Origin of the sequence: Trinickia sp. (assembly GCF_036503415.1) — a bacterium.
GTDB lineage: Bacteria > Pseudomonadota > Gammaproteobacteria > Burkholderiales > Burkholderiaceae > Trinickia.
Window position 1 is genome coordinate 55,900 of the sequence record NZ_DASXWY010000083.1, and the last position, 50,694, is coordinate 106,593.

The window sequence follows — 50,694 nt, forward strand, 5'->3', positions numbered from 1 at the left end:
TGCGCACACGCGCCGGTGCTCATGACCAGGGCCGCACCCGTTGTCGCCGCGAGGAGGAGTTTCAGTAGCGTTTGGGGAAGCGTTTTGAACTGCATGGGGAGCTCGCTTTCTTGATGGATGAACGTTTGACACAGCGAGGTCAATCGTCTCACACGCATGCTGCACCGCAAAATACGATGATGGCATATCGATATGCGGCGAGAGGGCGCCGGCTATCGCGACGCAACACGAGCTGCGTTTATTGCGGCATCGGCTTGTAAAAAGCGCAGTTGGAAATCAGTCGAGCAGCAACTTCAGATCGTGCACCCAGGGCTCAGCGCCTTGCCCGTCGCGTGCAAAGAGCCGCAGCTTGCCGGAGGGATCGAACACGTAGCTCGCGGCGGTATGGTCCATCGTGTAGCCGTCTGACGTCTTGCCGGGCACTTTCGCGTAGTAGATGCGGAAGTCCTTCGCGAACCGTGCCAGTTGCGCGTCGCTCGGCCGCAAACCGATGAACGACGGGTTGAAAGCATGCACGTATTGCGACAACACTTCCGGCGTGTCACGCGCCGGATCGAGGGTCACGAAGAGCACTTGCACGCGCGCCGCGTCGGGGCCGAGTTGCTGCATCGCCTGCGAGAGTTCGGCCATCGTGGTCGGGCAAACGTCGGGGCAATGCGTGTAGCCGAGAAAAAGAACGACCGCCTTGCCTTTGAAATCGCCGAGCGTGCGCGTCTTGCCATTTGTGTCGGGTAACGCGAACGCCGAGCCGAATTGCGAGTTACCCGTGATATCGAGATTGTCGAACGCCGGCGCCTTGTCGCCGCAACCGGTCACCGCGAGCGCGATACCGGCCGCGCATGCAGCGAGCACGATGCGCGTGCGATGCGCGAGGGAATGGACGAACATGGCCTGGATGTCACGCGCCGAGCAGTGCGCGCGCATAGTGATCGACGAGCAGCGCGGCAAAGAGCAGCGACAAGTAGACGATCGAATAGCGAAACGTCTTGCGCGCGAGCGCATCGGAGTATTCGCGATAGATCTTCCACGCATAGGCGAGAAAGATGGCGCCGAGCAGGACGGCCGCACTCAGATACACCGCTCCGCTCATGCCCGAAATGAACGGCATCAGCGTCACGACGAAGAGCACGATCGTATAAAGCAGAATATGCAGGCGCGTGAACTGCTCCCCGTGCGTGTTCGGTAGCATCGGCAGGCCGGCGTTTTCGTAGTCCTGGCGGCGATACAGTGCAAGCGACCAGAAGTGCGGCGGCGTCCAAACGAAAATGATCAATACGAGAATCCAGGCATCCCCGGGGACCGCGCCCGTCACCGCGGCCCAGCCGAGCGCGGGGGGCATCGCACCCGATGCGCCGCCGATCACGATGTTTTGCGGCGTGGCCGGTTTGAGCAGCAGCGTGTAGATCACGGCATAGCCGACGAAGGTGGCCAGCGTGAGCCACATCGTCAGCGCATTCGTGAAGGTATAAAGCGTCCACATGCCGAGGCCGCCGAGCACAGCCGAAAACAGCAGGATCTGCGTCGTGGTGATCTCGCCGCGCGCGGAAGGCCGCCACGCCGTGCGCCGCATCATCGAATCGATCTTCTGCTCGACGAGGCAGTTGATCGCGAACGCGGCGCCCGCGAGCAGCCAGATACCGACAGTGCCGCCGATCAGAACCGTCCACGGCACCATGCCCGGCGTCGACAGGAACATGCCGATCACCGCGCAGAAAACGGCGAGCTGCGTGACCCGCGGCTTCGTCAGCGCGAAGTACTGTAAAAGCCGGGAGCCGAGCGTATGAGGGAGCGTTGTGCTGTCCATGAGAGTCACGCGGTTGCGGTGCCGCGCGCTGCAAGCGCCGCGCGGCCGGGACGGCTGGAAGCGGTTCGAAAGTTTAGCACAACGAGCAAAAGCAGCAGGACGGCTGCGCCGCCGTTATGCGCGACCGCGATCGGCAGCGGCCACGCTAGCACGATATTCGACAGGCCGGTGGCGAATTGCACCGCGATGACGACCAGTACGCCCATCGCCGGACGCGCAAGCGATGCGTACCGCCGCAATTGGAGTGCCAGCCAGACCAGATAGGCAATCACCACGAAGGCGAACGTGCGATGCGTCCAGTGAATCGCCACGAGTGCGTCTTGCGTGATGGCGTCTCCGTCGCTCGTCATGCCGAGCGCACGCCAGAGATGAAAGCCGTGCGCGAAGTCCATCGACGGGATCCATTGCCCGTTGCAGGTCGGGAAATCGGTGCACGCCAGTACCGCATAGTTCGTACTGACCCAGCCGCCCAATGCGATCTGCACGACGAGCAGCGAGAGCCCGACGAGTGCCGCGGTGCGATAGCGTGCGGCGCCCGGCTCGTACACCGGCATCGGCGTGACGCGCGCCGCGAGCCATCCGAGCGAGCCCAGCAATGCGAGGCCGAGCAGCAGGTGCGTCGTGACGATGATGGGCTGGAGTTTCATCGTGACCGTCCACGCGCCGAAGATGCCCTGCACGCCGATCAGCGCAAGCAGCGCGGTCGGCCACCACGGCGAAACGGCGAGCGGGCGGCGCTTGATACGTGCGACCCAGGCGATCAGCGTCTGCGCGACGATCAGCACACCGATGGCCATGGCGAAATAGCGGTGGATCATTTCGATCCAGGCCTTGGTCATGCTGACCGGTCCTGTCGGCAGCGCCGCGTGGGCCGCGGCAATTTGCGCATGCGCGATGAACGGCGACGCCGTGCCGTAGCAGCCCGGCCAATCGGGGCAACCGAGCCCCGAATCGGTCAGCCGCGTAAAGCCGCCGAACATGACGAGGTCGAGCGTGAGGAACGTCGTCACCCAGACGAGCTTGCGAAATTTGTCGTCGCTGGCTTTGACCCAGACATAGCTGAGCGGCAACAGAGCGATGCACATGCCGATCAGCGCAAGTTGAATTAAAAACATTTCGGATCTCTCATCACTGCGCCCGCCAAGGCAGCCCCCGCATCATCCGATGCTCGACCATTTGAGCAGCTTCGTCACATCGCCCTTGATCTTGCTCGGGTTCGGGTTCTTCGGAAAACGCATCATGAGGTTGCCGTTCGGGTCCACGAGATAGATGTGGTCGGTATCGCGCGTGCCCGTTTCGGCAGGCAACCACGCGGCGACGGCAGCCGGATCGGCGACGAGCATGCGCGTGTCGGCATAAGCCGTCTTGATGGCATCGGGCACCGGCGACTGATCGGTACGCAGCCATATCGTGACGATGCGCACCCGTTCGCCGGCCTGCGTCGCGCGAATCTGGCGCATGAAATAGAGCTTCGTTGCACAAGCCTTGTCGCACGCACTCGTATCGGCGGCGATCATCAGCCAGACGCCGCGCAGCGAAGCGAGCTTCATCGGCTTGCCCGATTCATCGGTCACGACGAGCCCTTCGGGGATCGGACGTTGAGGCTCGACGAGCGTGCCGTAGTTGGTCGTGCCCAGGCTTGGCTTGAATACGTAATAAGCAAGATAGGACGCAATGACCGGCGCGGCACTCACGAGGGCGAGCAGCAGCAACACCCAGCGGCCGCGCCGCCAGGAGCCTCGTGTGGCGCGCTCAGGTGGATTCGGGGAACGAGTGGACGGCATAGACAAAACGGGAAACCTCTTCAAGTCGCTTTCTTCGCGGCACGTCGCGCCGCATACAAACCGAACGCCAATGCCGCTGCGGCCATGCCCCACCACTGGAGCATATAACCGTAGTTGCGCTCGACGCCGGTGGTCGGGGCCGGCCAATCGCGCACGAGCCGATCGCCGGTATCGTTCGTCTGCTGAATCACGAACGGTTGAAGCGGCAATCCGGTTTCGGCCGCATAGGCGGCCGTGTCGAGATTTTGCCGGATCGGCTGATGTGCCGCCGAGCCGCCCTCGCCAAGCTCGAATGCACGAGAAGCGTTGCCGCGGGCGATGCCTTCGATCCAGAGGTCGCCGGCGGGCGTCGAGTACGGCGCGATCGCCGTGCGCACATCGGCGTTGCGCGGCAACCAGCCGCGGTTGACGAGAATATAGCCGCCGTCGGCCAGTTGAAGCGGCATCACCACATAAAAGCCCGGCTGATCGCGGTACGGCCGATTGTCGAGATAAACCACGCGCTGTGGCACAAAGTGTCCGTAGGCGCGCACGCGGTGATATTCGATCGCCTGAGCCGCAATCGGTGCCTTTGTCACGATCCGCGGCGGCGCGCTTTCATAACGCGAGATGCGGGCCTCGATCGCTTCCTTCTGATGGGCGCGGTCGAGCTGCCAAAAACCGAGCCGGATCGTCACCGCCATCACGAAGAGGATCAGCAGCGCGGGAACCAGGCGGAATTTCATGCGGCGTCAGCTATACGGTCACCGGACGCCCATGCGCGGCGAACGGGTGAGATAATTGTGGCTACTGCTTCGTAATGCCGAATATTCGTTGATTCCATGCACATCATCATCGCTATCGCTTTCGTCCTCATCATCGCCAGCATGGCATCGGCGCTCTACTTCATGATGCATGACCGGGGCCGCACGAAGCGCATGGTCTGGTCGCTCGCCACGCGGGTGGGCCTTTCGATCTCGCTTTTCCTGTTCATCCTGATCGCGCACTGGCTCGGCTGGATTCAGTACAACCGAATTCCGCTCGGACATTGATCGCCGGCTCGTTGCACGCCGGTCCATCGAGAGCCGTAAAGACAAACGCCGCCCCGATCGTCTCGAAGGCGGCGTCAAAGCCTGGGCAGTCCGATATTCGAAGCGCGGGCATACGACGGGGCAGGCACCTCGCGCGAGGCACGTGCCCGCCAGCCAGGATCAAAGCCAGTAGACGACGACGTAAAGCCCCAGCCACACGACGTCGACGAAGTGCCAGTACCACGCGGCGCCTTCGAACGCGAAGTGGTGATCGGCCGTGAAGTGACCGCGGATCAGCCGCACCAGCACGACCGAGAGCATCGTTCCGCCGAGAAACACGTGGAAGCCGTGAAAGCCCGTGAGCAGGAAGAACGTCGAGCCGTACACGCCCGAGGCCAGCGTCAGGTTCAACTCGTTGTACGCATGGAAGTACTCGAAGCCCTGCATGAAGAGGAACGTGATGCCGAGCAGGACCGTCGCGGCGAGCCACGCGATCGCCTTCGTCCGATGGTTGTCGCGCAGCGCGTGGTGCGACACCGTCAGCGTCGCGCCCGAGCTCAGCAGCAAGGCCGTGTTGATCGTCGGCACCGGCCACGGCGTCATCGACTTGAAATGGCCGGCGAGCGCTGCCGGACCCTCGTTCGGCCACACGGCGCTGAAATCCGGCCAGATCAGCTTGTAGTCGAGGCTGCCGAGCTGATGCATCGCGATTTCGCGCGCGTAGAAGAGCGCACCGAAGAACGCGCCGAAGAACATGACTTCGGAGAAGATGAACCAGCTCATGCTCCAGCGGTACGAACTATCGACACGCTTGCCGTACATCCCACCTTCCGATTCGGAAATGGCGTCGCCAAACCAGTGCCACAACACGAACAGCAACCAAAGCAGCCCGACGAACATCGTATAGGGCGCCCACGGGCTTTCGTTGAGCCAGAGCCCGAGCGATCCGAGCATGATCAAGACGCCGATGGACGCGGTGACCGGGTGCCGGGACGGATTCGGCACGAAGTAATACGGGCTATCGTTTTGACCGCTCATTGTTGATTCTCCACTTCAGTCCAGTCAGTCCAGTTTGTTGTGCCAGTGAGCGCTTCAGCCCTTACTGACCACCATATGCACGATTGCGATCAATACACCGATGAATACGGCCGCCGCGATCACCGCCGCCGCGATCACGTGCAGCGGGTTCAACTGCGTCGCATCCGCCGCGTGGTCGCGGCTCCTGCGCACGCCGAAAAACGACCACATCACCGCTTTCATCGTCCGAGCGAAACTGCTCTTGCCCTTCTGTTCCATGGCCGCCTCCATCAACGGACCAGCCACTGCTTGACGACGGCACCCAAAAAGAAGACGGCGACGACACCGATCAGGATCAAGGCCAGCCGCAGGTTGCCGGCGCGCATTTGCGCAGGCGATCGTCTTTTTTGTGGGTCCAGAGTCATCCGTCTACTGCTCGTTCATGCCGGGCGGCACATACCGCCCGGCGCGCATGCTACCCGGCCCGCCGGGGGCCGGCCGTTCACTCTACCGTCGGGGGATTCTCGAAGGTATGGAACGGAGCCGGGCTCGGCACCGTCCACTCGAGGCCCATCGCGCCGTCCCACGGCTTGTCGGATGCTTTCTCGAGCTCGCCACCGCCGCGATAGGCCGGCAGTACGACAGCGAACAGGAAATAGACTTGCGCGAGACCGAAGCCGAATGCGCCGATCGACGCAACCTGGTTCCAATCCGTGAACTGCGCCGGGTAATCCGCATAGCGGCGCGGCATGCCCGCGAGGCCCACGAAGTGCATCGGGAAGAACGTCAGGTTGAAGAAGATCATCGACGCCCAGAAGTGGATCTTGCCGCGCGTCTCGTTGTACATCCAGCCTGTCCACTTCGGCGCCCAGTAGTACCACCCTGAGAACAGCGCGAACAGCGAGCCCGCAACGAGCACGTAGTGGAAGTGCGCGACGACGAAATAGGTACCGTGGTACTGGATGTCGAGCGGGGCCATCGCCAGCATGAGACCGGTGAAGCCGCCCATCGTGAACACGAAGAGAAAGCCGATCGCAAACAACATGGGCGTTTCGAACGTCAGCGAGCCACGCCACATGGTGGCCAGCCAGTTGAACACCTTTACGCCCGTCGGCACGGCGATCAGCATCGTCGCGTACATGAAGAACAGCTGGCCCGTGACCGGCATGCCCGTCACGAACATGTGGTGCGCCCAGACCATGAACGAGAGGATCGCGATCGAAGCCGTCGCATAGACCATCGAGCTATAGCCGAACAGCGGCTTGCGCGAGAACGCCGGGATCACCTGGGAGATGATCCCGAACGCCGGCAGAATCATGATGTAGACCTCGGGGTGGCCGAAGAACCAGAAGATGTGCTGATACATCACCGGGTCGCCGCCGCCGGCCGCGTTGAAGAACGAGGTGCCGAAATGACGATCGAACAGCAACATCGTGATCGCACCGGCCAGCACCGGCATGACAGCGATCAGCAGATAGGCCGTGATGAGCCACGTCCAGACGAACATTGGCATCTTCATCAGCGTCATGCCAGGTGCGCGCATGTTGAGGATCGTCACGATGATGTTGATGCTGCCCATGATCGACGACGCACCCATGATGTGGACCGCGAAAATCGCGAAATCCATACCGGGGCCCATCTGCGTCGAAAGCGGCGCATAGAGCGTCCAGCCGGCCGCCGTCGCGCCGCCAGGCGCGAAGAACGAGCCGACGAGCAACGCCGCCGCGGCGGGCAACAGCCAGAAGCTGAAGTTGTTCATCCGCGCGAACGCCATGTCGGCTGCGCCGATTTGCAGCGGGATCATCCAGTTCGCGAAACCCACGAACGCCGGCATGATCGCGCCGAACACCATCATGAGGCCGTGCATCGTGGTGAGCTGATTGAAGAACTCGGGACGCATGATCTGCAAGCCCGGCTCGAACAGCTCGGTGCGGATCATCAATGCCGCCACCCCGCCCGACAGGAACATGGTGAACGAGAACACCAGGTACATCGTCCCGATGTCCTTGTGATTGGTGGCGAACAGCCACCGGCGCCAGCCATGCGGCGTCGCATGCGCATGGTCGTCATGCGCGTGGCCGTGACCGGCTACATCGTGTCCGATGCTAGACATGTGAATCTCCTAGAGCAAATAGTGCACCGACTGTGACGAACACAGCGACACGTCAAGCCGCCGGTGCCGCAGCGACACGCGCCGCGACGCGAGCGCGCGCATTGCCTGCCGCCGCTTCCGGCTTGTCCTGCGAAGGGGCGACGCTTGCCTGCGGCGCGCTTGCGGCCGGCGCGCCGCTTGCGGGCGCGGCCGTCTGGGCACCGCCGCCTTCGGGCAGCTTGCCGTTGCGCGCGTCGGCAACCTGGCGCGGCTGCAAAATGTCGCCCGTATGATTGCCCCAGGCGTTACGCTCGAACGTGATGACCGAAGCGATCTCCACGTCGTTGAGCGTCTTGCCCCAGTTCGGCATGGCGTTCTTGCCGTTCAGCACGATGCTCACATGCTGCGCGATCGGGCCGTTCACGATCTTGCTGCCGTCGAGCGCCGGAAAAACACCGGCGCCCTTGCCGGTCGGCTGATGGCAGACCGCGCAGTTCGCCGTGTAGACTTTTTCGCCGCGAGTCTTGAGCTCGGCGAGCGTATAGGTCTTGTTCGGGTCGTCGTTGCTGGCGGCCATCTTCTTTTGCTGCTCGTCGACCCACTTCGCGTAATCGTCATCCGACTTAACGACGACGACGACGGGCATGTAGGCGTGCTCCTTGCCGCACAGCTCCGTACAGAAACCGCGGAAGGTTCCGGTCTTGTCGGCCTTGAACCAGGTGTCGCGCACGAAACCGGGAATGGCATCCTGCTTGACGCCGAATGCCGGCACGTACCACGAGTGCACGACATCGGCAGCGGTCGTGATCACCCGGATCTTCTTGCCGACGGGCACGACGAGCGGATTGTCCACTTCCTGCAAATAGGTGTCGGTGATCGGCGCCTGGCCGTTGACCTCGCTGCGCGGCGTCGTGAGCGTCGAGAAGTAGCTGATGCCTTCGCCGGGGCCCTTCACGTACTCGTAGCCCCACTTCCACTGGTAGCCGGTGACCTTGACGGTGACGTCGGCGTTGCTCGTGTCCTTCATCGCAACGACCGTGCGCGTGGCGGGCAGCGCCATCAGCACGACGATGATGAACGGCACGATCGTCCAGATGATTTCGACGGTGGTGCTTTCGTGGAAATTGGCAGCTTTGTGTCCTTTCGACTTGCGATGCATGAAGATCGAATAGAACATCACGCCGAACACGCCGAGAAAAATCACCGTGCAAAGCACCAACATCCACATGTGGAGGTGGTAAAGCTCCTCGGCGAGTTTCGTGGCGGGCGGTTGAAAGTTGATCTCGCCGACGGCTGGACCGCCCGGGCTGTCGCCGACCGCCCATGCGGCCGAGGCGAAGAGGAGCCCGCTTGCGGCCAGCACGCCCCAGAGGGCTCGCTTGATTGTTTTCATAGCTTCCTTAGCCAAAATTTCCATTCAAATCCTCGCCCCTTCGCCACCTCTTTCAGCCGCACCGCCGAAGCGTCAGGCGCAACTCGTTCGCGAACTGCGCGCGCCGATGATGCGCGAGATGCAGCCCGATCACGACAGCTTGTCCGCGCGATACGAGCTTGATCGGATCGCGCGGCGACGCACCTTGCTCGACCCGCACCCAGCGCGGATTGAATTCGAACTGCGTCAACCGCTCGGCACTCACCTGCTCGATCACGAGCCGGTTCGGGAAAAGCCGGATGCGCTCGTAATCGACCGCATGACGCGCGTAAATCACGAACGCGATGCCCACCGCCAGCAACTCGATACCCGTGAACGGCAGGACCAGCCATGCACCGCACACGACCAGCAACAGCGCAATCGCCGACGAGCAGAATGTCAGCGACACATAGAACCACACGAACTGCTTCGGCGACACCGAACAGTTTCGCTTCATGAGCCAGTCTTCGATGACCGGCTCCGCATCCATCAGCAGGGCTTGCACCGCCATCGCCACCTCCCGCGCATGCCGCTCGCATACCGCGCGCCCCGGGGCTCGCCGCCTTGTATCGTGGGTCTTCGCGGCGACAAACTGACGCATTATAGGCGCGATCAATGGCATCCACAAGCAAACGCCTATCGCCCCGCAACCCAGTCCTGGCAAGCCTTTGCGAGCTTTTCGCATGCGCTCGGCGAGGGTACCGCGACTCAGCCCGGACGCCTTCGACCGATGTCCTCTATCCGCACGATACCGTGCCCTTCGGCGGTCGTACGCGGCACCGCCTTCCAGGCGTGGCCGTATATCACTTCGAATGTCAGCGCGATCGTGCCGTCCTTGCCGCGGCGCGCGTCGAGCGCCGCGGCAAGCGCGCGATGAAGCCGTTTCGATGCCGGCGCGCCCAGCGCACTGCCCGCCTGGCCGCAATCGCGCGCAAACGGATAGGCGCCCCAACGGCGCACGTCGGCCAGCAGCGTCTCGGGCGATCGATAGGTAATGGTCAGCGTCTCCTGATCCATCACGGGAATTTCGAAGCCGCTCTCGACGAGCATGTCGCCGAGATCGTGCATGTCGACGAAATCGAGTACGTGAGCCCGCCTTCCCACGCCATGCGCGGCCTCCACTTCGACGAAGGCACTGCGCAACTCGCGCAGCGTGTCGGGCCCCAGTGTGCTGAACATCAGCAGGCCGCCGACTTTGAGCACGCGCTGCCATTCGGGAAGCACGAGATCGGGACGGGGATGCCAGTGCAGTGCGAGGTTCGACCACAGGACGTCGAAAACGTCGCCCGCGAACGGCAACGCCGAGAAATCGGCCTGAGCGATGCGAGGCCCCGCGTTGCCGAGCGCACGCGCGAGGGGCGCGGGCAAGAGGCGGCGCCAGCTCGTATCGCCGAGAGCATGCGGCGCGGCACGCGAGAGCATCGCGTGGGACAGATCGACCCCGAACACCGGCGCATCGGGAAAGCGCTCGCGCAACACCGGCAGATCCTCCCCCGTGCCGCAGCCGGCGTCGAGCACGCTCGCCGGCTTCGTTCGAATGTAGTCGAGCCGCTCGCGCATGCGCTGCGCGATCTCGCGCGGCAGGAATGCAACGTCCCCGAACGCCGCTGCGCGGCGATCGAATATTCGCCGTGCAAGCCTCGGATCATAGGCCGGACGGCCAGATTTAGCGGGAGTGGGGGACATGACGGTCGATCTGGCGAAGAGCCCGAAGTATACTCGCTCGCTCGGTCGAGTCCAGCGAGGGGAAAGCCCATGTGCAAGCCCGGCAGCGCGATGCCGAGCACCGGTTACGCGCTCGCGGTAGGCACGAGCCCCGAGCGCGCACCGCTTGCGTTCGCGGCGCGCGTTGCGCTGCGGGTGGCGCATTGCGCGCTTCCCCAATCGTGCGTGTTGTGCGGCGCGTTATGCGTCAATATGTCGCAACAGCCAATGTGTCGCGGATGCGACGCGCAATACTGGAACGAACCGCGCCTGCGGTGCCTGCGGTGCGCCATGCCGCTCACGCTCGGCGGCACACGCCCGCATGGCCCGGGCCGCTACGTCTGCAGTCCATGCGCGACGCGTCGGCCGCCCTTCGACAGAACGCTCGCGCTCGCGGATTACCGGCCGCCGCTGGACCGCCTTGCGCTCGGCCTCAAGTTTCGCGGGCGGCTTCTCGTCGCGAAGGAATTCGCGCGGGGCCTCGCCGCCCTGGCCATCGATCGCCTGGCGCCCGACGCGTGGCCGGACCTCGTCGCGCCGGTGCCGCTCGCGCACGAGCGGCTCGTCGAGCGCGGCTTCAATCAAGCGTGGGAGATCGCCAAGCCGCTCGCACGCGCGCTGAACGTGCCCGCCGATGCGGCGCTGCTGCGGCGCACGACCCACACGGTCGCGCAGTCCCGGCTCGATCTCGACGCGCGCAAGCGCAATGTGGGCGCCGCCTTCCGCTCGATGCGCGAGGTACGCGGCATGCATGTCGCGCTCGTCGACGACGTGATGACATCCGGCGCGACGCTCGAAGCCGCGGCGCGCACACTGAAGACCGCGGGCGCGCGCGAGGTGACGAATTTCGTCGCCCTGCGCACCGCGAAAGACTGATTACGAGCCAACGCACCAACCAATATCATGTTCAACGTCGTTCTCGTCGAACCCGAAATTCCGCCGAACACCGGCAACATCATCCGCCTGTGCGCCAATACGGGCGCACAACTGCATCTGATCGAACCGTTGGGTTTTCCGCTCGACGATGCCAAGCTGCGCCGCGCCGGCCTCGACTATCACGAATACGCACGGATGCAGGTCCACCGTGACTGGGAGAGCTTCATCGCCACCGCCTCGCCCGATCCCGAGCGAATGTTCGCATTTACGACGCGCGGCGCAAGCCCATTTCACGGGCACCGCTTTCATCCCGGCGACTGGTTCGTATTCGGCGCGGAAACGCGCGGCCTCGCGCCTGCCCTGCTCGATCGTTTCGGCGCCGAACAGCGGGTCCGGCTGCCGATGCGGCCGAACAACCGCAGCCTCAATCTCTCCAACACCGTTGCGGTGGTGGTGTTCGAGGCCTGGCGCCAGGCTGGCTTCGAAGGCGGTCAGTGACGCGCGAGCGCCGCGCTACGCGCGATCGACCCGGTGCGATTCCGCACGGGCGTCGCGGCGCAACAGGGCGCTGACGGCTGCACGCGGCGCGACGCCATCGAACAGCACGCTGCAGACCGCTTCCGTGATCGGCATATCGACGCCTTGCGCGCGCGCGATGCCCAGGACCGCCTGAGCGCAGCGAACGCCTTCGGCCACGTGGCCGAGTGCGCCGAGAATATCGTCGAGCGAGCGGCCGTCCGCCAGTTGCAACCCGACTGTGCGATTACGTGAAAGATCGCCCGTGGCCGTGAGAATCAGGTCGCCCAGCCCCGTGAGCCCCGTGAACGTATCCGGCCGGCCGCCCAGCGCGACGCCGAGGCGCGACATTTCGGCGAGCCCACGCGTGATCAGTGCGGCGCGCGCGTTCAAGCCGAGCGCGAGACCGTCCGAGATGCCGGTGGCGATCGCCAGCACGTTTTTGACCGCACCACCGACTTCGACACCGATCAAATCGTCGCCGGTATAGATGCGCATCGCGCCGTGATGGAACGCGGATACGGCGAGATCGCGGCAAGCCGCACTGGTGCTGGCGACCGTCAACGCGACAGGCAATCCGAGCGCGACTTCGCGCGCGAAGCTCGGCCCCGAGAGCACGCCATGACTGACATGACCGGCGAGCTCGGAGGCGACGACCTGATGCGGCAGCATCTGCGTATCGGCTTCGAACCCTTTGCAGACCCAGACGAAGTGCGCGGGAACGCGGCCAAGCTCGCGCAACGCACGACTAAGCGCGCGCAGCCCGGCCACCGGCGTGGCGATTACGCACAGCGCGTCCTCGGCGCCGCAATGCTCGAGCGCCGTCGCGAGCCCGGCTTCGTAGCGCAACTGCGCCGGCAGGGCTACGCCTTGCAGATAGTGCGCATTTTCGCGGCGCGCGGCGAGTTCGGCCGCGAGCGCGGGCTCGCGGGCCCACAAGAGCGTGTCGTGGCGCGCGGCCAGATGCGCAGCGAGCGCCGTACCCCATGCGCCCGCGCCGAGAACGGCGACTTTCATGGCGGGCACCGCCCTCGCCGCTCAGTGCGTGGCGCCGTTCGATGCTTCGTTTTGCGCACCCATCTGCGCAAGACGCTGCTCGTAGAGCGCCTGGAAGTTGATCTCGGCGAGGTGGATCGGGGGGAATCCCGCACGGGTGATCGCATCGGCGATATTGGAGCGCAGATACGGGAAGATGATCGTCGGGCACGCAATGCCGACGAGCGGATCGACCTGATCGGCCGGAATATTGCGGATCTCGAAGATGCCGGCCTGCTTGGCCTCGATCAGGAAAGCGACCTTCTCGGCCACCTTCGCGGTGACCGTGCCCGTCACTGCGACCTCGAAGATGCTCTCCGCAAGACGGTCGGCCTTCACGTCGACCTCGACTTCCACCGACGGCATGTCCTGCTCGAGGAAAATAGCCGGCGAATTAGGCTGCTCGAGCGACAGGTCCTTCAGGTAGACGCGCTGGATGTTGAAGAACGGCTGGTTGTTCTGGTCCGACATGGTGGCTCCGATGGATGAATTCATCTTGGCCGGCGGCGCGCCGGCCAAGCAGGGAATGTATGAGGCGCTGAGCGCGACATCGAGCCGCAGCCCGAGGCACGCCCGCGAGTATGCGTAGCGCGCGCGCTCAGCGCGCCGAGCGGCTGGCGCCCGTCACGCGGAGGCGGCGTTCACGCAGGTTCGAGCAGCGGCACGAGGCCGCCCGCGCGATCGAGCGCGGAAAGATCGTCGTAACCGCCGATATGCTTATCGCCAATGAACACCTGCGGTACCGTGCGCCGTCCCGTGCGCTCCATCATCTCCTCACGGCGCGCGGGATCGCGGTCGACGAGGACTTTTTCGATGTGCTCGACGCCGCGCGATTTCAAGAGCCGCTCGGCCATCTGGCAATAGGGACAGACCTGGGTGCTGTACATCACGACCGAATTCACGCTTGCCACTCCTTTACTTGACGACCGGCATGCCGGCCTGCTGCCAGGCGTTCAAACCGCCTTGCAGCACATGGACTTCGGCGTAGCCGGCCTCGCGCACGACGCGCGAGGCCTTGTTCGACTGCAGACCGTTCTGGCAGACGAGCAACACCGGATTCCCCTTATTCTTGGCGATCTGGCCAATTTTTGCTTGAAGCTCCGCGAACTCGAGGTGGCGGGCGGACGGCAGATGTCCGCCCGCGTAGTCGGCGGCCGGCCGCAGATCGACGATCACGGCGTTGCGCCGGTTGATCAGCTGCGTCGCCTCCGCCGCGGACAGGCCGCCGCGGCCACGCCCCGAAAGCATCGGCCAAAGCAGCAAGCCGCCCGAGACGACAAGGGCCGCGATGAGCACGAGGTTCGTGTAATCGGTTAGAAACGTCACGAAATATCCGCCAAAAAGGGAAGAAAAGGAAACAGGCAATCCGACCATTATAAAATATCCGCTTGACGCGATGGCGGGTGCCCTTCGGACGGTGCACCGGCCTCGCATCGGGCGCTTCCTCACTACCGACCTCTTACGCTCATGCACAAGCTCGTCCTCATCCGCCACGGCGAATCGACGTGGAACAAGGAAAACCGATTCACCGGCTGGGTCGACGTCGACCTGACCGAACAAGGCATTCGCGAAGCCAACGAGGCGGGCCGGCTGCTTCGGGAAGCCGGCTACCGCTTCGACATCGCCTACACCTCGGTGCTCAAGCGCGCGATCCGTACGCTCTGGCACGTGCAGGACCAGATGGATCTCATGTACCTGCCCGTCGTCCACTCGTGGCGCCTGAACGAGCGTCACTACGGTGCGCTGGCCGGCCTGAACAAGGCGGAAACGGCCGCTCAGTACGGAGACGATCAGGTGCTCGTCTGGCGTCGCAGCTACGACACGCCGCCGCCCGCGCTCGAGCCGACCGATCCGCGCGCCTCGTACGACGATCCGCGCTATGCCAAGGTGCCGCGCGAAGCGCTACCGCTCACGGAGTGCCTGAAAGACACGGTCGCGCGCGTGCTACCGGTCTGGAACGAATCGATCGCCCCGGCCATCAAGGCGGGCAAGAAGGTGCTGATCGCGGCGCACGGCAACTCGCTGCGCGCGCTCATCAAGTATCTCGACGGTATTTCCGACTCCGACATCGTCGGCCTGAACATCCCGAACGGGGTGCCGCTCGTGTACGAGCTCGACGATGACCTCAAGCCGATACGCCATTACTATCTCGGCGACGCCGAAGCCATCGCCAAGGCACAAGCCGCCGTTGCCAAGCAAGGCAAGGCAGGCTGAGGCACCGTCGATACCCCGGGGGCGGCACGGCAAACGCGGCACGGCACAGGCAGGGCCGGGAGCGTTTTTTGCCCCCGGCTGTCGAACACCGACACATGAGTACCGCCGCACCCGGCTGATCGAGCAGTTATACTTGACCGTCCTTCGCCACCGGCGCTCACACCCGTTTTCCGAACGCAACCGACTCTATGCGCACGAAACTCAAGAATATCGGCCTGATCGCAGCGGGCCTCGCCGCCGGCGTGTTCGCAACCCTGCAATTTTCTGCCGCGGCGCAGCAGGCCACCTCCACCCCGCTGCCGCTCGAGCAGTTGCGCCTTTTTGCGGAAGTGTTCGGCCAGATCAAGCATGACTATGTCGTGCCGGTCGATGACAAGAAACTCCTGACCGAAGCCATCAAGGGCATGGTTTCGAGCCTCGATCCGCACTCCTCGTATCTGGACAAGACCGATTACCAGGAACTGCAGGAGCAGACGAAGGGGCGCTTCGCCGGCCTCGGTATCGAGATTTCGCAGGAAGACGGGCTCATCAAGGTCATCTCGCCGATCGAGGATACGCCCGCGTTTCGCGCCGGCATCCGCCCGGGCGATCTGATCACCCGCATCAACGACAAACCCGTGCGCGGCATGACGCTCGACCAGGCCGTCAAGCAAATGCGCGGCGACCCGGGCACGAAGGTCACGCTGACGCTGTTCCGCAAGAGCGAGGACCGCACATTCCCCGTCACCGTCACGCGCGCGATCATCCGCGTACAGAGCGTGAAGGCGAAGGTCGTCGCCCCGGGCTATGCGTACGTGCGCATCACGAGCTTCCAGGAACGCACGGTGCCCGATCTCGCGACCAAGCTCGCCGACATCGCGCGCGAGCAGCCGAATCTGAAAGGCCTGATCCTCGATCTGCGCAATAACGGCGGCGGCCTTCTGCAAAGCGCGGTGGGCGTGGCCGGCGCGTTCATGCCGCCCGATTCGGTCGTCGTTTCGACGAACGGACAGATTGCCGATTCGAAGCAGGTCTATCGCGATACCTACGCGAACTACCGGCTGCCGTCGTTCGACTCCGATCCGCTCAGGAATCTGCCCGGCATCTTCAAGACGGTGCCGATGATCGTGTTGACGAACGCCTATTCGGCATCCGCGTCGGAGATCGTGGCCGGCGCGCTGCAAGATGCGCATCGCGCCATGATCGTGGGCAAGACGACGTTCGGCAAAGGCTCCGTGCAAACCGTGCGTCCGCTGACCTCGGATACCGCGCTGCGTCTCACGACGGCGTACTACTACACGCCGAGCGGCCGCTCGATCCAGAACAAGGGCATTCGCCCTGACGTCCCGGTCGATCAATATGCGGACGGCGATCCTGACGACGCCTTCGTCACGCGCGAAGTCGACTACACGAACCACCTTGCCAATACGCAGGATCCGAACGAGAAGAAAGAACACGAGCAGCGCGAAAACGACCGGCTGCAGCAGTTGCAGCAGCTCGAGCAGGAAAACGACAAGAAGACGCCCGAGCAGCGCGCCAAAGATCGCGAGCGCAAGCCCGTGGAGTTCGGCTCGGCCGACGATTTCATGCTGCAGCAGGCGCTGAACAAGCTCCAGGGCAAGCCCGTGCAGGAGTCGAAGTCGATCGCCGAGCGCAACCTCGCTCAGCGCAAGGTCCCGACATCGGCCTCGGCGCCGGTCGCGGTCAAGCCGGGCACGCCCGCGCCGGCCTCGGCTCCCGCCAAGTAGTCCCCGTTGCTGCGCGTGCCGTGAACGACGATCAACTGCTTCGATACTCGCGGCATATTCTCGTCGACGAATTGGGCATCGAAGCGCAGCAGCGGTTTCTCGATGCGCACGCGATCGTCGTCGGCGCCGGCGGCCTCGGCTCGCCGGCCGCTATTTATCTCGCGGCGGCGGGCGTCGGCAGACTGACGCTCGTCGATGCCGATACCGTCGATCTGACGAATCTGCAACGGCAAATCCTGCACGTCACCGCGTCGGTCGGGCGGAAAAAGGTCGAATCGGGTCGCGAAGCGATTGCACGGCTGAACCCCGATGTCATCGTGAATGCGGTGGACGAGCGTATCGACGTCGCTTGGCTCGACGTTCACGTGCCGGACGCGAGCGTGGTGCTCGATTGCACGGACAACTTCGCGACGCGCCACGCGATCAACCGCGCCTGCGTCAAGCACGGCATACCGCTCGTGTCGGGCGCCGCGTTGCGCTTCGACGGCCAGATCAGCACGTTCGATTTCCGCGACGCACACTCCCCGTGCTATGCCTGCATCTTTCCCGAAGACCAGCCATTCGAAGAAGTTGCATGCGCAACGATGGGGGTGTTCGCACCCACCGTCGGCATCGTCGGTGCAATGCAGGCAGCGGAAGCGCTGCGTGTCGTGGCGGGTATCGGCGAAACGCTCGTAGGGCGTCTCATGATGCTCGATTCGCTGCGCATGGAATGGACGACGATGAACATCGCACGACAGCCCGATTGCCCCGTGTGCCAAGACCGCGGGCGCCAGTAGCGCACGCCGGGCGACGGTACTCAGCGCGCGGACTAGCCGACACGGCTTCGCGCGCGTTCCAGGACTTTTGCAGGCGTCATAGCTGAGCGACGCATTTGAGCGCCGCTTGCACTTCCTCGGGCTCGAAAGCGGCCAGCACGTCCGCCACCGGTTTTTCGAGCGCCCGCAAATCGGCGCGCAAGATCTCCTGCTTGACCACGAGCAACTGGCTCGGGTGCATCGAAAACTCGGTCAACCCCATGCCGAGCAACAGCCGTGTCAGCTGCGGGTCGCCCGCCATCTCGCCGCACACCGATACCGGCACACCCGCGCGCTTCGCCTCGCGCAGCGTGAACGCAATCAGATGCAGCACGGCCGGGTGCAACGGGTCGTACAAATGCGCGACGGCATTGTCGGCCCGGTCGATCGCGAGCGTGTATTGAATGAGGTCGTTCGTCCCGATCGAAAGAAAGTCGACGCGCTTCAGGAAGAGCGGCAACGCGATCGCCGCAGCCGGAATCTCGATCATCGCTCCGACCTGTACGCCCGGATCGTATGCGAGGCCAGCATCGTCGAGCTGCCGCTTCGCTTCGCGTATGAGATCGAGCGTCTGATCGATCTCCTGGGCGTGGGCGAGCATCGGCACGAGAATCTTGACCTTCCCCAACGCCGAAGCGCGCAGGATCGCGCGCAGCTGCGTCAGAAACATCTGCGGCTCGGACAGGCTCCAGCGGATCGCCCGAAGCCCGAGCGCTGGGTTCGGTGCCGCCTCGTGGCCCTCGCCTCCTCCGAACGTTTCGAGCGGCTTGTCGGCGCCGACATCGATCGTACGGATCGTCACCGGCAGGCCGGACATCAGATCGACCGCCCGGCGGTAAGCCTCGAACTGCTCCTCCTCCTCGGGCAGATGATCCTTGCTCATGAAGAGAAACTCGGTCCGGAAAAGACCGATGCCGACCGCGCCCGCCTCCACGGCCGTGCGCGCGTCCTCGGGCAGCTCGATGTTCGCGCACAGCGCGATCTTCGTGCCGCAAAGCGTCTGCGTCGGCGCAAACTTCAGGCGCTGAAGCTTCTTTTGCTCGAGCGCTTTTTCACTCTGGCGATAGGTGTACTCCTCGAGAACGATCGGCGCGGGATCGACGATCACGATGCCATGGTCGCCGTCGACGATGATCAGATCGTCCTGCCGGATCAGCGCACTCGCGTGCTGTACGCCCACGGCCGCGGGAATACCGAGGCTGCGCGCGACGATCGCGGTGTGGGACGTGCGCCCGCCGAGATCGGTGACGAAGCCTTGAAACGTTTGCGTCTTGAACTGCAGCATGTCGGCGGGCGAGATGTCATGCGCAACGACGATCATTTCGTCGGTCGCGTCCCCGTTCGCGCCGTCGACGAGCACCACCGCCGATGGTGCACCTGCGAGCGCCTTCAGGATTCGCTCGACCACCTGCTGAATGTCCGCCTTGCGCTCGCGCAGATACTCGTCCTCGATATCGTCGAAATGACGCACGAGGCGCTCGAGTTGCTCGGTCAGCGCCCATTCGACGTTGTAGCGGCGCGTGCGGACGAGGTCCATCGTCTCCTGAACGAGCATGGCATCGTTGAGGATCATCGTATGGACGTTGATGAAGGCCCCGACCTCGCTCGGGGCGTCGGCAGCGAGATCGCCGCTCAAGCGCTCCAACTCGCCTTGCACGGCCTTGAGTGCCGCGCGGAAGCGCTCGAGTTCGCCTTCGATCTGAGGCGGCTCGATCAGATAGTGATCGACGTCGAGCGCCGCCGGTGCAATGAGATAAGCGCGCCCGATCGCGATGCCGCGTGACACTGGAATTCCATGCAGCGAGAACGACACGCGCACCTCCTCGAATTATGTAATGCTGCGGGAGCCATACCGCTGCTATGGGCGTGCAACCCTAATCCGGAATTATAAATTCCATTGTCGTGCCTGACTGCTTGCGCTGCAGCATGTACAGACTTTTCCGCGTGCTCGGCGACGCGCGGAGCCCCGCCCGCGCCCGAGGATAGCGCTGAAGACAGCATAAAAAAACCGCGGACTGCCGCGGCTCGTCGCCAGCGCCGGCGCCGCGTTACTGGCCTTCGCCGAACTTGTCGGCGATCAGCTTCAATAGCGCCTGCATCGCCTCGGCTTCATCCGGCCCCTCCGTTTCGATCGTCACCGTGCTGCCGATGCCGGCTGCGAGCATCATCACACCCATGATGCTCTTTGCATTGATGCGCCGTCCGTTGCGTGTCATCCAGATTTCCGACTGAAAGTTGCCCGCGAGCTGAGTCAGTTTGGCCGACGCACGTGCGTGAAGCCCCAGTTTGTTGACGATCGTCGTTTCATTTTGAAGCATCTACGGTTCCCTGCGGCCCGGTAGGCGTTGGCAAGAGTCGGTGAAATCGAAAAAAGGCGCATCAGGCGCCGGTACCGCGCGTACCGGTGCGCGGCGCTTGCATGGCTGTGGCTGGCAACGGCTCGGCGGCACTCAGCGGCGCACCGGTTGTCGGCAGACAGGGCGAAGGCGCGCAAACCCCGCCCGGCGATGTCTGCGGTCCGATTGCATGTACCCCCTTCGCCGCACCGGTCAATGCTTTGTCGGCAAGCGTATCGAGCGGGGTCGTGCGGTAACAGACAGCGCGCACGAGCATCGGTAGGTTGACACCGGCCAGCACACGCACATCGGCGAGGCTCGCAAGCCTGCTGGCGATATTGGCGGGCGTCGCGCCGTACATGTCGGTGAGCACGAGCACCCCGTTGTCCTCGCGCAGGCGCTCGACTTCGGATTGCGCGAACGCGCTCACCTGTGCCGGATCGCAATCCGGCGTAACGTCGATCACGCCGATGCGCGCCGGAATCCCGCCATAAATGTGCGCGATGCAGTCTCTTAGCGCCGTGGCAAACGGCGCATGCGCGATGATCAGAATGCCTGCCATGTCAGCCCTGCAACGAAAAACGACGACCTGCGCACAACCGGTGCAGGCCTACCCGGAAACGCAGGTGCGCCCCGGTTTGTTTTGCAATACAGCAATTGTAGCAGTCCATTTTCGCGCGAAACGCAACGTCATGCCGGCGCCGCCCGCTCCAGCGCATCGACGAACATGCCGGCGACATCGAAGCCGGTTTGATCCATGATCTCGCGAAAGCAGGTGGGACTCGTGACGTTGACCTCGGTAAGCCAGTCCCCGATCACATCGAGCCCGACGAGCAGCAGCCCGCGCGAAGCGAGCACCGGCCCGAGCGTTTCGGCTATTTCCATATCTCGCACCGACAGCGGCTGCGCCACCCCGACGCCGCCCGCCGCAAGGTTGCCGCGCACCTCGTTGCCCTGCGGTATTCGCGCCAGCGAAAACGGCACGACTTGCCCGCCGATCAGCAGGATGCGCTTGTCGCCGGCCGATATCTCGGGAATGAACTTTTGAGCCATGACCGACCTCGCCCCGTCATGGCTCAACATTTCGATGATCGAGCCGAGGTTCATGCCGTCGCTCTTGACGCGGAATACGCCCATGCCGCCCATGCCGTCGAGCGGCTTCAGGATGACGTCGCCGTACTCGGCATGAAAGGCGCGCAATCGCGCCGCGTCGCGCGTCACGAGGGACGGCGCGACGAACTGCGGGAATTCGCCGATGGCAAGCTTCTCGGAGTGATCGCGAATCGTCTGCGGCTTGTTGAACACGTGCGCCCCGGCGCGTTCCGCGAGCTCGAGCAGCCAGGTCGATGTCACGTACTCCATGTCGAACGGCGGGTCCTTGCGCATCAGCACGGCGCCGAACGACGTCAGCGAGCGGTGCTCGTTGGGCCCGTTCTCGTGCCACACGTTACGATGCAAATCGGCCGTGTCGCCGACGATCGTGACTCGATGCACCGTTGCTTCGACGTTGCCCCCCGTCCACGCAAGGTGCTTCGGCTCGCACGCGAAGATCGCATGGCCGCGGCGTGCGGCCTCGGCCATCATCGCGTAGGTCGTGTCCTTGTAGATCTTGAAGCGTGAGAGCGGATCGGCGATGAAGAGGATATCCATGAAGCTCCTGCGCCCCCTTGCGGGGTTGTCGTTTGTTCAAAGGGGCCGCTCGTGGCCTGGGCGATGCGCGCCACGGCGCGCGCAGCTCAGACCTGGATGGCCTCGGGGTCGGTCTTTTCGAGTTCGACGGACGCGGCGAGCAGGCCGAGCCGTGCCACGACGCCATACATATAGAAGCGGTTCGGCGGTGCTGCGCCAGGCTTCGCGTGCGCATCGGGCAGCGCCGTGTGCTCGAAGCCGAGCGGCACGAAATGCATGCCGGGGGCGTTGAGGTTCTGATCGCGCTCGCGCGAGCCGTGCACGCGGTAAAAACCGCCGACGACGTACCGGTCGATCATGTAGACGACCGGTTCGGCCACTTCTTCGCCGATGCGCTCGAACGTATACACCCCTTCCTGCACGATCAGATCATGCATGGGCCGACCGCCTTTCGTCGCCGCCATGCGCGTGCGCTCGCCCTTCGAAAGGTGGGCGAGTTCGGATGCGTCATGCACGGTCATCACGCCGCGCCCGCCCGTGCCCGCATCGGACTTGATGACGACATACGGCTTTTCGCCGATACCGTACTCGCGATACTTGCGCGCAATCTTCTTGATGACGGCGTCGATCGCGTCGGTCAGCGCTTCTTCGCCGGTATGCGCCTCGAAATCGACGTCTTCGACATGTGCGAAATAGGGATTGATCATCCACGGGTCGATCTCGACGAGCTTGGCGAACTTCTTGGCGACGTCGTCGTAGCAGGAAAAATGCGTCGACTTGCGGCGCACGGCCCAGCCCGCGTGCAGCGGCGGCAGCACGTACTGCTCGTGCAGATTCTCGAGTACCGGCGGCAATCCCGATGAGAGATCGTTATTGAGCAGGATCGAGCAGGGATCGAAATTCTTCAGACCCAGCCTGCGCGGCGTGCGCTCGAGCGGTTCGAGGACGATTTTCTGGCCGTCTTTGAGGGAAATCGTCACCGGGCCCGCGATGTTTTCGTCGAGCGTGCCGAAGCGCACGTTCAGGCCGGCTTGGCGCATGATCGTCGCGAGACGCGCCACGTTCTCGAGGTAAAACGCGTTGCGTGTCTCGTGCTCGGGGATCACGAGCAGGTTCTTTGCATCGGGGCAAATCTTCTCGATGGCCGCCATTGCCGCCTGGACAGCGAGCGGCAGCACTTCGTTCGGAAGGTTGTTGAATGCGCCCGGAAAGAGGTTCGTATCGACGGGCGCGAGCTTGAAACCCGCATTGCGCAGATCGACCGAACAATAAAACGGCGGCGTATGCTCCTGCCATTCGAGCCGGAACCAGCGCTCGATCGCCGGCGTGGCATCGAGGATCTTCCGCTCGAGATCGAGCAGTGGACCGTTTAACGCCGTAACTAGATGCGGAACCATGGAGCACTCGCAGACAGGGGAAAAAAGATTGTAGAGCAATTGCCCTGCCGATCTGGGGGCAGTTTTACCCTCCGCAAGCCTTGCCGGCCACCATATTTTCTATTGACCTGATTGTCGAAAGGGTCGTTCCATCCCCCGTACACGCGAAAAAACGAAAAAAAGCCCGCCTGAAAAGGCGGGCTGAATCGCTGTTGCCTGGTCGCTGGAAAGGCGGGCGCCTTATTCGACGTGCTCGCCGTGCAGGACGACGTCGAGACCCTCGCGCTCTTCCTCCTCGGCAACACGCAGGCCGATGACCATATCGATGACCTTGAGCAGCACGAAGCTGACGACACCGCTATAGGCCACCGTGGTGAGTACGCCTTTCGCCTGCAGAATCAGGCTGCCGTCCATGCCGCCGATGTCCTTGACCGCGAAGACGCCGGTCAGGAGCGCGCCGAGAATACCGCCCACGCCGTGCACGCCGAAGCAATCGAGCGAGTCGTCGTAGCCGAGCTTCATCTTGAGCCAGGTGGCCGACCAGAAGCAGACGACACCCGCCGCGATGCCAATGGCGAGCGCACCGCCCACGCCGACGAAACCGGATGCCGGCGTGATCGCTACGAGACCGGCAACGGCGCCGGATGCGATGCCGAGCGCCGACGGCTTGCCCTTGGCGATCCATTCGACGAACATCCACGCGAGCGCGGCGCAGGCAGTGGCGATCTGCGTCGTCAGCATCGCGAAACCGGCACGGCCGTCGGCCGCCACGGCGGAGCCCGCGTTGAAGCCGAACCAGCCCACCCACAGCATGGCCGCGCCGATCAGCGTGAGTACGAGGTTGTGCGGTGCCATCGCTTCGCGACCGTAGCCGACGCGCTTGCCCAGCACGAGGGCGCAAACGAGCCCGGCAACACCGGCGTTGATGTGCACGACCGTGCCGCCCGCGAAATCGAGGATGCCCGCGGCAGAGAGCCAGCCCGTCGGTTCCCAGACCATATGGGCGATCGGCGAGTAGACGATCAGCGACCACAGCGCCATGAACACGAGCATCGCCGAGAACTTCATGCGGTCGGCGAATGCGCCGGTGATGAGCGCCGGCGTGATGATCGCGAACGTCATCTGGTAGACGAAATAGACCGATTCGGGGATCGTCGGCGCGAGATGGCTCACGGTCAGCGTCGTTGCCTTATCGCCCTTGATGAACGCCATGCCGGCGAGCATCGTGCGCGACAGACCGCCGATGAACGCGTTACCCGGCGTGAAGGCGAGCGTGTAGCCGATCACGGTCCACAGCACCGTCACGAGACAGGTGATCGCGAAGCTTTGCATCACCGTGGCGAGCACGTTCTTCTTGCGAACCATGCCGCCGTAAAAAAGCGCGAGTCCCGGAATCGTCATGAACAGCACGAGCGCCGTCGAGGTCAGCATCCAGGCCGTATCGCCGGAACTGATCTTGGAGGAGTCGACGGAGAACGGTGCGGTCGGCGCGGCCGGTGCGGCCTCGGAGGCCGCGGCCGGGGCCGCAGCCGATGCCGGTGCTGCGGACGCGGGCGCTGCGGCGCTCGCATCGGCAGCCGGGGCGGACGCCGCGGCGGCGGGTGCTGAAGCGGCGGCGGCGGCCGACGCGTCGTCCGCGAGGGCGGCGCCGATACCGCCCGCCAGCAGCGAGGCGGCCATCGCCAGGGACATCAGAAATTTGCGCATCTTTCGGTTTCCTCTTATCGCTAACTTTTTGACTTACAGGGCGTCGGCGCCCGTTTCGCCGGTACGGATCCGGATGACCTGCTCGATCGGCGTCACGAAGATCTTGCCGTCGCCGATCTTGCCGGTGCGCGCGGCACGCTCGATGGCTTCGATGGCCTGATCGACGATGTCGTCCGATACGGCGGCCTCGATCTTCACCTTCGGCAGAAAGTCGACGACGTATTCCGCGCCGCGATAGAGCTCGGTATGGCCCTTCTGGCGCCCGAAGCCCTTCACTTCGGTGACCGTGATGCCCGAGACGCCGATCGCCGACAACGCTTCGCGCGCCTCATCGAGCTTGAACGGCTTGATGATTGCGGTAATGAGCTTCATGAAAATCCTCTTTTTCGTTGCGAGAACCCGATTTCGTGCGGCCGCCGTGGCATGCCGGCCATATCGGCACCGCCGCCGCGAAATGGGGCGCCGGCCGATGCGGGTCCGAGTAGAGCAACTTATGTGCCATCACCTCCCTACGCGAATGGGCAGGACGAGAAGCGGACAAAACCTCTGAAAGCAGGCCGAACGGCCAGCGTCGGCGGGCCGCGCTGGCGCGGGCCGTCGATCGTTGCTAGAGTGTTCGCACGGTCTACGCTAGAGCGACGCACCATCGCCGCTCATGACTGTCTGATTCGGCGCACCGCGCGCACCGTTTCGGGTCATCGGTGCGTTATAGACGTTACTTTTCGAATGGGCTGCACTTTTTTTGTGCGTCCGAGGGGAACCATCATGAAGCAACCGAACGATATCTTTCAGGACTTCCAGGCGCGCATGAGCGACCTGCTCAAGCACTCGCCGGCGAAAGACGTCGAGCGCAACGTGAAGGCCATGCTCTCCCAGGGTTTCTCCAAGCTCGATCTCGTCACGCGGGAGGAGTTCGATACACAAGCGCAGGTGTTGCTGCGCACGCGCACGCGCCTCGAAGAACTCGAGCGGCGGGTGGCAGAGCTCGAGCAAAAGCTCGCCGCCTCGCAAGAATCCTGAGTCACCCTCCCTCTTTTCGCCCGGCGCGCGCGTAACGCGCTGCCGCGGCGTATCGCTCCTTGCCGTATCCGCAGGCGGCGCACCAGCCGCCTGCTTCATTCCCCGGAGAATCCATGTCGCTTGCCGTGGTGCGTTCGCGCGCGCCGGCTGCCGGCCGCGCGCCTGAAGTGACCGTCGAAGTGCATCTCGCCAATGGCCTGCCGTCATTTTCCATCGTCGGTTTGCCTGATCTCGAAGTGCGCGAAAGCCGCGAGCGCGTGCGCGCTGCGCTGCAGAATTGCGGCTACGAGTTTCCGGTCCGCCGGATTACCGTCAATCTCGCGCCGGCCGATCTTCCGAAAGAATCGGGGCGCTTCGATCTTCCGATCGCGCTCGGCATCCTGGCGGCGAGCGGACAAATTCCCGCTGCGGCGCTCGGGCCGCGCGAGTTTGCCGGCGAGCTTTCATTGACGGGAGCTTTGCGACCGATGCGCGGTGCGTTCGCGATGGCCTGCGGGACGGCGCGGCGCCGGCGGCACGATGGCGCCAGTCATTCGAGCAGGGACACGCGGAGCGAGCGGACTGGCATCGATGGCGGCGTGCAAGAGGCCGCCGCTGCGGAGCCTGGCCTGGGCCTGGGCCTGGGCCTGCCGGAACTCTATCTGCCGCTCGCCAGTGCGGGCGAGGCTGCGCTCGTGCCGGGAGTGCATGTTTACGGCGCGCCCGATCTGCCCTCGTTGTGCGCGCATCTCGCGGGAGCCGAAGACGGAACGTTGCGCCCTATCGAAATGCCCTCGCTCGAGGCCCACGCTACACCCGCCGTACCCGACATGGCCGACGTGATCGGGCAGCCCGGTGCGCGCCGGGCGCTCGAGGTCGCAGCCGCCGGAGGACATCACATGCTGATGGTCGGCCCGCCCGGAGCCGGCAAGTCGATGCTCGCGGCCAGGCTGCCAGGCTTGCTGCCGCCCATGTCCGACGAGGAAGCGCTCGCATCGGCCGCGCTGCTCTCGGCGAGCATGCTCGGTTTTTCCCCGGTGCAATGGCGCCGCCGTCCATTTCGCGCGCCGCACCATTCGTCGAGCGCCGCCGCACTGGTCGGCGGGCGCAATCCGCCGCAACCCGGGGAAATCACACTCGCCCACCTGGGCGTGCTGTTCCTCGACGAACTGCCCGAATTCGATCGCCATGTACTCGAGACGCTGCGCGAGCCGCTCGAGGCGGGCCGTATCACTGTCTCGCGCGCGGCCCAGCAAGCCGATTTCCCCGCGGCCTGCCAGCTCGTCGCGGCCATGAATCCCTGTCCCTGCGGGTGGCGGGGCGACCCGGCGGGTCGCTGCCGGTGCACGCCCGATGCGGCCACCCGCTACCTGCGCAAGCTGTCGGGGCCGCTCGTCGATCGCATCGATATTCAGATCGAGTTGCCCGCGCTGAGCGCAGCGGAGCTGTCTACCCGTGCCGGAGCGTCCGGCGAGCCCACCGCCGCTATCGCTCGGCGCGTCGTCGCGGCCCGGGAGCGCCAGTGTGCGCGGCAGGGCAAGACCAACCGCGAACTCGCAGGACGCGAAGTCGACGAAGTGTGCCGACCGGACGCCGGTGGCGAGCTGCTGTTGAGGGAAGCGAGCGAACGCTTCGGCTGGTCGGCGCGGGCCTACTACCGGGTTTTGAAGGTCGCGCGAACCATCGCCGATCTCGCGGGCGATGCCATGCCAAACAGCGCGCATGTGGCCGAAGCGATCCAATATCGGCGCGTCGCGTCGCTGTCATGAGCGCCGCAGTGCGCGCGGCCGTTCATGCCCTTTATGCCAACGCCCCTAGCCCCATGTTTTGGTAGGCTTGACTTATACACATATCTGGATTTGCGATTGATCATCGCTGTTTTGAAGGCATCACCAGAGAAAATGATCTCAAGTCATTGATTTTTATGGGAGCTTGCGCGCGAACAGCGAATGAATAGGTTGACTACAAGCCAGCCGGGCAAGCGTTTGCACCCGTGTTACACCGGTTTTCAACAAAGTTATCCACAACCTGGAGCAAATAGTCCGGAAAAACCGGGCGAAGCGTAGCCTTCGGTGGGCTCCATCATCGTCAGAAGACCTTGAACGACTGAAAAAACTGGTCGGTTTGCTCTTCGGGCGGCGCGTCGTCGGCTATCACGGCGGCTTGATAAACGTGCGTGCCGCGCGCTACGAGCCAAGCGTGGATGGTCTTGTGCTTGCCCGTCGCCCCCACGGGGCCGTCGACTTCCAGTTCGAGTGCGGGAACATGGCCGCCATCGGCCACCGGGACGTCGATAGGGCGCGCGTCCGGTTTTGCGCCGACGTTGCGCGCCAACGCGTCGCGCATCGAGTCGAGCACCGCGCGCTGCAGCTTCGGGTCGTCGCTGGGCATCGCAACGGTGCCCACAGAGAACATGGCGTTCTGAGCACGGGCGGCCCGGACGTGCATCCGCATGGAAGTGCCTGCAATGTCGATCGGTCTTTCGTCGATCAGCGGTTTGGCCGGCAAATCGATCGTGTAGCCGTTCGTGTCGTCGGTGATGGTGCGCCAATCGTAGGCCGGCGAGCAGGCGGCCACGGTGAAGGCGGCAAGCAGGAAGAGCAGCGCGGCAGGACGGCGGGTCATTCGAAGCATAAACAAGCGGTATCCGCCTTGAACTCCTTGAAGTGGCAGCAATTTACCAGAAGCCGATGGATAGAAGTCCGGCGCACACGTCAGCGTGCCGTGCGCGGCACGCGCCCGCAGGCAAATGGCGTTAAAATTGCGGCGCCGTTACCGCGCTTCGCGCTTTCGAGGTTTCATCCATGAGCCAGACCCCCGCTTCCGCCCGCCGCAGCCCACTGCGTTATGCCGTGCTGGCGCTCGCCGCGGCTGCCATTGCCGTCGCCGGCTATTTGACGTTCGGCACCTCGCAACGCGTGCCCGACGCAACGTTCACACTGCTGTCGGGGCAGAAGGTCTCCACGGCCGATCTCAAGGGCAAGGTGTACCTCGTCAATTTCTGGGCAACGAGCTGCGCCACCTGCGTCAAGGAAATGCCTCAGATGGTCGAGACCTATAATCGTTTCAAGGGCCGTGGGCTCGAGTTCGTCGCCGTCGCGATGAACTACGACGCACCGATGTACGTCGCGAATTACGCGCAAACGCGCCAGTTGCCGTTCAAAGTCGCCATGGATGACGGTAGTGCAGCCAAGCAGTTCGGTAACGTCCAGCTGACACCCACCACTTTCGTGGTCGACAAGAACGGCACGATACTGAAGCGCTACGTGGGCGAGCCGCAATTTGCAGAGCTCGACAAGTTACTGCAAAACGCGCTGGGGGCTTGAGCGGGCTGCGCCCCACTGCGCTGCCCAAACGCGTTAGGCGAAGGTCGCGCGGCTCCGCTCGGAACGCACCCCTCGCTCAACCCGTTTCTTTTCCGGCCTCGCCGCGTTCGGCGAGGCCGTATCGTTTGATCTTCTCGTAAAGCGTCGCCTTGCCGATCTGCAGCCGGTCGGCTGCGGCCGCCACCGAACCGCCCGCCGCTTCGAGCGCATCGGCAATCGCTGCGCGCTCGAATTGCTCGACACGTTCTTTGAGGGGAGCCGCGGGCACGTTGGCGCCCTCCTCGCTCGAATCGAATGCGCCTTGTCCGTCGGCGATGCCGAGCACGAAACGCTCAGCGGCGTTGCGCAACTCCCGGACGTTGCCGGGCCAATCGCGTTCGATCAGGCGCGACCGCTGGCGCTCGGAAAGTACGGGCGCCGCACACTGGTAGCGCACCGCCGCATCGAGCAGAAAATGCTCGAAAAGCGGCACGATGTCTTCGCGGCGCTCGGTCAGCGTCGGCAGTGTGATCGTCACGACATTGAGCCGATAAAGCAGATCGCGCCGGAATGTGCCGGCTGCGACGTGCTCGGCCATGTCCCCCTTCGCCGCAGCCACGATGCGGCAATCCACGCGAATAGGCTGGTTCGAGCCAAGCCGCTCGAGCACGCCCTCTTGCAGCACGCGCAGCAGTTTGACCTGCAGCGAGAGCGGCATGCTTTCGATTTCGTCGAGAAAAAGCGTGCCGCCCGAGGCGTACTCGAGCTTCCCGATGCGGCGTTTTGCCGCACCGGTAAAGGCGCCCGGCTCGTATCCGAACATCTCCGATTCGAACATCGGCTCGGGCAGCGCACCGCAATTGACCGCAACGAAAGATTTGGCGCGGCGGGGCGAGAGCTCGTGCAGACAGCGCGCGATGAGTTCCTTGCCGGCGCCTGTGTCGCCGTTGACGAGCACCGCGGCATCCGTTGGCGCAACCTTCGCAATGAGGCGCCGCACCTGTTCGATCGCGGCACTTCGTCCGATGATGCGCGGCACGAGCGCGTCGCGCTGACTGAGCTCGCGTCGCAGTGCGTCGTTTTCGAGCATCAGACGCCGGCGTTCCAATGCCCGGCGCACCGTCTCGATGAGACGCTCGGAAGCGAACGGCTTTTCGACGAAGTCATAGGCACCGTCGCGCATCGCTTGCACAGCCATCGAGATGTCGCCATGACCCGTGACGAGAATGACGGGCACCTCCGGCACGTGCTCGCGGCAGTGTTCGAGCAGTTGCAGCCCACTGGCTCCGGGCAGCCGGATATCGCTCACGATGACGCCTGGCCCCGCGCCCCCTGCCTGGGCCCTGGCAAGAGCCACCTGAGCCGCTTCGACGGAGGGGTAGCCCGTCACATCGAAGCCGGCAAGCTGCAGGCTCTGCACGCTGGCCCGGCGCACGAGTTCGTCGTCTTCGATGAAGATCACTTGAAGACTGTCGCTCATCGCTGCTGTCGCTGTCATGCCGGATATCGTAAAAACCGAAGGAGAATAGCTTCACGCGCAGTGGATCAGCGCGCCGACGCGTCGCTCTGTGCATTCGACGCAAGGGCGCGGCGCAACATCAGTACGAAGGCCGCTCCGCCTTCCGGCATATTGCGCGCGCTCAGCGTTCCTCCGCAATCCCTGGCGATCGACGAGGCGATTGCCAGGCCGAGACCGAGCCCTTCTCCCATGCCCTTCGTAGTAAAAAACGGTTCGAACAGTCGCGGTAGCACATCCGCGGGGATGCCCGGACCATTGTCGCGCACCGTCAGCGAAAGGCTCGCGAACGACGCGCCGATCTCGATGCCGATGCGCGGGGCGTCGACACCGCTGACCGCATCGAGCGCATTGCCGATCAAATTGATCAGCGCCTGCTCCAGCCGCAGCTCGTCGCAGTAGGCAACGAGCTCCGGGTGCTCGTCCGCGAGGTCGAGCGGCTCGCTGCCCCCGCCGGACATCGCTTCGGAATCGTGGAGCGTGACTTCGAGCGCGACACCCTGCAACCGCTTTTGCAGCACGTTCAGCGAGTTGCAAACCGCTCGCACGACAGGCGCGCGCGCAGTGCGCGGCTGTGCCCTGCCGACGAAGAGCTTGAGCTGGTTCGTGATCTTGCCCATGCGCTCGGTCAGCGCCGCGATCGCCTCGAGATTTTCGCGCGCGGCGCCCTGCTCGCCGCGCTCGAGCAGCACACGCGTGTTGTCCGAAAAGGCTCGCAGCGCCGCCAACGGCTGATTGAGCTCATGCGTGATGCCCGCTGCCATCTGGCCCAGTGCCGCCAGCTTGCTCGTCTGGACGAGTTCGTCGTGGGCCGCGCGCAGCTCGCGCTCCGCGCGGGTCCGCTCGCCGACTTCCGTCTGCAATCGCGCGTTGGCCGCGGAAAGATCTGCCGTGCGTTCGGCTACGCGCTCGTTCAGTTCGGCATAGGCGGCTTGCAGCATCGCACGGCCTCGGATCATCTCGGCGAGCCGGGCGCGGCGCGTTCGCCAGTAAAACGCGAGCAAACAGATCGAGGCGAAGCCGAAGCCGACCGCCGCCGCTGCGTTGCGCGCATCGGCTCGCACCGGGTCGATCGCGGAGAGCGTAATCAGTTGCCAGGCCGGCGAGCCCAGCCACCGCCGGGTCGCAAGAAAGTGCGGGCCGAAGCGCGCGTCGCCGACGCGCACGATCTGCGCATTGGCATCGATCGGACGAACCGTGGCCATCGGCAGCTCGGCGATCGTCTGTTGGGCATATTGGCGTGTGCGCTCGATCGCCGCGGTGACCGACGCGGGCAGCGGCGCCACGGCACGGTACTTCCAGGCCGGCACCGAGGACAAAAAGATAACGCCATGATTGTCGGCAACGAGCAACGGCTCGCCCGCATCCGAGCCGGGAAACCATTCGAGGTTGAGCTTGACGACGGCGGCGCCAATGATGCGGCCGTCGCGATAGACCGGCTGGGAGATGAAATACCCGGGCTCGTGCGAGACAGTGCCGATACCGAAGAAGCGGCCCACCTGGCCCTTCATGGCATCGATGAAATACGGCCTGAACAGGTAGTTGGAGCCGACGAACGTATCCGCGAGATTCCAGTTGCTGGCGGCGAGACAGAGCCCGTCGGCTCGCACGATGTAAGTCACCGTCGCATGCGCGTGCCGGTTGGCATCTTCGAGATAGCGGTTGGCACGCGCGATGGCGTCAGCCGTCGGGTGTTCCAGTGCTTCCTGGACGAGCGGGTGACTTGCGAGGAGGTAGGAAAGCGATTCGTAGCGATCGAGCGTGCTGCTCAATGCATTCGCCGTGCGGTCGGCTCGCACGGCGGCTTGTTGCTGGATGTCGTCGACACCGCGCAGCCAGGTGATGCGCCACGTGACGACGCATGCCGCGATGAGCACGGCGGCGAGCGCGAAAACGACGACAGCACGACGTTTCACAGCAGCGGATTCCGGGCGAGGATAAAGGGCCATTGTGGCACAGCGCGCGAAATCCGCCGGCGCCGGCCGGAGCGCCGGCGCATCGAGGTTCAAGCTTTGACCGCCTCACCTACTTCGACGTCGCCGCCGCTCAGGGCGCGCTTGAGCTTCGCACGGTCGAGCTCCTTTTCCCATGCCGATACCACGACCGTGGCGACGCCGTTACCGACGATGTTCGTCAGCGCGCGGCACTCGCTCATGAAGCGATCGATACCGAGAATCAGCACCATGCCCGCGACAGGAATCGTAGGCACGACGGCAAGCGTCGCGGCGAGCGTAATGAAGCCTGCGCCCGTGACGCCGCTGGCTCCCTTCGAGGTCAGCATGGCGACCGCGATCAGCGTGAGCTGCTGAGCCAGCGTGAGGTCCGTGTTCGTGGCTTGTGCGATGAAGAGCACGGCCATCGTCATGTAGATGTTCGTTCCATCGAGGTTGAACGAATAGCCCGTGGGCACGACGAGGCCGACGACCGAGCGCGAGCAACCGAGCTTTTCGAGCTTTTCCATCAGTTGCGGCAGCGCGGCTTCGGACGAACTCGTGCCGAGCACGATCAGCATTTCTTCCTTGATGTAGGCGATGAACCGGATGATGTTGAAGCCCACGAGGCGAGCGATCGTCCCGAGCACGACGAGCACGAACACGATAGCCGTCAGATAGAACGTGCCGATCAGCTTCATGAGCGGCAGCAACGAACCGAGGCCGTACTTGCCGATGGTGAAGGCCATGGCGCCGAAGGCGCCGATCGGCGCGAGCTTGGTCACGATGCGCACGATGCCGAACAGGACGTGCGACAAGCTTTCGATGAAGTTCGTGACGGGCTTGCCGCGCTCGCCGATCGTGGCGAGTACCGTACCGAAGAGCAGGGCGATCAGCAGGATCTGCAGAATGTCGCCGTGCGCGAATGAGTCGGTAAACGTCTTCGGAATGATGTGCAGGAAGAAGTCGACGGCGCTGTCGCCATGCGCCGCCTTCTCGGCGTACGTGGCGACGGCCTTGCCGTCGAGCGTTGCGATATCGACATTGAAGCCGGCGCCGGGCTTGAGCACATGAGTGGCGATCAGGCCCAGTACGAGCGCGAACGTCGAAACGACTTCGAAGTACAGGAGCGCCTTGCCGCCGACGCGGCCGACCTTCTTCATGTCCTCCATGCCCGCGATGCCGGTCACGACCGTACAAAAGATGATCGGCCCGATCACCATCTTCACGAGGCTGATGAATGCGTCGCCGAGCGGCTTCATGTCGATCGCGAGCTTGCTCGCGAAATGACCGAGCACGATGCCCGCGACGATCGCCGCGATCACCTGGACATATAGGATTCGATAGAAGGGTTTCTTGAGCGGGCGCATCGGCTGTCTCCTTGCTTGATTAATGGGTAGGGCCCGGGGGCCGCAGGCCATCTATCTGCAAGGTCGATGCCAACGTTAAGCATTGTCTAACTGATTGATTTTTATAGAATATTTTGCCGGCGCGGCGCCTTCGATTCCGGAGTTCCGGAATCGCGGAAAGAGGCCGTCCGGATAGCTGGACGGTTCCGTCCGCCCCTCAAAGCCGGAAAAACGCTTTTTTTATATTTCCGCCACGACGCCGGCGCCGTGCGCCTGCAGATCCGCGTGGTAGCTCGAGCGCACCATCGCCCCGACCGCGGCATGCGTGAAGCCCATCTTGTAAGCCTCGGCCTCGTACATCTTGAAAACGTCCGGGTGAACGTACGCACGCACCGGCAGGTGATGTTCCGACGGCTGCAGATACTGGCCGATCGTCAGCATATCGACATCGTGCGCGCGCAGATCGCGCATGACCTGAAGGATCTCTTCCTCCGTCTCGCCGAGTCCCACCATCAGGCCGGACTTCGTCGCGACTTCCGGATGCAGCGCCTTGAAGTCCTTCAGCAGCTTCAGCGAATGCGCGTAATCGGAGCCCGGTCGGGCTTCCTTGTAAAGCCGCGGCACCGTTTCGAGATTGTGATTCATGACATCGGGCGGCGCGCTCGTCAGAATCGAGAGCGCACGGTCGAGCCGGCCGCGAAAGTCCGGCGTGAGAATTTCGATGCGGGTTTGCGGCGAAAGCTCGCGAACCTTCTGAATGCATTCGACGAAGTGCGCGGCGCCCCCGTCCCGAAGATCGTCGCGATCGACGCTCGTAATGACCACGTACTTGAGCTTGAGCGCCGCTATCGTTCGGGCCAGATTGAGCGGCTCTTCGGTATCGAGCGGGTCCGGGCGGCCATGACCCACGTCGCAAAACGGGCAGCGCCGCGTGCATTTGTCGCCCATGATCATGAACGTGGCCGTGCCCTTGCCGAAGCACTCGCCGATGTTCGGACAGCTCGCTTCCTCGCAGACGGTATGCAGGTTGTGCTCGCGCAGGATCTGCTTGATCTCGCTGAAGCGCGAGCTGCCCGTCGCCGCCTTCACGCGAATCCACTCCGGCTTTTTCAGCTTTTCGATCGGCACGATCTTGATCGGAATCCGTGCCGTCTTGGCTTGGGCCTTTTGCTTCGCGCTGGCGTCATACGCGGCGGTGGCGGGCTCGCGGACGTCGGCGGCGCCTGTCGTGGCGGCGTCGGCCGGTTGGGCATGAAGGTCTGTCATTCGGTAGATCCAGTCGATGAGCGATGCGCGAGAGCGATGTCGAGGTTGGCGGCAAGGCGCGCGGCCAGCGTGCCGGCGACATCGCGCCAGCCGGCGGTGACGCCGAAGGTGGCCATATCCACCGTTTCGAGCCCCGCATAGCCGCACGGATTGATCGCGAGAAACGGGCGCAGATCCATGTTCACGTTGAGGCTGACACCGTGATAGCTGCATCCGTTGCGAATCTTCAGGCCAAGCGCCGCGATCTTCGCGCCGGCGTGCGTCCCCGCGCGTGACCCGGGCGCCACATAGATGCCGGGGGCACCGGCACGGCGCTCGCCGGCGAGATTATACGCCGCGAGCGTCTCGATCACGGCCTCCTCGATCAGCGTGACGAGTTGACGCACGAGAATGCCGCGCCGCCTGAGATTCAGCAGCAAATAGGCGACGACCTGACCGGGCCCGTGGTAAGTGATCTGCCCCCCGCGGTCGACTTTGACCAGCGCAATGGCAGGGTCCGCCGCCAGCAAATGCGCCGGATTGCCGGCTTGGCCCAGCGTGAAAACAGGGGGATGTTCGACCAGCCAGAGTTCATCGGCCGTGGCGTCGGTACGCGATTCGGTGAACTCGCGCATCGCGGTAAAGCTGGCCTCGTAAGGTTCGAGCCCGCGCCAGCGGACGGTCAGACCGGCGTCAGCCGTCGCCCTCGGGCTTTGCGGAATGATTTCCGGAGAGACGGCGGTTTCGGGGTTCGACGCGGGACACATGATTTGCGCAGTTTACCGGAATCGGACCGACGCCGCCGGGCCGCCACCGCGCCTATGCAAGCGGGGCGGCAGCAAGACGCCGCCGCCCCGGGGCCGCGAGTCTGCATCAGACCGCGTGCCACCCACCGCGCCAGCGCGCGGCGAGACGCTCCGTGAGTGCACCGAGCCAATCCTGAACGAGCGCACGGCTCGTCAGCGGCGCGACGAATCGTGCCTCGGCCTTCTCGCTGCCTTCGACGCTGAGCCACAAGCGCTCGCCGCGGCGCAGATGCAGCGCAGTGCCGGGCTGGAGCCAGTAATCTTCGACGTCATTGCTACGCGTCACCCAGAGCGGCCCACCGTCGGCTGTCAGCCGGGTGCTGTCGCCGATCAACATGGAAGCCGTTTCGCCAGGTTCGATTTCGAACGTGATGCTTGAGGATATTTTTCTCATGATCGTTTCCAAAAAGGGGCCTTCGATGACTAGAATCCTAGGCGTGGCGGACCTCAGCGTAAAACGATCAATTCTCACCGATATGTGAAATAAATTCACAATGAACCTCCGACACCTCCCCCCGCTCAACGCGCTGCGCGTGTTCGAGGCCGCTGCGCGGCACGAGAGCTTTTCGCGCGCCGCCAATGAGTTGTTCGTCACGCATGGCGCGGTCAGCCACCAGATTCGTGCATTGGAAGAGCAGCTCGGCACCGCCCTTTTCGCTCGCGACGGCAGACGCGTCCGGCTCACCGAGACCGGCGGCCGCTATGCCAAGGCCGTACGCGCCGCGCTGATGGCGCTCGCCGATGCGACATATGACGTGCGCTCGTCCGACCGCGAGCGGCGCCTCATCGTCTCATCGGCTTCGTCGTTCTCCGCACGATGGATCACCCCGCGCATCGGCAGCTTCATCGAACGCAACCCGCAAATCGACGTCGAGCTGCTATCGACCAATGCCCTCACCGATTTCACGCGCGACGACGTCGATCTCGCGATCCGCTACGGCAGCGGACACTATCCGGATCTATATGTCGAGCCGCTGCTGGATGAAGTGTTCTTTCCCGTGTGCGCGCCGTCTTACAACGGGGGGGCGCTGCCGAAGACGCCGGCCGACCTGGTGGACGCGCGGCTTTTGCGGTCGGATGACGAACTTTGGCGCCCTTGGTTCGATGTGGCGGGGCTCGGCAATATCAGCGAACCGCGGCGGGGCGTGCTCTATCAGGATTCGTCGAATTTGCTGCAGGCTGTCATCGACGGCCAGGGCGTTGGACTCGTGCGCCGGTCGATCGCCACGCACGAGCTCGCGGCTGGACGGCTCGTGCGCCTTTTCGACATCGATGCGCCGAGCACCGCCAGCTATTACTTCGTATGCCCGCCGTCTCTCATCGCAACCGCGCGGGTGCAGGCCTTCCACACATGGATATTCGAGGAGGTGGAGCGCTTCCGGGCGTTATACGTGAAGGCCTGCAGAGGCGCGGCTGGCGCGCAGGCGGCGGACAGTGCGCTGATTTCGCCTGCGACCGGCTAGATACTATGGATGTCGGCGGTATCGCGAAAGTGCGCAGAGCTCAGAGCACGACCGACACCATAGGATGCCCGGTGAGTGCGCGATAGATGTCGTCGAGCTGCTCGCGGCTCGTGGCGCGCACGGTCACCGTCAAGCCGATGTAGTTGCCGCCGCTCGACGCCCGCATTTCGATGCGGGACGCCTCGAAGGTCGGATCGAAATCGCGCACGACGGTCACGATCGTTTCCGCGAAATCGGGGTGGGACTTCCCCATCACCTTGATCGGAAAGTCGCATGGAAACTCGAACAGCGATTCATTGACCGGGCTCATTTCGCGTGGCTCCACTTCACTTCTTGCTGAACATCAGCATCAACGAGTCCCAGATACGCCCACCGATGCCGGCAGCCGGCACCGGCTGAAGCGCGACGATGGGGAACTGGGTCAGCGTCTTGCCATCTCCGACGATCTGCACCGTTCCGAGCGGCTGCCCCTCGGCGATCGGCGCGACGAGCGGCGCATTCAGCGTCACCTGCTGCTTGACCTTGTCGCCCATGCCGCGCGGCACGGTGATGTACTGGTCGCTCTTCACGCCGACGGGCACGCTGTTGGCCGCGCCCTTGTACACGCGCGGCGTCTGCACCACCTGATTCGCCTTCACGAGCCGGACCACGTCATAAGCGCTATAGCCATAGTTCAGCATCTTCATGCTGTCCTGCACGCGCTCGTGTTCTTTTTGCTCGCCCATCATGACGCTGACGAGACGGCGCGATGCATCGGGCACGCCAGGCAACGAGCGCTTCGCCGACGCGATCAGGCAGTAGCCTGCCGCCTGCGTGTGACCCGTCTTCAGACCGTCGACGCTCGGATCGAGCCACAGCAGACGATTGCGGTTCGGCTGCTTGATCTTGTTATAGGTGAATTCCTTGACCGCGAAGATCGAGTAGTACTCGGGATAGTCGCGAATCAGATGCGCGGAAAGCGTCGCCAGATCGGCCGCCGTCGTGTAGTGCTGCGGGTCGGGCATGCCGTTGACGTCGGCATAGTGCGTGCCGGTCATGCCGAGCTTCTTCGCTTCGGCATTCATCATTTCGACGAAATGCCCTTCCGTCCCGCCGACGAGTTCCGCCAGCGCGATCGCGGCATCGTTACCCGACTGCACGATCATTCCGTAGACGAGATCGTGCACGGTCACCGGCTTTTCGGCTTCGATGAACATGCGCGATTCGTCGTTGCGCACGCGCCGCACGGCGAGGCTCGGCGTCACGACCTGATCCATCGAAATCTTCTTCGTGTGCAGGGCCTCGAAGACGAGATAAGCCGTCATCAGCTTCGTGAGCGAAGCCGGCTCGACGCGTTCGTTCGCGTTGCCCGAGGCAAGAACCTGGTTGCTCGTGGCGTCGATGAGCACCCACGAACGCGCCGTCACGGCCGGCGGCGGCACTTGCGCCGCGGCGCCCGGCGCATAGCATGCAGCCGCCAACGCGGCGGCGGATGCCAGTGTCGCAGGCAGCGTGCGGACGATCGAAGGGCAAACGAAAGACGAGGCAATGGACGGCATGCCGAAGAAGGAAGAGCGCATAGGATTCAGTTCGTGCGAGAGAAGTCAGCGTGGCGGCCGCGCCGCCCGGCGCAAAGCGAGCGTTGGACAGGCGGTGGCGCGTTCGGTTCGGCGCTCGAGCGCCGGATCGCCGAGCGGTGGAACGCCCGTCGCGCGGCGACGCTCGTGCAAAAAAATTGCGCCCATTATACGCGGCGCAATCCCGTCGATTTGCATTTTCCGCGTACCTGTGGCCCCCAAACGCCGATGAGCGGAACCGCACCGGCGCCCGCGCCGGCTACCGCCACGCGTCGGTCACGATCCGCTTGAGGATATGCAGCTTGCGATGCAGGAAATGTTCGCCGCCCGGAACGACCACCACGGGCAGCTCCTGCGGCCGGGCCCATTCGAAAACGGAGCCGATCGGCACGGTTTCGTCCAACTCGCTATGAATGACGAGCGTGTTTTCCGGCACGGGCGCAACGTCCCAGCGGCTCGCGGCCGTGCCGACGAACACGATTCGCTCGATGGCGACGCCGGCATCGCGCAGCCGCGCCGCCACATGCGAGAGCACGACCGTGCCGAACGAGAATCCGGCCAGCACGAGCGGCAGCGTGCCGTGCGTGGGGTCGGCGCGCATATGCTCGAGGACCGCCATCAAATCGTCGCGCTCGCCGACGCCGTTATCGTGCTCCCCCTGCGTGGCGCCCACGCCGCGAAAGTTCGACCGGTAGACGACATAGCCCAGTTGCACCAGGGTGCGCGCGAGCGTCACGGCGACCTTGTTGTCCATCGTGCCGCCGAACAGCGGATGCGGATGGGCAACGAGCGCCATGCCGCGCGGCGCATCGGCGGGCATATCGACGGCAACTTCGATCTTGCCGACGGGCCCGTCGATCAGAAATTTTTTCGTTTGGGCATTCATGGCGCGCGTGGTTCCGTCAATCGATCTTGAGCCGCTCGACAATCGTGCCGTGTTGGAGGTGCGACTCGACGATCTCATCGATATCCGATTCGTCGACATACGTGTACCAGGTGCCCTCGGGATACACGACGACGGTCGGCCCCAGTTCGCAGCGATCGAGGCATCCGGCTTTGTTGATCCGGACGTTGCCGGGGCCGGCGAGCCCCAGTTCTTTCACGCGCTTTTTCGCATAGGCCTGCATCGCCTCGGAGTTGCAGTTCGCGCAGCTTGGGCGATCGGCGCCGGGCTCGCGCCGGTTGACGCAGAAAAATACGTGGTACTTGAAAAAGGAATCCATGATTTCCAAAAAATGAAGCGGCGCCAGGCGGCGGCCGCCGCGGCATCGGCCCACGAGGCCCACGCGAGGCCCGGCCGATTATAGCCAGTAAGCGGGCCCGTCCGCTCGCGCAGGGCTTTGCGCACGGTCAGCGCTGATGCCCGCACAGCCGGACGGTCCCGCGTACGTCGAGCCGGTCCGCAATCAGCCTTCGGATGACGCCGACATCTCGAAGCCGGCATCGATGCGCTTCGATGAACGGGCCCGTCGGAACTGGGTCGGCGTGACCGAGGTCTGCGCGCTGAACGCACGGCTGAAATGGCTCTGATCAGCGTAACCGCACCGGATCGCGATCTCGGAAAGAGCCAGCGTGGTGTTGGTCAGCAAATCCTTCGCCCGGTCGACTCGTTTGCGCGCCAACCATTGATGCGGAGCATATCCCGTCGACCGCTTGAATGAACGCGAAAAATGGCTACGCGAAAGACCACAATAATTGGCAAGTTCAAGCAATGAGACCTGTCCATCGAGGCGCTCGATCAGGTAGTCGGTGGCGCGCCGCATCTGCCAAGGAGCGAGACCACCGTTCACTCTGGCGAACCGAAGCTGCATTTTCCCGTACGTGACGGCAATATGCAGATTCAGCGCATATGAGACGTGCTCGACAAACAATTGGCTCGCGCGTTCCTGGTGCTCGAGCGCCGGAAGCAAGCTTGTCCCCAAGGAAAAAATCACCGGATCGAGGGTGTTCTCGTGAGGAGGGCAAACAAGATCGTTGATCCGCTGAGTGCCCGCTTCCCATGCAATTTCGTCGAATGCTGCGCGTGCGATATGAATATGCAGGCAATCGAATGTCGCCCGCATGTTGGCCCGCCACAACTGATCGAGGTTGTATATCGCGACTTCCCCGGCTCGATGATCCACCACCGGTCGAGGCTTGCCGTCGCACCACAGGTCCCAACTGGGCATCGCTTCCAGCATCAGATAAACGGCGAATGCGTCCTCCAGCGGATAGTCCGGAGTGAGACCGTGGTTGGCTACGTCGCATCGTTCCCTGTTGAGGAACATCGTCGACTTCTGCAACGTCGTCACGAACAGCGTCGGCGTGTCTCGCACGCCGATGTAAGAGGTATGTAATCTTTCGCGCGGGTCCATTTCGTCGATGACAGTAGTTTGCGAAAGTTGCGCCTTCGTAACAACGAGCCGGCAGCACCATCGTGCGGTGCCCCTGGACACGGCAATGCGAATTGCATAGTGCAAGCCAGTCTACAGCCATTAAATAAAAAATAAGAGCACGCAGAGTCAAACACGGCACGCCGATTCAAGCCCGCCAGGCGCGTTGTCCGGATCATGGAACGCGTCCCGCCCCACTCGACGCAGCGCCCTTCGCGAAAAACCCACCATGAACCGTGCCGTTGCCCGCTTCTTGACCGCTTGCTCCCTGCTGGCGAGCTTATGCGCCTCTGCGCAACCTTCCCAACCCAATGGTTGGCGCGTCCCAGAGGCAATTGTCGCGCCGTCGCATTTCTCGGGTGTGCATGGCTTGGCAATCGACGAGCATGGCCGCCTGCTCGCGTGCACGATCATCGGCAATTCGATCTGGCAAGTCGACCGCACCACCGGTGACGCAAAGGTGTTCATCGGCAGTCCCGATGGGCAGGCCGACGACATCGCCATCGGCCCGCAAGGCCAGATGGCCTGGACCAGCTATCTGGTGGGCGTCGTGCACTATCGCGCGGGTCCACGTGCGCCGATACAGGTGGTGGCCAGCGATTTGCCGGGCATCAATGCCGTCGCTTTCGACCCAAAGACGGGCAAGCTCTATGTCAGCCAGGTCTTCGCCGGTGACGCCCTCTGGGAAATCGACGTGACGGGCGCCCATCCGCCTCGGCTCATCGCGAAGGACCTCGGCGGCTTGGACGGCTTTCAGGTCGGTGCCGACGGCATGATCTACGGCCCGCTGTGGTTCAAGCACAGCGTCGTGAGAATCGACCCGGCGAACGGCGCGCTCAGCGTGATCAACGCCGAATTCAACGCGCCCAGCGCCGTCAAACTCGATGCCTCGGGCAACCTCTGGGTCGTCGACGCGGCAACCGGGGAACTCAGCAAGGTCGATCCGGTAACCGGCCGCAAGACGGTGTTCAAGACGCTGAAGCCCTCGCTGGATAACCTCGTGCTTGCGTCTGACGGCACGATCTACGTCTCCAACTTCGCTGACAACTCGATCACGGCTGTCGATATGGCGAGCGGTTCGTCGAGACTGCTGACCGGCGGGGTGGTTGCGGTGCCCGCCGGCATCAAGGTGTCGGGCGGCAAGATGTGGCTTGCCGATATTTTCAGCTACCGCAAGGTCGATTTAGCCAGCGGCGCCGTGACAGACGTGATGCGCATGTGGGCCGCCGGCTCTACGTTGCAATACCCATTCGCCCTCGGCCTCTCCGATAAGCTGGTCGTTTTGGCCTCGTGGATCACCGGCACCGTGCAGGTGCTCGATCGCGCGAGCAACACGACGCTCGCCACGACGACCGGCTGGCAGACGCCCTACGCTGCGCTGCCGCTCGCGGACGGCAGCGTGCTCGTCGCCGAGTTCGCCACCGGCAATATCACGCAGGCGAGCGGTGCGGGGTTCGCCACGCGCAAGATCGTGGCCACGGGGCTGGCGGGACCGGCGCAAATGACGCTCGGCCGCGACGGCGCACTCTACGTCACCGAATCTGCCGCGGGCGACCTTGCGAGGATCGACCTCGCGACGGGCAACAAGCGTGTGGTGGCCAGCCAGCTCGCGCTGCCTGAAGGCGTTGCTCAAACGCCCTGGGGCACCTTCATCGTTGCGGAAGCGGGAGCGGGCCGCCTGACCGAAATCAACTCCATCACGCAAAAGCGTCGCATCGTCGCCGATCAGTTGCCCATCGGCCTGCCCGGTGCTCCGGGCATGCCGCCCCCCTACGTGGCGACAGGCGTCGACATCGGTACCGATGGCACGGTTTACTTCAGTGCGAATCGCAACAACGCGATCTACCGCGTGCGGCCACGGTGAACATGCGCGCAACGCAATCCCGTGTTCATCGCGGACCCTCGCGGACGAAGCTTGCTGACGATCATCGCATCGACGTGGCGGCGTTCGGCGAGCGACAACTCGATGATGTCGGGTTGTCGAAGGGGCCCGCGCCGGACGACGCGACCTCCGGTAGCTCCAGGCTGTTGTCGGCTATCACGCGTTGCCCCGACGGCGTCGCGCGCGAACGGCAGGTTCGCGCCGCGATTCGAGACGCAGGGTTCCAATGGCTGTGCTATTGGCGCATACACCGCATGGGCGGGAGCGTTCGACATGCCGCATGGTTCGACACGTATTCGCCCCCGGCCTGGCGTGCGTGTTTCGAGCGAAGCGGGTTCCTCAGCGGCGATCCTCGCATCGACCCGGCGAGCCGGTGCGACTGGCCATTCGCTTGGGACCTCGCTTCGCTCTGCGCGGACCGGCATGGCCGTCATGCCGATCCCGCGACCCGGCGTTTCAGCGAGAGCGCGGCGCGGGCCGGCGTGCGCAGCGGCGTGACGATCGGACTTCCCACCGGCAAGACGTTCCAGCGGGCGATCGTCACCTTGTCGAGCGCGCGAGCCGATCGACGCTGGATCACCGATAAAGCGATCGGCGAAGCCCATGCGGTCGCCCTTGCCATGCATGAGTTCGTCGAACCACGGCTGCGGCATCTGATTGCAGATCCGGAAGCCGGCGTGTTGAATGACGTGCAGCATGCTGTGCTGCGCTTCGTCTCACAGGGAATCAGCAATCGGGAAATTGCCGAGCGCTTATCGATATCGACTCACGTCGTGGCGTACCACTTGGAGCAGTTGGAACGCAGATACGCCGCCCGGAATCGGGTCCAGCTTGCGTATATGGCGGGCCGGATTCTGCATGAGTAACTCACGGGTCCTCGCGGGCGTGCGTGGCGAACGGGTCCAGCCATTCACCAGGGGCATGGCGAACGGCTGCACTGCGCAGCACCGGTGACCTCCTCTGCGCTTCAGCAATCGGGAGGGCGGTATGTCATACGACGCACTCGATGACGAGCGGGCGAGTGTGCTGTCGCCAAGCGAGTTCGACGCCTGTACCGGGTTTCAAGCGCCCGTGAGGACCTCGCAGGTCCCATGCTGCGCGCCCCGGATCCATTATGTGGATGAATCCGCGGTCGAGCCGATGCTGCGCAGCGATGAGCTCGGCAGCGAGACGCGCCTCGCCGCTGAATTTGGCGCGGCGGCCGACCTCGGCGAACTGACGCGTCTGGTCGGCAGTGTCGTGCACGTACTAGGTTTCCGTCGTCTCGCTTATCTGACAGTGAGGACCGACGCCCACGGCCGAGTCGATCGCATCTATCTGCTGCGCAACGCTTTCGCGCCGAGCCTCATGCAACGCATGATGAGTACGGGCATGCTCGAACGCAATGCGCGTCTGCGCACGGTGCTGACCAGCCAGCTGCCGCAGCGATGGGAGCTGAAGACGTTGATGCGCACATCCGGTGCGAGCCAGTTTGCCGACGAGGACCGACAGCTCCTCCATGAAATGCGCGAGAAGGGTTTCCTGAGTGGTCTGGCCTTTGGCTTGCCGATTTCCAATACGTCGATGCGTTCGATCCTCATCCTTGCGTCGCAGCGCGAGAGCGCAGCCGACTGGCTCACCGAGGATGTCATCGTTCAATGCCTGACGTTCGGTTCGTCGCTGCATCAGCGTTGCGCGGCTTATCTGCGCGCGGCCCAACGGCAGGAGGCGTTCGGTCTGCTCTCGCCGCTGCACCAGCACATCCTGGATTGGCTGGTGCTCGGACTGACGGACAAGGAGATTGCCGCCAGGCTCGATATGAGCGCGCACACCGTCGACTATCACCTGCGCCAGCTCAAGGAGCGATATGGCGCACGCGATCGCAGCCACCTGGCATTCATTGCCGGCAGCCGCGATTGGAGGTGAGGAAGTCGCGTCCCGTTGGGCAGCGGCCAGGTTACTGAGCTTGCGCAGCCAGCGGGGCCTGCATGCCGAGCCATGCGATCAACTGCGCGATCAGTTCGTCGCTCGCGGCGGACAGCGCTCCGACGCCGCCCGCGGCGCTCGACGTCCTCGCGGGCGCGCGGGCGGTGAACGTGCGTTGCGCGAGGACCTTGCCACCGCGGGCCAACGTCGCGCGCGCGGTGACGGCGCCATGACTCTGGTCCTCGCCATCGAAATCCTGCTCGAACTGGTCGAGCTCGACGGTGAGAAGCGGCGCGCTCGCCGTTTCGTCGCCGGAGAGCACGGCGCCTTGCGCGGCAAGCGCGCTGCGCAAGCGCTGCGTGAGCAACTGCGGGGGCGCCATCGTCCAGTGGCTGTGCGCATAGGACGCGGTCTGGCGCGGATCGACGTAGTTCATCCGGTAGAGGATCGCGTCGCTGTCGAGCGCGCGCGGCGAGCGCACTTCGAACATTCTCACCGCGGGCAACGGGACCACCGAGGGATGCGTCTTGGGCGCGGGCCCGAGGTCGTAGCGGATATCCGATACGGCTGCCGGAGTACCCAGCGTGCATGCCGCAAGCAGCATCGCCCCCAACGCGGCAAGCGTTGCCGACGCATAGTGCGCGCGCATGAAGACGCGCCCCGCGCGGGTATCCAAAGTCGATTCCATCGAACGCGTGATACGTGACATAGATCGTTTCCTTTCCTTCCTTCTTTCTCGAATCCGGGTCCTCAGCGCGAGGCGGCAGCCCCTTTGGGCCATGCGAAACCGCGCTCGCCCGGTCCTGGCGTAGCGGCACCGACGCCGAACAGCACACTGCGCGGGCTCGTGCCGAAGACCGTCGCCGCATGGTCGATCGAGCGCGCGGCGCCGCCGACGTCGGCCGCGAGTGCATTCACGCGCGGCAACGTGTCGTACTCGATGCGCGCCGACATGGCTTCGATCGACGCGTCCATCTGCGCAACGGCCGCGCCCGCACGATCGGCCGCCGCCCCCATTTTGTCGAGATTCGCGTAAAGCGGCCCGTGCGGCGCACCGAGCGTGCTCATCAATGTTTCGGCCGATGCGAGCGTGCGCCTCGTCTGTGCGAGCGTGTCCGGCAATTGCTTCGCCGCGGGCGCGGCCTGCGAAGCGAGCACCGTCAACGCGTCCGCTGCGTGCTGCACGCTCGCGGCGGTTGCCATCAATTGAGCCTGCGTCTCGGGAGAAAGCATTGCGTCCGCACGCGTCGCGACGCTTTCGAGCTCGCCCAGCAATGCATCGCCGCGCCGTTGCAATTGATCGAGCAGTCCGGGCCGCAACTGCAACTGCGCGACATGCTTCGACGAAGACGGCAGCGGCCCCTGGTCGCCCCCGGTGTCGTCGAGTTGGACGAACGCGAGCCCCGTCACGCCCTGCAAGGCGAGGCTGCCGTATGTCGAGCGCGTCATGGGCGTGCTCTTGTCCACGAGAATCCGGATCACGATCTGCCCGGGATGGGCGGGGTCGAAGCGGATCCACTGCACTTTGCCCACATCGAGGCCGCGATAGCGGACCGGGGCATCGGTCGTGAGTCCCGTCACGCTCGTACGCGATACGAGATCGTAGGGGATGCGCACCGCGCGATCGAAGTTGAACCAGAAAACCGCGAGCACGATCGTCACGGTCAGTCCGATCGCGAACACCCCGGTCCAGAACGCATGCGACTTGTTTTCCATTCGCGTATTCCTTGAAGCTCAAAGTCGCGAGGCGCCGCGCCGGCGCCTCACAGGGGCACTTCGGCCGACGCGGCCTCGAGTGCGGCCGGCGGCAGCTTGGCCCGGCGCTCGGGCGGCAGGGCCTGCAGCGCGCGCCGCCCGCGGCGGCCGAGGAAGAACTCGCGGATGAACGGATGATCGACGCCCGCCGCCTCTTCGATGGGCGCCGCCACGAGGACCCTGCGATCGGCGAGGACGGCCACACGCGTCGAGATCGCGGCCATGGTGTCGAGATCGTGCGTCACCATGACGACAGTGAGCCCGAGCGCGCGGTGCAGGGTCGCGATCAGTTCGACGAACTCTTCGGACGACTGGGGATCGAGGCCCGCTGTCGGTTCGTCGAGAAACAGCAGCTCCGGCTCGAGCGCGAGCGCGCGTGCAATGCCCACGCGCTTGATCATTCCGCCCGAGAGCGCGGCCGGCATTTTCGAGGCGTGCTTGCAAGGCAGTCCCACCATCTCCAGCTTGAGCATCACGAAGTCGTGCAACAGCTTGCGCGGCACCCGGCCGAGCTCGCGCAGCGGCTGAGCGACGTTATCGAACACGGACAGCGACGAAAAGAGCGCACCCTGCTGAAAAAGCATCCCGAGGCGGCTGCGCATGAGCTTCGCCGTTTTCGCATCGACCTTCGTCGTGTCTTCGCCGAAAAGCAGAATGGAGCCTGAGCTTGGCGCCTCGAGACCGAGGATCTGCCGCACGAGCGTCGTCTTGCCGGAGCCCGAGCCCCCGACGATCGAGACGATTTCGCCACGCCGTACCGCGAAATCGAGGTGCTCGTGCACGATGTTGCTGCCGTAGCGCTTGGTGAGATCGCGCACGTCGATGACCGTCTCCGCAATGGCCGGCGGCGGGCGGTCGCGTACGGCGGCGGAAAGCGGCGCGGTCATGGGCTCTTCAGATCCCTACGTTCTGGAACATGATGGCGAAGATGGCATCGGCCAGAATCACGACCGTGATCGACGACACGACGGATGACGTCGTGCCGGTGCCGAGGCTCTGCGAATTCGGCTGGATGCGAAAGCCGAAATGGCACGCGACGAGCGCAATCAGGATACCGAACGCCACCCCCTTGCCGAGGCCGATGTAAAGATTCACGATCGGCACGACCTTCGGCAAGGCGCGCACGAAATAGCTGATGTCGATGCCGAGCACGAATTGCGCCGAAAGCGCGCCGCCGGCCAGCGCGACCAGGTCGGTCCACATCACGAGCAGCGGCATGGCCACGCCGAGCGCCACGACGCGCGGCAAAATCAACCGCAGCCCATGCGGGATGCCCATGACTCGCATCGCGTCGAGCTCCTCCGTCACGCGCATGACGCCGATTTGCGCCGTGATCGCCGACCCCGACCGGCCCGCGACGAGGATCGCCGCGAGCACCGGCCCGAGCTCGCGAATCACCGCCAGCCCGAGAATGTTGACGATGAACTGATTGGCGCCAAAAAGCCGAAGCTGCTGCGCCGAGAGGTAGCTGAGCACGATGCCGATCAGGAACGCCACGAGTGCGGTGATCGGCAGCGCGCGTGTGCCCGCGTGATAGATATTGGCCGAGATCTCGGTCCACGGGGCGCTCGACGGACGGCGCACGATCGAGAGCAGATCGAGTATCACGCGCCCGAACATCGTCACGCCGCCCTGGACATGCTCGGCGAACGTGAAGATCGCTTCGCCGAGCGCCGTGACCGGACCGATGCGCTCCACGCGCTCGGGCTCCTCGCGCTGTTTCTCGAGCAACGCGATGCGCGCGAAAATGTCGCGTTGCGTCTCGGTCAGCGTGAGCCCGTCCGGCATTTTGCGTCCCCAGACGCTCCAGAGCGCCTGCGCACCGACGTGGTCCATCCGTGCGATGTCCGACAAATCCCACTGCGCCGACGTGTTCCCCATCAGGCCGACCAGGCGGGTGGTCGCACCGGCGCGGGCCCGATCGCGCGCGAGCGCCAGCGCGGTCCATTGGCCCGACAGACGCACGAGCGGACCGGCGCTGCCGGCCGTGACCTGCAACCCGGGCGGAGTATCGAAGTCCAAGGACGACACGCTCCTTTCGCGATGGTGAGCGGCCATTGTAGCCAGCCACAGGGGCAAGCGCACCGTTCGCGTCGCCCGACGCCGCGCTCCCTATGATGCCGCTCGATGCCGCTCGATGCCATTAGCCGCCTCACGCGAATGACAGGCCCTACAATACGCGTCATGACCGATACCCATTCCGACGCGTCGTCCTCGACGCCCTCGGGCGAGCCCCGCCCAAATGAATCGCGCATCGATCGGGAGCGCGCTGTGGCGCTCAGCCGCGCCGTGTCCTCGCCGATGCTCGAGATCGTCGACGAAACGGCCTCGACCAATACGGACCTGATGCAGCGCATGAAAGCGATGCCGCGCGAGGGGGCCGTGGCGGGCGTGCATGTGGTGCGCGCAGCTTACCGGCAAACGGCCGGGCGCGGGCGACAAGGTCGTAGCTGGCAGGCGGAACCGGGCCACGCGCTGATGTTCTCCGTGGGCTGCATCGTGCCGCGGCCCCTTTCCGGGCTCGCGGGTTTGAGCCTGGCCGTTGGCGCCGCGCTCGTCGAACGACTGCGCGCGTTGCCCGGGCTGGCGGCCGGCGACGCGGCGCGCATCGGCCTCAAATGGCCCAACGACCTGCTGCTCGACGGCGGGAAGCTCGCGGGCATTCTCGTCGAAACGGCCTGGAGCACGGCCACGGCAACCGCAGCCGTGATCGGCGTGGGCATCAACGTTCGCAGCGATCCCGCGCTCGATGCCGAGCTCGCCGCCGCGGCAGCCGCCTTGCCCGAGCAGGCTCGGCCGACGCCTCCCGCGGCGCTCTCGCAGATCCTGCCGGACGCTGACCTCACGCTGACGCTTGCCGCCGCCCTGGCGGGGCTCTCCGCCATGGTCGACACGTTTTCCAGCGAGGGTTTCGCGGGATTTCGCGCGCGCTGGATCGCCTGCCACGCCTATGCGGGGCGCGAGGTCGTGCTGCTCGAAAACGGCGAACCGTTCGCGCGCGGCACGGCGCTCGGCGTGGACGACGCCGGGCAGTTGCTGCTCGAAACGGCCGACGGCATTCGGGCCATCGCGACCGGCGATGTCTCGCTGCGCCTCGCACCATCGGCACCATGACACGCGCGCCGTTTTTGCTGGTTGACGCAGGCAACAGCCGCATCAAATGGGCGTTGACCACGGTTGATGGGACGATGTTGGAAACGGGGGTATTCGGGCACGCGAGCGCTGCGCAGGCGCAATCGGATCAGCCTGTCCCCGCGGAACCGGCGTGGCAGTCGTCATCGCTGCGTCCTTCGGGCGCATGGATATCGAACGTGGCGGGCGCCGCCGCGGGAGAACGTCTGGACGCGCTGATCGACGCCGCTTGGCCGGGCCTGCCGCGTACGACGATCCGCGCATTGGCGCATCAGTGCGGCGTCACGAACGGCTATCGGGAGCCGGCGCGCCTGGGCAGCGACCGCTGGGCGGCGATGATCGGCGCGCGCGCGGCCTTTCCCGGCGAAGATCTGCTGATCGCAACGCTCGGGACTGCGACGACGCTCGAGGCGCTGCGCGCGGACGGCATGTTCACGGGAGGC

Annotated in this window: 54 protein-coding genes and 1 pseudogene (1 of these 55 only partly in view); 15 read left to right on the top strand and 40 right to left on the bottom strand. The window is 64.3% G+C overall.

Annotated elements, in window-relative coordinates:
• The 6 genes from VGL01_RS11400 to VGL01_RS11425 form a co-directional block, all read right to left on the bottom strand.
• Positions 1-95, bottom strand: partial view of a MetQ/NlpA family ABC transporter substrate-binding protein gene (locus tag VGL01_RS11400; protein ID WP_331569307.1) — the 5' end (the start) only. The gene continues 733 nt to the left of window position 1, outside the view; the window shows 95 of its 828 coding nt (coding positions 1-95); the start codon lies at positions 93-95; its stop codon lies off the left edge, out of view.
• Positions 96-276: 181 nt separating this feature from the next.
• The gene (locus tag VGL01_RS11405) at positions 277-888 is read right to left on the bottom strand and encodes an SCO family protein (RefSeq protein ID WP_331569308.1); all 612 of its coding nucleotides are present in this window, start codon (positions 886-888) and stop codon (positions 277-279) included.
• Between the two features lie 10 nt (positions 889-898).
• Positions 899-1,804: a heme o synthase gene (gene cyoE / locus VGL01_RS11410; RefSeq protein ID WP_331569310.1), complete on the bottom strand. Its 906-nt coding sequence runs from the start codon at positions 1,802-1,804 to the stop codon at positions 899-901.
• 5 nt (positions 1,805-1,809) lie between these two features.
• The gene (locus VGL01_RS11415) at positions 1,810-2,919 is read right to left on the bottom strand and encodes a COX15/CtaA family protein (protein WP_331569312.1); all 1,110 of its coding nucleotides are present in this window, start codon (positions 2,917-2,919) and stop codon (positions 1,810-1,812) included.
• A gap of 42 nt (positions 2,920-2,961) precedes the next feature.
• Positions 2,962-3,588, bottom strand: a complete 627-nt coding sequence (locus tag VGL01_RS11420; protein ID WP_331569314.1) for a cytochrome C oxidase subunit I — start codon at positions 3,586-3,588, stop codon at positions 2,962-2,964.
• 20 nt (positions 3,589-3,608) lie between these two features.
• Entirely contained in the window at positions 3,609-4,313 is a 705-nt protein-coding gene (locus tag VGL01_RS11425) for an SURF1 family protein (RefSeq protein ID WP_331569316.1), read from the bottom strand.
• A gap of 96 nt (positions 4,314-4,409) precedes the next feature.
• Here VGL01_RS11425 and VGL01_RS11430 point away from each other — a divergent pair, with 96 nt between their 5' ends.
• A complete protein-coding gene (locus VGL01_RS11430; RefSeq protein WP_173255048.1) occupies positions 4,410-4,619 on the top strand; it encodes a twin transmembrane helix small protein in 210 nt (69 codons plus the stop codon).
• A gap of 159 nt (positions 4,620-4,778) precedes the next feature.
• On the opposite strand, the gene VGL01_RS11435 is transcribed toward VGL01_RS11430, so the two are convergent.
• From VGL01_RS11435 to VGL01_RS11465, 7 genes and pseudogenes are all read right to left on the bottom strand, one after another.
• Positions 4,779-5,636, bottom strand: a complete 858-nt coding sequence (locus VGL01_RS11435; protein WP_331569318.1) for a cytochrome c oxidase subunit 3 — start codon at positions 5,634-5,636, stop codon at positions 4,779-4,781.
• 54 nt (positions 5,637-5,690) lie between these two features.
• The gene (locus tag VGL01_RS11440; protein WP_173255046.1) at positions 5,691-5,894 is read right to left on the bottom strand and encodes a DUF2970 domain-containing protein; all 204 of its coding nucleotides are present in this window, start codon (positions 5,892-5,894) and stop codon (positions 5,691-5,693) included.
• Positions 5,895-5,905: 11 nt separating this feature from the next.
• Positions 5,906-6,040 carry a cytochrome oxidase small assembly protein gene (locus VGL01_RS11445; RefSeq protein WP_173255045.1) on the bottom strand — a complete coding sequence of 45 codons (135 nt, stop codon included), beginning with the start codon at positions 6,038-6,040 and terminating at the stop codon, positions 5,906-5,908.
• Between the two features lie 77 nt (positions 6,041-6,117).
• Positions 6,118-7,728 (bottom strand): cytochrome c oxidase subunit I, encoded by a 1,611-nt coding sequence (gene ctaD, locus VGL01_RS11450; RefSeq protein ID WP_331569320.1) that lies wholly within the window; start codon positions 7,726-7,728, stop codon positions 6,118-6,120.
• A 73-nt stretch (positions 7,729-7,801) separates the two neighbouring features.
• Positions 7,802-9,124, bottom strand: a pseudogene (coxB, locus tag VGL01_RS11455) (cytochrome c oxidase subunit II); the annotation flags it as partial.
• Between the two features lie 28 nt (positions 9,125-9,152).
• Positions 9,153-9,629: a DUF2244 domain-containing protein gene (locus VGL01_RS11460; RefSeq protein ID WP_331569324.1), complete on the bottom strand. Its 477-nt coding sequence runs from the start codon at positions 9,627-9,629 to the stop codon at positions 9,153-9,155.
• Between the two features lie 197 nt (positions 9,630-9,826).
• Positions 9,827-10,804, bottom strand: a complete 978-nt coding sequence (locus tag VGL01_RS11465) for a methyltransferase domain-containing protein (RefSeq protein WP_331569326.1) — start codon at positions 10,802-10,804, stop codon at positions 9,827-9,829.
• 69 nt (positions 10,805-10,873) lie between these two features.
• Between VGL01_RS11465 and VGL01_RS11470 the strand changes: the two genes are divergently transcribed.
• Together VGL01_RS11470 and trmL are read left to right on the top strand one after the other, a co-directional pair.
• Positions 10,874-11,698, top strand: a complete 825-nt coding sequence (locus VGL01_RS11470) for a ComF family protein (RefSeq protein WP_414720230.1) — start codon at positions 10,874-10,876, stop codon at positions 11,696-11,698.
• Positions 11,699-11,725: 27 nt separating this feature from the next.
• On the top strand, positions 11,726-12,196 hold the full coding sequence (trmL, locus tag VGL01_RS11475; RefSeq protein WP_331569328.1) for a tRNA (uridine(34)/cytosine(34)/5-carboxymethylaminomethyluridine(34)-2'-O)-methyltransferase TrmL: 471 nt from the start codon (positions 11,726-11,728) through the stop codon (positions 12,194-12,196).
• Positions 12,197-12,211: 15 nt separating this feature from the next.
• Here trmL and VGL01_RS11480 read toward each other — a convergent pair whose 3' ends face one another.
• The 4 genes from VGL01_RS11480 to VGL01_RS11495 form a co-directional block, all read right to left on the bottom strand.
• Entirely contained in the window at positions 12,212-13,231 is a 1,020-nt protein-coding gene (locus VGL01_RS11480) for an NAD(P)H-dependent glycerol-3-phosphate dehydrogenase (RefSeq protein WP_331569330.1), read from the bottom strand.
• A 21-nt stretch (positions 13,232-13,252) separates the two neighbouring features.
• Positions 13,253-13,720: a protein-export chaperone SecB gene (secB, locus tag VGL01_RS11485; RefSeq protein WP_331569332.1), complete on the bottom strand. Its 468-nt coding sequence runs from the start codon at positions 13,718-13,720 to the stop codon at positions 13,253-13,255.
• A gap of 170 nt (positions 13,721-13,890) precedes the next feature.
• A complete protein-coding gene (gene grxC / locus VGL01_RS11490; RefSeq protein WP_331569335.1) occupies positions 13,891-14,151 on the bottom strand; it encodes a glutaredoxin 3 in 261 nt (86 codons plus the stop codon).
• Positions 14,152-14,164: 13 nt separating this feature from the next.
• Positions 14,165-14,575, bottom strand: coding sequence for a rhodanese-like domain-containing protein (locus tag VGL01_RS11495; protein ID WP_331569337.1), 411 nt, complete (start codon positions 14,573-14,575; stop codon positions 14,165-14,167).
• A gap of 141 nt (positions 14,576-14,716) precedes the next feature.
• Between VGL01_RS11495 and gpmA the strand changes: the two genes are divergently transcribed.
• The 3 genes from gpmA to VGL01_RS11510 all read left to right on the top strand — a co-directional run bounded on the left by gpmA (position 14,717) and on the right by VGL01_RS11510 (position 17,969).
• Positions 14,717-15,463 carry a 2,3-diphosphoglycerate-dependent phosphoglycerate mutase gene (gpmA, locus tag VGL01_RS11500; RefSeq protein WP_331569339.1) on the top strand — a complete coding sequence of 249 codons (747 nt, stop codon included), beginning with the start codon at positions 14,717-14,719 and terminating at the stop codon, positions 15,461-15,463.
• A gap of 188 nt (positions 15,464-15,651) precedes the next feature.
• Positions 15,652-17,190 carry a S41 family peptidase gene (locus VGL01_RS11505; RefSeq protein WP_331569341.1) on the top strand — a complete coding sequence of 513 codons (1,539 nt, stop codon included), beginning with the start codon at positions 15,652-15,654 and terminating at the stop codon, positions 17,188-17,190.
• 20 nt (positions 17,191-17,210) lie between these two features.
• Positions 17,211-17,969, top strand: coding sequence for a HesA/MoeB/ThiF family protein (locus VGL01_RS11510; RefSeq protein ID WP_331569343.1), 759 nt, complete (start codon positions 17,211-17,213; stop codon positions 17,967-17,969).
• Positions 17,970-18,045: 76 nt separating this feature from the next.
• Here the strand turns inward: VGL01_RS11510 and ptsP are convergent, their stop codons facing one another.
• The 7 genes from ptsP to VGL01_RS11545 all read right to left on the bottom strand — a co-directional run bounded on the left by ptsP (position 18,046) and on the right by VGL01_RS11545 (position 25,407).
• The gene (gene ptsP / locus VGL01_RS11515) at positions 18,046-19,800 is read right to left on the bottom strand and encodes a phosphoenolpyruvate--protein phosphotransferase (RefSeq protein WP_331569345.1); all 1,755 of its coding nucleotides are present in this window, start codon (positions 19,798-19,800) and stop codon (positions 18,046-18,048) included.
• Positions 19,801-20,035: 235 nt separating this feature from the next.
• On the bottom strand, positions 20,036-20,305 hold the full coding sequence (locus VGL01_RS11520) for an HPr family phosphocarrier protein (RefSeq protein ID WP_331569347.1): 270 nt from the start codon (positions 20,303-20,305) through the stop codon (positions 20,036-20,038).
• A 61-nt stretch (positions 20,306-20,366) separates the two neighbouring features.
• Positions 20,367-20,885 (bottom strand): PTS mannose transporter subunit IIA, encoded by a 519-nt coding sequence (locus VGL01_RS11525; protein ID WP_331569349.1) that lies wholly within the window; start codon positions 20,883-20,885, stop codon positions 20,367-20,369.
• A gap of 128 nt (positions 20,886-21,013) precedes the next feature.
• Complete coding sequence (gene gshB / locus VGL01_RS11530) at positions 21,014-21,973, bottom strand: glutathione synthase (RefSeq protein WP_331569351.1); 960 nt, start codon at positions 21,971-21,973, stop codon at positions 21,014-21,016.
• Positions 21,974-22,059: 86 nt separating this feature from the next.
• Positions 22,060-23,349, bottom strand: coding sequence for a glutamate--cysteine ligase (gshA, locus tag VGL01_RS11535; RefSeq protein ID WP_331569353.1), 1,290 nt, complete (start codon positions 23,347-23,349; stop codon positions 22,060-22,062).
• Positions 23,350-23,568: 219 nt separating this feature from the next.
• Complete coding sequence (locus VGL01_RS11540) at positions 23,569-25,035, bottom strand: ammonium transporter (protein ID WP_331569355.1); 1,467 nt, start codon at positions 25,033-25,035, stop codon at positions 23,569-23,571.
• Between the two features lie 33 nt (positions 25,036-25,068).
• Positions 25,069-25,407, bottom strand: a complete 339-nt coding sequence (locus VGL01_RS11545; RefSeq protein WP_020566534.1) for a P-II family nitrogen regulator — start codon at positions 25,405-25,407, stop codon at positions 25,069-25,071.
• A 393-nt stretch (positions 25,408-25,800) separates the two neighbouring features.
• Here VGL01_RS11545 and VGL01_RS11550 point away from each other — a divergent pair, with 393 nt between their 5' ends.
• Positions 25,801-26,055 carry an accessory factor UbiK family protein gene (locus VGL01_RS11550; RefSeq protein ID WP_173255026.1) on the top strand — a complete coding sequence of 85 codons (255 nt, stop codon included), beginning with the start codon at positions 25,801-25,803 and terminating at the stop codon, positions 26,053-26,055.
• Between the two features lie 113 nt (positions 26,056-26,168).
• Entirely contained in the window at positions 26,169-27,803 is a 1,635-nt protein-coding gene (locus tag VGL01_RS11555) for a YifB family Mg chelatase-like AAA ATPase (RefSeq protein WP_331569357.1), read from the top strand.
• Between the two features lie 319 nt (positions 27,804-28,122).
• On the opposite strand, the gene VGL01_RS11560 is transcribed toward VGL01_RS11555, so the two are convergent.
• Entirely contained in the window at positions 28,123-28,668 is a 546-nt protein-coding gene (locus VGL01_RS11560) for a hypothetical protein (RefSeq protein ID WP_331569359.1), read from the bottom strand.
• A 170-nt stretch (positions 28,669-28,838) separates the two neighbouring features.
• Here VGL01_RS11560 and VGL01_RS11565 point away from each other — a divergent pair, with 170 nt between their 5' ends.
• A complete protein-coding gene (locus VGL01_RS11565) occupies positions 28,839-29,360 on the top strand; it encodes a TlpA disulfide reductase family protein (protein WP_331569361.1) in 522 nt (173 codons plus the stop codon).
• A 76-nt stretch (positions 29,361-29,436) separates the two neighbouring features.
• Here VGL01_RS11565 and VGL01_RS11570 read toward each other — a convergent pair whose 3' ends face one another.
• The 6 genes from VGL01_RS11570 to VGL01_RS11595 form a co-directional block, all read right to left on the bottom strand.
• Positions 29,437-30,819, bottom strand: coding sequence for a sigma-54 dependent transcriptional regulator (locus tag VGL01_RS11570; RefSeq protein ID WP_331569405.1), 1,383 nt, complete (start codon positions 30,817-30,819; stop codon positions 29,437-29,439).
• A 65-nt stretch (positions 30,820-30,884) separates the two neighbouring features.
• On the bottom strand, positions 30,885-32,804 hold the full coding sequence (locus VGL01_RS11575) for a sensor histidine kinase (protein ID WP_414720231.1): 1,920 nt from the start codon (positions 32,802-32,804) through the stop codon (positions 30,885-30,887).
• Between the two features lie 56 nt (positions 32,805-32,860).
• Positions 32,861-34,156 (bottom strand): dicarboxylate/amino acid:cation symporter, encoded by a 1,296-nt coding sequence (locus VGL01_RS11580; RefSeq protein WP_331569363.1) that lies wholly within the window; start codon positions 34,154-34,156, stop codon positions 32,861-32,863.
• A 219-nt stretch (positions 34,157-34,375) separates the two neighbouring features.
• Positions 34,376-35,401 (bottom strand): lipoyl synthase, encoded by a 1,026-nt coding sequence (lipA, locus tag VGL01_RS11585; protein WP_331569365.1) that lies wholly within the window; start codon positions 35,399-35,401, stop codon positions 34,376-34,378.
• Entirely contained in the window at positions 35,398-36,147 is a 750-nt protein-coding gene (gene lipB / locus VGL01_RS11590; RefSeq protein WP_331569367.1) for a lipoyl(octanoyl) transferase LipB, read from the bottom strand. Before lipB ends, lipA begins: the two co-directional genes overlap by 4 nt.
• Positions 36,148-36,253: 106 nt before the next feature.
• The gene (locus tag VGL01_RS11595) at positions 36,254-36,580 is read right to left on the bottom strand and encodes a DUF2917 domain-containing protein (RefSeq protein WP_331569369.1); all 327 of its coding nucleotides are present in this window, start codon (positions 36,578-36,580) and stop codon (positions 36,254-36,256) included.
• 100 nt (positions 36,581-36,680) lie between these two features.
• Here VGL01_RS11595 and VGL01_RS11600 point away from each other — a divergent pair, with 100 nt between their 5' ends.
• Positions 36,681-37,649 (top strand): transcriptional regulator GcvA, encoded by a 969-nt coding sequence (locus VGL01_RS11600; protein WP_331569371.1) that lies wholly within the window; start codon positions 36,681-36,683, stop codon positions 37,647-37,649.
• 40 nt (positions 37,650-37,689) lie between these two features.
• On the opposite strand, the gene VGL01_RS11605 is transcribed toward VGL01_RS11600, so the two are convergent.
• The 5 genes from VGL01_RS11605 to VGL01_RS11625 all read right to left on the bottom strand — a co-directional run bounded on the left by VGL01_RS11605 (position 37,690) and on the right by VGL01_RS11625 (position 41,559).
• Positions 37,690-37,959 carry a DUF493 family protein gene (locus VGL01_RS11605; RefSeq protein ID WP_173255016.1) on the bottom strand — a complete coding sequence of 90 codons (270 nt, stop codon included), beginning with the start codon at positions 37,957-37,959 and terminating at the stop codon, positions 37,690-37,692.
• A gap of 16 nt (positions 37,960-37,975) precedes the next feature.
• Positions 37,976-39,208, bottom strand: coding sequence for a D-alanyl-D-alanine carboxypeptidase family protein (locus VGL01_RS11610; protein WP_331569373.1), 1,233 nt, complete (start codon positions 39,206-39,208; stop codon positions 37,976-37,978).
• 256 nt (positions 39,209-39,464) lie between these two features.
• Positions 39,465-40,091: an alpha/beta hydrolase gene (locus tag VGL01_RS11615; protein WP_331569375.1), complete on the bottom strand. Its 627-nt coding sequence runs from the start codon at positions 40,089-40,091 to the stop codon at positions 39,465-39,467.
• A gap of 16 nt (positions 40,092-40,107) precedes the next feature.
• Positions 40,108-40,428, bottom strand: a complete 321-nt coding sequence (locus VGL01_RS11620; RefSeq protein WP_173255013.1) for a (2Fe-2S) ferredoxin domain-containing protein — start codon at positions 40,426-40,428, stop codon at positions 40,108-40,110.
• A 183-nt stretch (positions 40,429-40,611) separates the two neighbouring features.
• Complete coding sequence (locus VGL01_RS11625) at positions 40,612-41,559, bottom strand: AraC family transcriptional regulator (protein ID WP_331569377.1); 948 nt, start codon at positions 41,557-41,559, stop codon at positions 40,612-40,614.
• 379 nt (positions 41,560-41,938) lie between these two features.
• On the opposite strand from VGL01_RS11625, the gene VGL01_RS11630 reads away from it, so the two are divergent.
• The 3 genes from VGL01_RS11630 (at position 41,939) to VGL01_RS11640 (ending at position 45,364) form a co-directional block, all read left to right on the top strand.
• On the top strand, positions 41,939-43,441 hold the full coding sequence (locus VGL01_RS11630) for a hypothetical protein (RefSeq protein ID WP_331569379.1): 1,503 nt from the start codon (positions 41,939-41,941) through the stop codon (positions 43,439-43,441).
• A gap of 2 nt (positions 43,442-43,443) precedes the next feature.
• The gene (locus tag VGL01_RS11635) at positions 43,444-44,325 is read left to right on the top strand and encodes a helix-turn-helix transcriptional regulator (protein ID WP_331569380.1); all 882 of its coding nucleotides are present in this window, start codon (positions 43,444-43,446) and stop codon (positions 44,323-44,325) included.
• Positions 44,326-44,446: 121 nt separating this feature from the next.
• Positions 44,447-45,364, top strand: coding sequence for a helix-turn-helix transcriptional regulator (locus tag VGL01_RS11640; protein WP_331569382.1), 918 nt, complete (start codon positions 44,447-44,449; stop codon positions 45,362-45,364).
• 31 nt (positions 45,365-45,395) lie between these two features.
• On the opposite strand, the gene VGL01_RS11645 is transcribed toward VGL01_RS11640, so the two are convergent.
• The 4 genes from VGL01_RS11645 to VGL01_RS11660 are packed head-to-tail and all read right to left on the bottom strand — an operon-like array spanning position 45,396 to position 49,141.
• Entirely contained in the window at positions 45,396-46,073 is a 678-nt protein-coding gene (locus tag VGL01_RS11645; protein ID WP_331569384.1) for an ABC-type transport auxiliary lipoprotein family protein, read from the bottom strand.
• Positions 46,074-46,114: 41 nt separating this feature from the next.
• Positions 46,115-47,080, bottom strand: a complete 966-nt coding sequence (locus VGL01_RS11650; protein ID WP_331569386.1) for an MlaD family protein — start codon at positions 47,078-47,080, stop codon at positions 46,115-46,117.
• A 47-nt stretch (positions 47,081-47,127) separates the two neighbouring features.
• The gene (locus VGL01_RS11655) at positions 47,128-48,006 is read right to left on the bottom strand and encodes an ABC transporter ATP-binding protein (RefSeq protein WP_331569388.1); all 879 of its coding nucleotides are present in this window, start codon (positions 48,004-48,006) and stop codon (positions 47,128-47,130) included.
• A gap of 7 nt (positions 48,007-48,013) precedes the next feature.
• Positions 48,014-49,141, bottom strand: a complete 1,128-nt coding sequence (locus VGL01_RS11660; protein WP_331569390.1) for an ABC transporter permease — start codon at positions 49,139-49,141, stop codon at positions 48,014-48,016.
• 162 nt (positions 49,142-49,303) lie between these two features.
• Between VGL01_RS11660 and VGL01_RS11665 the strand changes: the two genes are divergently transcribed.
• Together VGL01_RS11665 and VGL01_RS11670 are read left to right on the top strand one after the other, a co-directional pair.
• The gene (locus VGL01_RS11665; protein ID WP_331569392.1) at positions 49,304-50,233 is read left to right on the top strand and encodes a biotin--[acetyl-CoA-carboxylase] ligase; all 930 of its coding nucleotides are present in this window, start codon (positions 49,304-49,306) and stop codon (positions 50,231-50,233) included.
• On the top strand, positions 50,230-50,694 hold a 465-nt coding region (locus VGL01_RS11670), incomplete at its 3' end, for a type III pantothenate kinase (RefSeq protein WP_331569394.1). The genes VGL01_RS11665 and VGL01_RS11670, both read left to right, overlap by 4 nt.

Excerpts from the sequence above, each read along its gene's own strand:
- VGL01_RS11405 (WP_331569308.1), bottom strand. The coding sequence starts at position 888 with ATGTTCGTCCATTCCCTCGCGCATCGCACGCGCATCGTGCTCGCTGCA.
- cyoE (WP_331569310.1), bottom strand. The coding sequence starts at position 1,804 with ATGGACAGCACAACGCTCCCTCATACGCTCGGCTCCCGGCTTTTACAG.
- VGL01_RS11415 (WP_331569312.1), bottom strand. The coding sequence starts at position 2,919 with ATGTTTTTAATTCAACTTGCGCTGATCGGCATGTGCATCGCTCTGTTG.
- VGL01_RS11420 (WP_331569314.1), bottom strand. The coding sequence starts at position 3,588 with ATGCCGTCCACTCGTTCCCCGAATCCACCTGAGCGCGCCACACGAGGC.
- VGL01_RS11425 (WP_331569316.1), bottom strand. The coding sequence starts at position 4,313 with ATGAAATTCCGCCTGGTTCCCGCGCTGCTGATCCTCTTCGTGATGGCG.
- VGL01_RS11430 (WP_173255048.1), top strand. The coding sequence starts at position 4,410 with ATGCACATCATCATCGCTATCGCTTTCGTCCTCATCATCGCCAGCATG.
- VGL01_RS11435 (WP_331569318.1), bottom strand. The coding sequence starts at position 5,636 with ATGAGCGGTCAAAACGATAGCCCGTATTACTTCGTGCCGAATCCGTCC.
- VGL01_RS11440 (WP_173255046.1), bottom strand. The coding sequence starts at position 5,894 with ATGGAACAGAAGGGCAAGAGCAGTTTCGCTCGGACGATGAAAGCGGTG.
- VGL01_RS11445 (WP_173255045.1), bottom strand. The coding sequence starts at position 6,040 with ATGACTCTGGACCCACAAAAAAGACGATCGCCTGCGCAAATGCGCGCC.
- ctaD (WP_331569320.1), bottom strand. The coding sequence starts at position 7,728 with ATGTCTAGCATCGGACACGATGTAGCCGGTCACGGCCACGCGCATGAC.
- VGL01_RS11460 (WP_331569324.1), bottom strand. The coding sequence starts at position 9,629 with ATGGCGGTGCAAGCCCTGCTGATGGATGCGGAGCCGGTCATCGAAGAC.
- VGL01_RS11465 (WP_331569326.1), bottom strand. The coding sequence starts at position 10,804 with ATGTCCCCCACTCCCGCTAAATCTGGCCGTCCGGCCTATGATCCGAGG.
- VGL01_RS11470 (WP_414720230.1), top strand. The coding sequence starts at position 10,874 with ATGTGCAAGCCCGGCAGCGCGATGCCGAGCACCGGTTACGCGCTCGCG.
- trmL (WP_331569328.1), top strand. The coding sequence starts at position 11,726 with ATGTTCAACGTCGTTCTCGTCGAACCCGAAATTCCGCCGAACACCGGC.
- VGL01_RS11480 (WP_331569330.1), bottom strand. The coding sequence starts at position 13,231 with ATGAAAGTCGCCGTTCTCGGCGCGGGCGCATGGGGTACGGCGCTCGCT.
- secB (WP_331569332.1), bottom strand. The coding sequence starts at position 13,720 with ATGTCGGACCAGAACAACCAGCCGTTCTTCAACATCCAGCGCGTCTAC.
- gpmA (WP_331569339.1), top strand. The coding sequence starts at position 14,717 with ATGCACAAGCTCGTCCTCATCCGCCACGGCGAATCGACGTGGAACAAG.
- VGL01_RS11505 (WP_331569341.1), top strand. The coding sequence starts at position 15,652 with ATGCGCACGAAACTCAAGAATATCGGCCTGATCGCAGCGGGCCTCGCC.
- VGL01_RS11520 (WP_331569347.1), bottom strand. The coding sequence starts at position 20,305 with ATGCTTCAAAATGAAACGACGATCGTCAACAAACTGGGGCTTCACGCA.
- VGL01_RS11525 (WP_331569349.1), bottom strand. The coding sequence starts at position 20,885 with ATGGCAGGCATTCTGATCATCGCGCATGCGCCGTTTGCCACGGCGCTA.
- gshB (WP_331569351.1), bottom strand. The coding sequence starts at position 21,973 with ATGGATATCCTCTTCATCGCCGATCCGCTCTCACGCTTCAAGATCTAC.
- gshA (WP_331569353.1), bottom strand. The coding sequence starts at position 23,349 with ATGGTTCCGCATCTAGTTACGGCGTTAAACGGTCCACTGCTCGATCTC.
- VGL01_RS11540 (WP_331569355.1), bottom strand. The coding sequence starts at position 25,035 with ATGCGCAAATTTCTGATGTCCCTGGCGATGGCCGCCTCGCTGCTGGCG.
- VGL01_RS11545 (WP_020566534.1), bottom strand. The coding sequence starts at position 25,407 with ATGAAGCTCATTACCGCAATCATCAAGCCGTTCAAGCTCGATGAGGCG.
- VGL01_RS11550 (WP_173255026.1), top strand. The coding sequence starts at position 25,801 with ATGAAGCAACCGAACGATATCTTTCAGGACTTCCAGGCGCGCATGAGC.
- VGL01_RS11555 (WP_331569357.1), top strand. The coding sequence starts at position 26,169 with ATGTCGCTTGCCGTGGTGCGTTCGCGCGCGCCGGCTGCCGGCCGCGCG.
- VGL01_RS11560 (WP_331569359.1), bottom strand. The coding sequence starts at position 28,668 with ATGCTTCGAATGACCCGCCGTCCTGCCGCGCTGCTCTTCCTGCTTGCC.
- VGL01_RS11565 (WP_331569361.1), top strand. The coding sequence starts at position 28,839 with ATGAGCCAGACCCCCGCTTCCGCCCGCCGCAGCCCACTGCGTTATGCC.
- VGL01_RS11570 (WP_331569405.1), bottom strand. The coding sequence starts at position 30,819 with ATGAGCGACAGTCTTCAAGTGATCTTCATCGAAGACGACGAACTCGTG.
- VGL01_RS11575 (WP_414720231.1), bottom strand. The coding sequence starts at position 32,804 with ATGGCCCTTTATCCTCGCCCGGAATCCGCTGCTGTGAAACGTCGTGCT.
- VGL01_RS11580 (WP_331569363.1), bottom strand. The coding sequence starts at position 34,156 with ATGCGCCCGCTCAAGAAACCCTTCTATCGAATCCTATATGTCCAGGTG.
- lipA (WP_331569365.1), bottom strand. The coding sequence starts at position 35,401 with ATGACAGACCTTCATGCCCAACCGGCCGACGCCGCCACGACAGGCGCC.
- lipB (WP_331569367.1), bottom strand. The coding sequence starts at position 36,147 with ATGTGTCCCGCGTCGAACCCCGAAACCGCCGTCTCTCCGGAAATCATT.
- VGL01_RS11595 (WP_331569369.1), bottom strand. The coding sequence starts at position 36,580 with ATGAGAAAAATATCCTCAAGCATCACGTTCGAAATCGAACCTGGCGAA.
- VGL01_RS11600 (WP_331569371.1), top strand. The coding sequence starts at position 36,681 with ATGAACCTCCGACACCTCCCCCCGCTCAACGCGCTGCGCGTGTTCGAG.
- VGL01_RS11605 (WP_173255016.1), bottom strand. The coding sequence starts at position 37,959 with ATGAGCCCGGTCAATGAATCGCTGTTCGAGTTTCCATGCGACTTTCCG.
- VGL01_RS11610 (WP_331569373.1), bottom strand. The coding sequence starts at position 39,208 with ATGCGCTCTTCCTTCTTCGGCATGCCGTCCATTGCCTCGTCTTTCGTT.
- VGL01_RS11615 (WP_331569375.1), bottom strand. The coding sequence starts at position 40,091 with ATGAATGCCCAAACGAAAAAATTTCTGATCGACGGGCCCGTCGGCAAG.
- VGL01_RS11620 (WP_173255013.1), bottom strand. The coding sequence starts at position 40,428 with ATGGATTCCTTTTTCAAGTACCACGTATTTTTCTGCGTCAACCGGCGC.
- VGL01_RS11625 (WP_331569377.1), bottom strand. The coding sequence starts at position 41,559 with ATGGACCCGCGCGAAAGATTACATACCTCTTACATCGGCGTGCGAGAC.
- VGL01_RS11635 (WP_331569380.1), top strand. The coding sequence starts at position 43,444 with ATGCGCGCAACGCAATCCCGTGTTCATCGCGGACCCTCGCGGACGAAG.
- VGL01_RS11640 (WP_331569382.1), top strand. The coding sequence starts at position 44,447 with ATGTCATACGACGCACTCGATGACGAGCGGGCGAGTGTGCTGTCGCCA.
- VGL01_RS11645 (WP_331569384.1), bottom strand. The coding sequence starts at position 46,073 with ATGTCACGTATCACGCGTTCGATGGAATCGACTTTGGATACCCGCGCG.
- VGL01_RS11650 (WP_331569386.1), bottom strand. The coding sequence starts at position 47,080 with ATGGAAAACAAGTCGCATGCGTTCTGGACCGGGGTGTTCGCGATCGGA.
- VGL01_RS11655 (WP_331569388.1), bottom strand. The coding sequence starts at position 48,006 with ATGACCGCGCCGCTTTCCGCCGCCGTACGCGACCGCCCGCCGCCGGCC.
- VGL01_RS11665 (WP_331569392.1), top strand. The coding sequence starts at position 49,304 with ATGACCGATACCCATTCCGACGCGTCGTCCTCGACGCCCTCGGGCGAG.